The organism is Streptomyces sp. NBC_01296, assembly GCF_035984415.1.
GTDB lineage: Bacteria > Actinomycetota > Actinomycetes > Streptomycetales > Streptomycetaceae > Streptomyces.
In genome coordinates this window covers 171,832-229,502 of sequence record NZ_CP130721.1, presented here as the reverse complement: position 1 = coordinate 229,502, position 57,671 = coordinate 171,832, and the positions used below count along the sequence as shown (strand labels likewise).

General features: G+C 72.9%; 28 protein-coding genes and 6 pseudogenes (2 of these 34 only partly in view). 14 read left to right on the top strand and 20 right to left on the bottom strand.

What is annotated here, in order from left to right:
* Window positions 1–559, top strand: partial view of an acetylglutamate kinase gene (gene argB / locus OG299_RS41245; protein ID WP_327364818.1) — the 3' portion only. The gene continues 356 nt to the left of window position 1, outside the view; only the last 559 of its 915 coding nucleotides appear in the window; its start codon lies off the left edge, out of view; the stop codon is at window positions 557–559.
* A 55-nt stretch (window positions 560–614) separates the two neighbouring features.
* Entirely contained in the window at window positions 615–962 is a 348-nt protein-coding gene (locus tag OG299_RS41240) for a hypothetical protein (protein WP_327364817.1), read from the top strand.
* 144 nt (window positions 963–1,106) lie between these two features.
* Here OG299_RS41240 and OG299_RS41235 read toward each other — a convergent pair whose 3' ends face one another.
* The 3 genes and pseudogenes from OG299_RS41235 to OG299_RS41225 form a co-directional block, all read right to left on the bottom strand.
* Entirely contained in the window at window positions 1,107–1,619 is a 513-nt protein-coding gene (locus OG299_RS41235; protein WP_327364816.1) for a nuclear transport factor 2 family protein, read from the bottom strand.
* Between the two features lie 82 nt (window positions 1,620–1,701).
* A complete protein-coding gene (locus tag OG299_RS41230) occupies window positions 1,702–2,073 on the bottom strand; it encodes a cupin domain-containing protein (RefSeq protein ID WP_327364815.1) in 372 nt (123 codons plus the stop codon).
* 15 nt (window positions 2,074–2,088) lie between these two features.
* Window positions 2,089–2,692: pseudogene (locus OG299_RS41225) on the bottom strand (dihydrofolate reductase family protein).
* A gap of 113 nt (window positions 2,693–2,805) precedes the next feature.
* Between OG299_RS41225 and OG299_RS41220 the strand changes: the two are divergent.
* From OG299_RS41220 to OG299_RS41210, 3 genes are all read left to right on the top strand, one after another.
* Entirely contained in the window at window positions 2,806–3,432 is a 627-nt protein-coding gene (locus OG299_RS41220; RefSeq protein WP_327365002.1) for a TetR/AcrR family transcriptional regulator, read from the top strand.
* 134 nt (window positions 3,433–3,566) lie between these two features.
* Complete coding sequence (locus OG299_RS41215) at window positions 3,567–3,803, top strand: response regulator transcription factor (RefSeq protein ID WP_327364814.1); 237 nt, start codon at window positions 3,567–3,569, stop codon at window positions 3,801–3,803.
* Window positions 3,804–3,848: 45 nt separating this feature from the next.
* On the top strand, window positions 3,849–4,556 hold the full coding sequence (locus tag OG299_RS41210; RefSeq protein ID WP_327364813.1) for an SDR family NAD(P)-dependent oxidoreductase: 708 nt from the start codon (window positions 3,849–3,851) through the stop codon (window positions 4,554–4,556).
* A gap of 47 nt (window positions 4,557–4,603) precedes the next feature.
* On the opposite strand, the gene OG299_RS41205 is transcribed toward OG299_RS41210, so the two are convergent.
* Window positions 4,604–5,680, bottom strand: a complete 1,077-nt coding sequence (locus tag OG299_RS41205; protein ID WP_327364812.1) for an alpha/beta fold hydrolase — start codon at window positions 5,678–5,680, stop codon at window positions 4,604–4,606.
* A 112-nt stretch (window positions 5,681–5,792) separates the two neighbouring features.
* Here OG299_RS41205 and OG299_RS41200 point away from each other — a divergent pair, with 112 nt between their 5' ends.
* Complete coding sequence (locus OG299_RS41200; protein WP_327364811.1) at window positions 5,793–6,518, top strand: TetR/AcrR family transcriptional regulator; 726 nt, start codon at window positions 5,793–5,795, stop codon at window positions 6,516–6,518.
* A 129-nt stretch (window positions 6,519–6,647) separates the two neighbouring features.
* Here the strand turns inward: OG299_RS41200 and OG299_RS41195 are convergent, their stop codons facing one another.
* From OG299_RS41195 to OG299_RS41185, 3 genes are all read right to left on the bottom strand, one after another.
* Complete coding sequence (locus OG299_RS41195) at window positions 6,648–7,010, bottom strand: acyl-CoA carboxylase epsilon subunit (RefSeq protein WP_327364810.1); 363 nt, start codon at window positions 7,008–7,010, stop codon at window positions 6,648–6,650.
* A 310-nt stretch (window positions 7,011–7,320) separates the two neighbouring features.
* Window positions 7,321–7,503 carry a DUF5302 domain-containing protein gene (locus OG299_RS41190; RefSeq protein ID WP_327364809.1) on the bottom strand — a complete coding sequence of 61 codons (183 nt, stop codon included), beginning with the start codon at window positions 7,501–7,503 and terminating at the stop codon, window positions 7,321–7,323.
* Window positions 7,504–7,609: 106 nt separating this feature from the next.
* Window positions 7,610–7,759, bottom strand: coding sequence for a hypothetical protein (locus OG299_RS41185; protein ID WP_327364808.1), 150 nt, complete (start codon window positions 7,757–7,759; stop codon window positions 7,610–7,612).
* Window positions 7,760–7,933: 174 nt separating this feature from the next.
* Between OG299_RS41185 and OG299_RS42985 the strand changes: the two are divergent.
* The 3 genes and pseudogenes from OG299_RS42985 to OG299_RS41175 all read left to right on the top strand — a co-directional run.
* Window positions 7,934–8,062: pseudogene (locus OG299_RS42985) on the top strand (transposase family protein); the annotation flags it as partial.
* Between the two features lie 96 nt (window positions 8,063–8,158).
* Window positions 8,159–9,055 carry a group II intron reverse transcriptase/maturase gene (locus OG299_RS41180; protein ID WP_442817623.1) on the top strand — a complete coding sequence of 299 codons (897 nt, stop codon included), beginning with the start codon at window positions 8,159–8,161 and terminating at the stop codon, window positions 9,053–9,055.
* Between the two features lie 335 nt (window positions 9,056–9,390).
* A complete protein-coding gene (locus tag OG299_RS41175; RefSeq protein WP_327364806.1) occupies window positions 9,391–9,714 on the top strand; it encodes a hypothetical protein in 324 nt (107 codons plus the stop codon).
* Between the two features lie 128 nt (window positions 9,715–9,842).
* Here the strand turns inward: OG299_RS41175 and OG299_RS41170 are convergent.
* From OG299_RS41170 to OG299_RS41130, 9 genes and pseudogenes are all read right to left on the bottom strand, one after another.
* Window positions 9,843–33,443, bottom strand: a pseudogene (locus OG299_RS41170) (amino acid adenylation domain-containing protein); the annotation flags it as partial.
* A 125-nt stretch (window positions 33,444–33,568) separates the two neighbouring features.
* A complete protein-coding gene (locus tag OG299_RS41165) occupies window positions 33,569–43,210 on the bottom strand; it encodes a type I polyketide synthase (protein WP_327364804.1) in 9,642 nt (3,213 codons plus the stop codon).
* A 91-nt stretch (window positions 43,211–43,301) separates the two neighbouring features.
* Window positions 43,302–43,502, bottom strand: coding sequence for a ferredoxin (locus tag OG299_RS41160; RefSeq protein ID WP_327364803.1), 201 nt, complete (start codon window positions 43,500–43,502; stop codon window positions 43,302–43,304).
* Window positions 43,503–43,507: 5 nt separating this feature from the next.
* Window positions 43,508–44,692, bottom strand: a complete 1,185-nt coding sequence (locus OG299_RS41155; RefSeq protein ID WP_327364802.1) for a cytochrome P450 — start codon at window positions 44,690–44,692, stop codon at window positions 43,508–43,510.
* Between the two features lie 246 nt (window positions 44,693–44,938).
* Window positions 44,939–46,192 carry a crotonyl-CoA carboxylase/reductase gene (ccrA, locus tag OG299_RS41150; protein WP_327364801.1) on the bottom strand — a complete coding sequence of 418 codons (1,254 nt, stop codon included), beginning with the start codon at window positions 46,190–46,192 and terminating at the stop codon, window positions 44,939–44,941.
* Window positions 46,193–46,250: 58 nt separating this feature from the next.
* Window positions 46,251–46,790, bottom strand: coding sequence for a winged helix-turn-helix domain-containing protein (locus tag OG299_RS41145; RefSeq protein WP_257559775.1), 540 nt, complete (start codon window positions 46,788–46,790; stop codon window positions 46,251–46,253).
* A 107-nt stretch (window positions 46,791–46,897) separates the two neighbouring features.
* On the bottom strand, window positions 46,898–47,113 hold the full coding sequence (locus tag OG299_RS41140; RefSeq protein WP_257559774.1) for an MbtH family protein: 216 nt from the start codon (window positions 47,111–47,113) through the stop codon (window positions 46,898–46,900).
* A gap of 17 nt (window positions 47,114–47,130) precedes the next feature.
* Window positions 47,131–48,600, bottom strand: coding sequence for a methyltransferase (locus tag OG299_RS41135; RefSeq protein WP_327364800.1), 1,470 nt, complete (start codon window positions 48,598–48,600; stop codon window positions 47,131–47,133).
* Window positions 48,601–48,725: 125 nt separating this feature from the next.
* Window positions 48,726–49,487: a thioesterase II family protein gene (locus OG299_RS41130; protein ID WP_327364799.1), complete on the bottom strand. Its 762-nt coding sequence runs from the start codon at window positions 49,485–49,487 to the stop codon at window positions 48,726–48,728.
* Between the two features lie 168 nt (window positions 49,488–49,655).
* Here OG299_RS41130 and OG299_RS41125 point away from each other — a divergent pair, with 168 nt between their 5' ends.
* Both OG299_RS41125 and OG299_RS41120 read left to right on the top strand, forming a co-directional pair.
* Window positions 49,656–49,982: an acyl carrier protein gene (locus tag OG299_RS41125; RefSeq protein WP_327364798.1), complete on the top strand. Its 327-nt coding sequence runs from the start codon at window positions 49,656–49,658 to the stop codon at window positions 49,980–49,982.
* A gap of 11 nt (window positions 49,983–49,993) precedes the next feature.
* Window positions 49,994–52,336 (top strand): amino acid adenylation domain-containing protein, encoded by a 2,343-nt coding sequence (locus tag OG299_RS41120; RefSeq protein WP_327364797.1) that lies wholly within the window; start codon window positions 49,994–49,996, stop codon window positions 52,334–52,336.
* A 47-nt stretch (window positions 52,337–52,383) separates the two neighbouring features.
* Here OG299_RS41120 and OG299_RS41115 read toward each other — a convergent pair.
* Window positions 52,384–53,050, bottom strand: a pseudogene (locus tag OG299_RS41115) (DUF4097 family beta strand repeat-containing protein).
* Between the two features lie 186 nt (window positions 53,051–53,236).
* On the opposite strand from OG299_RS41115, the pseudogene OG299_RS41110 reads away from it, so the two are divergent.
* Window positions 53,237–54,015 (top strand): annotated as a pseudogene (locus OG299_RS41110) (helix-turn-helix domain-containing protein).
* 18 nt (window positions 54,016–54,033) lie between these two features.
* On the opposite strand, the gene OG299_RS41105 reads toward OG299_RS41110, so the two are convergent.
* The 3 genes from OG299_RS41105 to OG299_RS41095 form a co-directional block, all read right to left on the bottom strand.
* Window positions 54,034–54,408 (bottom strand): acyl-CoA carboxylase epsilon subunit, encoded by a 375-nt coding sequence (locus OG299_RS41105; RefSeq protein WP_327364796.1) that lies wholly within the window; start codon window positions 54,406–54,408, stop codon window positions 54,034–54,036.
* A 299-nt stretch (window positions 54,409–54,707) separates the two neighbouring features.
* Entirely contained in the window at window positions 54,708–54,890 is a 183-nt protein-coding gene (locus OG299_RS41100) for a DUF5302 domain-containing protein (protein WP_215141663.1), read from the bottom strand.
* Window positions 54,891–54,994: 104 nt separating this feature from the next.
* On the bottom strand, window positions 54,995–56,224 hold the full coding sequence (locus OG299_RS41095; RefSeq protein WP_327364795.1) for an MFS transporter: 1,230 nt from the start codon (window positions 56,222–56,224) through the stop codon (window positions 54,995–54,997).
* On the opposite strand from OG299_RS41095, the gene OG299_RS42980 reads away from it, so the two are divergent.
* Window positions 56,214–56,393 carry a hypothetical protein gene (locus OG299_RS42980; RefSeq protein ID WP_442817616.1) on the top strand — a complete coding sequence of 60 codons (180 nt, stop codon included), beginning with the start codon at window positions 56,214–56,216 and terminating at the stop codon, window positions 56,391–56,393. The two genes, OG299_RS41095 and OG299_RS42980, sit on opposite strands and share 11 nt — an antisense overlap.
* Window positions 56,380–57,671 (top strand): annotated as a pseudogene (locus tag OG299_RS41090) (SDR family oxidoreductase); it runs 30 nt beyond the window's last position. Before OG299_RS42980 ends, OG299_RS41090 begins: the two are co-directional and overlap by 14 nt.

The window sequence follows — 57,671 nt, the reverse complement described above, 5'->3', positions numbered from 1 at the left end:
CCGCTTCGGCCCCCTCGCCGTCGGTATGACCGGCGAGGACGCGGACACCCTCACCGCGGTGCGGCACGTGCCGTGGATCGACGGGGAGCCGGTGGACGTCGGCCGGGTCGGCGACATCACCCGCGTGGACACCGGCGCCCTGGACAGCCTGCTGGCGGACGGCCGGATCCCGGTGGTCTCGCCGCTCGCGCGCAGCGCCGAGGACGGCCTGGTCTACAACGTCAACGCCGACACCGCGGCGGCAGCGCTCGCGACCGCACTGCGTGCCGAGGCGCTCGTCATGATGACGGACGTCGCGGGTCTGTACGCGGGCTGGCCGCACAGTGACGAGGTCATCCGGCGGCTCACGGCCTGCGAGCTGGAGAAGCTCCTGCCGGAACTGAGCGACGGCATGGTGCCCAAGATGACCGGTTGCCTGCAGGCCGTGCGGGGCGGCGTGGGCGCGGCCCGGGTGATCGACGGACGGGTCCCGCACTCGGTTCTCCTCCAGATGTTCACGGAGGACGGGGTCGGCACGGTGATCGTGCCGGACCCGGATGAGGCGGAGATCCTGCGGTGAGCGATCAGCAGCGACAGCGAACGAGGGCACTCGCGCGAAGGGGAGGGCACCGCCGGTGACGCGCACACCTCGGGAGCTCACGGTGGTCCCGCCCCCCGCCGGACCGCCCCCCTGCGACCCGCCCCGGAACGGTCCGCCCGACGGACTCGTCCGCCTGCGGTTCGCCGATGCGATCGCGCTCGAACGTGCCGCCGCCGCGTTCGGCGCCGGATCCGGCCCGGGCCTCGGGGAGGCGTGGAGCGACCCGGCGACGCTCACCCTCCAGATCCCCGCCGACGCCGGCATCGAGACCCTGCGGACCGTGCTCGCGATCCTCGACGCGGCGGCGATCACCTCGGAGTCGCTCACCGTGCACACGCACGAACTCGACGACGTCTTCGCCGCGTTCACCAGCCTGACCTGAGATCCGGGCGGGGAGCGTCGCGGCCCCGCCGGCCGCGCATGAGCGCAGCAGGGGCGCAGCCATGGGCGCAGCAGGGCCACCGCCGGCCGGTGCCCGGGAGCACCGGCCGGCGGTGGCCTCTCAACGCCGTGTCACGCCGGTGGCTCAGGCCAGGTCGTCGCGGATCACCCTGCGGTGCGCGATGCGCCACTCGCCGCGGTCGCGGACCAGGACGTCCTCCATGACACACACGTACAGGACCTTGGAGCTGCCTCCGGCCTGCGTGGCGTACACCAGGGCCGAGCAGCGGGTGTGCAGCGATCCGTCCGCCCGGGGCTGTACGTCGAGCATGCCGACCCAGTGGCCGAGGGGGCTGCCGGACCGCCGTTGCGCGGCCGCGCCGGCGCGCTCGTAGCGGGCGAGCCCGGCGCGGGCAGCCACCGGCTCGGACAGGGAAGGCAGTTCGAGGACGGCGTCCTCGGCGAAGGTGCCCGCCCAGCGCTCGGTGTCGTGCGCGTCCAGGATCTGCATCTGGAGGGCGTAGAACTGCTGCGCCTCCGCGTACAGGGCGGCGAACTCCTGGCCCTGGAACGTACGTTCGGCAGTGGACACCATCTCGACGGTCATGATCCAAGCCTCCAGGGAGTCCGTACTCGGTACGGACAGTCTCTGAGGCACGGATCGAGCATCCTTCAAATGCTCCTCAAGCACTCCCGCCGGCGACGGATGTGCCACGAGGGGCCGGTCCGGCGGCGGGCTGTCACCGGGCCCAGGGCAGTACGCGGGTGCCCTCGGTGCCGGGCACGGAGACCACGCCGTCCGCACGCATGGCGACGTGGGCCTCGGCCGCCTGCGGGGCGTGGACCTGACGGAGCGCTTCCGGCGGCAGGACGAGGGTCTGGCCGGCGGCGATCTTCTCGGTGCGGCCTCCGCAGGTGACCTCGAGGACGCCGGAGGTCACCGTCCAGACCTGCTCGCGGCTGACGGAGTGCTCGGGGCCGCTCCGGCCGGCCTCCATCGCGACGGTCCAGGTGCTGAGTTCCGTACTCCCTCGGCTGGGAGCGGCCAGGCCGGTCATACGGGCGTTCGGGGACTCGGTGACGTTCTCGGCGGTGGGGGTGATCACGAGCATGGCGGGGTCCTCTGTTCAGTCGGTGCTGCCGTCGGAAGTGGCTTTCGTGTAGGTGAGGATGAGGTTGCCGTCCTCGAACACATGGCTGTCCGTGAGGCGGAAGGTGTGCGGCGAGAAGTCGGCGCGGAAGAGCGGGATGCCGCTGCCGGCCACGACCGGGTACTGCTTGACGATCAGCTCGTCGATCTCCGGGAGCAGCTGGCCGGCCAGGTCGGCGCCGCCGCAGAGCCAGATCCCGAGCCCGTCCTCCTGCTTGAGCTTGCGGACCAGGGCGACCGGGTCCTCGGCGGTCACCTCGACGGCCGGGTCCGGGCTGGGGGTGAGCGAGCGGGAGAGCACGATCTGCCGCAGGTGGGCGTACGGGCTGGTGAGACCGGCGGGCACGCCCGGGGCGTAGGTGGCGCGGCCCATGAGCACGGTGTCGAAGCGGGTGTTGGGCACGTCCTCCGCGACACCGAGGGCGACGCGGCCCGCGGTCGGGAGGGTGTCCGCGTACTCGGCGGCCAGGGTGCGGGACGTAGGCCTCGGTGACGTGCGCCATGAGGAAGTCGAAGCCGCCGTCAGGGGCGGCGATGAAGCCGTCGATGCTGGCGCCGACGAAGTAGGTGAGCTGGCGCATCCAGTTCCGTTCACTGGGGGTAATTTTGCGACGGACGTAACTTTACGCCTGGCCACTTCGGTCGGTCAAGCATAATTTTGCCATGGATGTAAGATTTTCCCATGGCTACCGAGATGGGGCTCCGTGAGTCCAAGAAGCAGGAGACCAGGCAGCTGATCTCCGACTGCGCGACCAGGCTCTTCATCGAGCAGGGCTTCGAGCAGACCACCATCGCCGAGATCGCCGCCGCGGCACGCGTGGCGAAGAAGACGGTGACCAACTACTTCCCCCGCAAGGAGGACCTCGCCCTCGACCACCACGAGGCGTTCACCGAGGGCCTGGCCCGGACCGTCGCCGAACGCGGGCCCGGAGAAGAGCCGCTCACCGCCCTGGGCCGGACGTTCCGCACCGCCTTGCTGGAACACAGCCCCGTCGTCGGCTTCACCGGACCCGCCTTCGCCCGCATGGTCGCCGACAGCCCCACCCTCACCGCCCGGCTGCGCGAATTGCACGACCAGCGGGAGGAAGCACTCGCCGCAGCCCTGACGGCCGCGGCTCCGGACCACGCCCCGGCCATCGCGCCCCGGGCCGCCGCCGCCCTGATCGCCGCAGCGGACCGCCTGCTGTTCCGGCGCATCCAGGAGCTCACCCTGGCCGGCTGCACCGACGACCGGATCGAGGCCGCGCTCCTCCCGGAGACCGACCTCCTCCGCGCGATGCTCGGCGCCGCACTGCAGGCGGGTCCCGTCACACGCCTGTGACAGTCGGCGGACACCGTCGTGAAGGTGCGAGCGCAGGATTTTAAGCAGGACAAACCGGACATTCAGCTACATGTCCACCTGCTTCCGAGGGCGCGAGCAGAGATGACCGATCCGATCCGTCGGAGGGAAATCCCATGAGCCTCACCCTCACCACCCCGCAGACCGAGACCGAGACCGCCGCCCTCGCCCTCGCCCCGCGCGAGCAGGAGGCACTGGGACACATCGCCGCCGGCCGCACCTACCTGCAGACGGCCCGCCACATGGGACTCTCCAAGCACACCGTCGACGCCTACCTCCGCCGCATCCGCGCCAAGCTGGGCATCAACAGCACCGCCGAACTGACCCGACTGGCCATCTCCCTCGGACTGTGACCCCCTGGACAGAGACAGGCACGGCTGAACAGAGGCAGGAGCGCCATGACGGGTGGCGAGCGGACCGTCTCCCTGGTCACCGGCGGCAGCAGGGGCATCGGACGGGAAGTGTGCCGACAGCTCGGCGCGCTCGGGCACACCGTCCTGCTGACCGCTCGTTCCCTGCCCGCTGCCGAGGAGGCCGCGGCGGAGCTCCGCGCCGGGGGAGGTGACGTCCACCCGGTGGCCCTCGACGTACGGGACCGGGCGAGCGCCGAGCAGGCCGCGCGCGAGACGCGCGATCGCTTCGGGCGGCTCGACGTCCTGGTCAACAATGCGGCCATCGCGTACGGCACCTGGCAGCGCGCCACGACGGCCGACCTCGACGTGGTCGCCGAGGCCGCCGACACCAACCTTTACGGCCCCTGGCGCACCGCGCAGGCCTTCCTCCCGCTGCTGCGGGCCGGCCGGCACGGGCGGATCGTCAATGTCAGCAGCGAAGCCGCGTCCTTGACGAGCATGGGCGGCGGAACCCCTGCCTACACCGCCTCCAAGGCCGCCCTGAACGCCCTCACCCGCATGCTCTCGGCCGAGCTGCGCGGCGACGGGATCCTGGTGAACTCCGTCTGCCCCGGCTGGGTCGCGACCGACATGGGCGGCCCGGGCGGCCGTCCCGTACGGGAAGGGGCGGCGGGGATCGTCTGGGCCGCCACCCTCCCGGACTCCGGGCCCACCGGCGGCTTCTTCCGCGACGGCCTTCCGCTGCCCTGGTAGGCCGTGGAGGCGGGTGGCGGCCGGGCTCCGGTCGACGGGGTGGCGGCTCAGGCCCGCACGGCCTCGGTCAGCACCGGGCGGACCCGGGTCAGCATCAGGTGCAGGAACCGGTCCGGGTGGCGGAACGAGGCGAAGTGGCTCGCGTCCTCGATCAGCGCGAACTCCTTGGCCGGGGCCTCGACCTCGTCGAAGAACGCCCTGGCGCGGCCGGCCGGGGTGATGACGTCCCGGTCGCCCTGGAAGACGAAGAACGGCAGCTCGAAGCGGGTGCCGTCGGCCCGGTCGTCGAACGCGGCCAGGGCGGGGGTGAGCTGCGCGGAGAACTTCATGCCCGCGAAGTACTGCCCCAGCTCGCGCAGCGAGTGCAGCGGCGAGAACCACAGCGACCCCAGCACGACCTTCTTGAGGGTGTCGAGCGTCAGGGGATCGGAGGCCACGGTCAGCCTGTCGTACGTGGCCCGCTGCTCGGCGGTCAGGCGGTGCGGGTCGCCGCTCATCCCCGCCACCGCGGCGGCGTCCTCGTGCCTGCCGGCGGCGCGCAGCCGGGCCAGGAGCGCCTCGTGTACGGAGGTGTCGCGGCCGGCGTCCAGGATGTTCTGGTCGGTGCCGACGTAGGCGGAGTACAGCTCGGGGTGGCTGCGGGCCAGGCGCAGCCCGAAGACGCTGCCGAGCGAGCTCGCGACCAGGACGACCCGGTCGGCACCGAGCCGCTCGCGGGCGTACCGGGTGACCTCGAGGGCGTCCTCGTACAGCCGGGCGAAGCTCATCTCGCCCTGGCCCTCGGGGCCGGAGCGGCCGAAGGTCTTGCCCGCGCCGCGCATGTCCCAGCGCACGACCGTGAAGTGCTTCTCCCAGGACCGGGTGCGCGTGGCGAAGATCGAGTGGGAGGCGCCGGGGCCGCCGTGGATCTCGACCACCACCGGGTTGGCCGTGTCCTCGCCGCGGATCGAGATCCACTGCTCGATGCCGCCGATCCGGACGAAGCGCTGTTCGTCGATGCCGCGGGGGCCCTCGATACGCAGGAGCCGGGCGTTGCCAGCGCGACGCAGGGCCCGGTGGCCCAGCAGGCCGGTGACCGGTGCGGCGAGGAGGGCGGCGGAGGTGGCGAGGACGGTGACGAGCATGGTGACCCCCAGTGACTGTGTACGCGATAAGCAATTTCGTTTATGTTATATACAGTTCCAGGGCGTGCCGTCAACCAGGTCGGGCTCGCAGCGATCCGAGGAGCGGGGCCGCATGGCCAGGAGCAGGGACGAGAAGCGCGATCCGGCGGTCAGCCTGGCGCTGCTGTGGGGCGAGCAGGGACAGCCCAGGCGCGGCCCGAAGCCCTCACTGAGCGTCGAGCGCATCGTGGACAGCGCCCTCGGCATCGCCGATGCACAGGGGCTGGACGCGCTGTCCATGCAGGGCGTCGCCGCGCACCTGGGCGTGACCACCATGGCGCTGTACCGCTACGTCCCGGGCAAGACGGAGCTGCTCGACCTGATGGTCGACGCGGCGTTCGGGCCGGCTCCCGATCTCGCCGGCGTGCCGGGGGGTTGGCGTCCGCAGCTGGACGCGTGGGCGCGCGCATGCTGGGAGCAGTACCGGCGCCGGCCGTGGATGGTGGCCGCCACCGGGATGCGCCGCCAGCTCATGGGGCCCCGTCAGCTGGGGTGGCTGGACTCCGCCCTGGCCGCGCTGGCGGGGACGGGACTGTCCTTCGCGCAGCAGCACGACGTGTTCCTGCTCGTCATCGGGCACATCCGCAATCTGGCGCAGCAGCGCACGGACGATGATGCGGAGGGCCGGGAGGAGTGGGACCGGCTGACGGTGCAGGTACTGGAACGGCACGGCGGGCGGTTCCCGGCGCTGACCGCGGCCGTCGCGGGCGGGGCGTTCGCCCCGCACGGCGACGACCCGCTCGATTTCGGGCTGGAGCGGATCCTGGACGGAGTTGCCGCGCTGACCGGGCGGGGGTGACCGGCCGGGCTGACCGGGCCGGGCTGACCGGGCCGGGCTGACCGGGCCGGGCTGACCCGGCGGGTCGACCGGGCCGGGCCTGGTCGCGGACCGGGCCCGCTCCGCCCCCGGCGGGCCGTCAGTACCGGGTCACGAGGCCCAGGCGCCCGGGGCACGGAACTGCGGGCAGGCGGGGCGCGGGAGCCTGCGGACGCGGGGGGCGGCGGCCTCGGACTCACGGGCCCCGTGCAGCAGACGCAGACGGGCCGTCAGGAGGACGGCCAGTGCGGCCGTCTCCTCGGCGGTGGGGTTGCCCCTGGAGATCCGGATCGAGGCCATGGCCATGGCCAGGGCCAGGGAGGGTTCTGCGGTGATGGGAGCCGGGGGGCCGTCGGTACGCACGGGTGGCTGCGCCGGGCACTGCGGTACGGGGGCCACGCGCACCGAGGGGGCGCGGAAGGCGGGCGCAGGGGCGAGCTCGGTCGCCAGCGGTCGTTCCTCGACGATGCTCATTCGGGCCCTTTCGACACGGATGCACCGGGAACAGCCGGTGCCGCACACTCCAGGCTGGGACGCGGCGCTACAGCTTGACTCGGGTTCCGCACGGGAACGGATACGGAGCACTCGCTCAGGACTCCCAGTGTGGCTTGAATGCACCGCCCACAGGGAAACCGTCCAGTTCTTTTCGAGCAGAACCCCACCGGCATTCGAGTCACCATCAAGCAGAATTCCAGCAGGCCGGGCGGGCCAGATTCACGCGTACACAAAAAGGCCGCCGCGGCTCATTCTCGTGGAATGGCCGCGGCGGCGCAGGGGGTGGAGATCAGCCGGTCTTCCTGCGGAAATACCGCTTCTGCCCGGCCGAACCGCTCATGTTCTTAACCCGGATGCGACCCTCTTCGTGGGCCGTACGGGCGCGCGTGGCGTGGGCCTTGCGTTCCAGCGCCTCGCGGAACTTCTCCTTGGCATCCTGAGCAATGCCACCGTCGAACGACTTGTCAGTCATACGTACCTCCTGCAATCAATCGACGAAAAAAGTCTGGCATACAAATACGAGAATTGCGACCCCGCATTTGCCATTCCGGCGAATGGAATTCGCCATGCGCGGGGCGTCAGGCGTTCTCGAGGACGCGGGGCTCGGCGGCCGTCTCCTCCGGTGCTTCCCGAGGCGCCTTCGAGGCGGGCAGGAGCGGGCTCAGCAGGGCGACGAGGGCGAAGACCGCGACGTTGTACCAGTCGAGGCCGGCTCCCGCGGTCGCCACGGCGGCGATCATCGCGATCGAGCCCCTGCCACACCTCGCGTACGACGTGAGGGAGGCGCCCGGCGCGTTCCGCCACATGGCGTCGGGACGGCATACCGGCAAGATCGTCCTCACGGTCCCGCGCGTGCTCGACCCGCACGGCACGGTGCTGGCCTGCGACATGCCGGTCAGCGGGTGCTCGCGCCCGACCTCCCGGACTGCGCGTGCTGGTCGGAACGGATACACGGTTCCTACCTGCGGTTTCCCCGTGACCTGCCAACCGCTGGCAGACTCGTCGTGGTGTCGTTACGGGTGCGCCGGTTCGTCTGCGCGGAGGAGTCCTGTCCGCGGAAGACGTTCGTCGAGCAGGTACCTGGGCTTACACGTCGGTTCGGTCGGCGGACGGAGCGGCTGAGATCGATGCTGGTCTCGGTCGGTCTTGCGCTCGCAGGACGTGCCGGCGCCCGTATGTCCGACGCATTCGGGGTGCGGGTCAGCCGGAACACGCTGCTGAGGCTGATCGCCTCGCTGCCGGATCCGCCCAGCGTCACGCACGCCCGCACCCAGGCTGCCAGGTTCCTCGGCTACCACATCAACGTGCACCACAACGACCGCAAGGTTTCGGGCAGACGACGCTCTGTCAATGGGACTATCGGTCTGCGTGTCCCTCGTTCGGTGGTATCTGCCAAGCAAGCCCAGTACATGAAGCGTGGCAAACCCACGCGTCGGCCCGAGCTGTTGAACCACGGTGATCACGACATCATCAGCACCTACGGGTCCGAGTACCGCGGCATCGTCCAGTACTACCTGATGGCCGGCGATGTCTTCCGACTCGCCCGGCTGCAATGGGTCATGGAGACCTCGATGCTGATGACGCTTGCCAACAAGCACCGCTCGTCGGTGTCGAAGATGGCTCGCAAATACGCGGCCACCACCGAGACACCGCACGGGCCACGCAAGTGCTTCGAGGCCCGCGTCGAACGCACCGGCAGGAATCCACTGGTCGGACGGTTCGGCGGGATCCCGCTGCGACAGAACAAGAAGACGGTTGTTACCGACCGTCAGCTGGCACCAGTCAGTACCAAGCGCAAGGAGCTGGTCACCCGTCTCCTCGCCGGGCGATGCGAGTCATGCGGACGCATCGACGGGGTGGAGGTTCACCACGTCGCCAAGCTCGCTGACCTCGGAAAGCCAGGTCCTGACCGGCCACCGTGGGCAGATCTCATGGCCGCACGACATCGCAAAACCCTTGTGGTCTGCGGAAGTTGTCATGCGGACATCCACGGACGAAGGTCTGTCCCAGCACTCACGGAGTAGTCACTGGAGAGCGACGTGCGGTGAAAGTCGCATGCGTCGTTCGGGCTGGGGGCCGTGGGAAAAGGACCTGCTCAGCAGGCACCTCGCCGACGGCCCACCAGTACCCTCTGGCACAACCTCGGCGAAGCCGCCGTGAAGTGCGTCTTCCAACACCGTGCGTGCCTGCGACCGCACCGGCGCCACCGGAGGAGCCCCAGCAAACGTTAGATCCGCCCACGTCGTCGCCGTGGCCGACAGGACACCGGTTCGCCGAGCGAACCCGCGCCAAGCATGCAACCGTCCACGCGCTCCTGGCCGCTGGACACAGCAAGCGGTCCATCGCCCGCCAGCTCGGCATGGGCTTCAGCACCGTGCTCCGCTTTGCCCACGCCGCAGAGCCGGAGCAGCTGTTCACCGGTCAGTGGCAAAGCCGACCCACCAAGCTCGACGAGTACAAGCCCTCCGGGCTGCGGCGCGGGGACGCCGGAGCGGCCTCCAGCATGCTCAATGCCGTGCAGACGCTGGGCGGTTCGCTGGGCTTGGCGATGCTGGTGGCGGTCGCCTCGCGGTCCGGGATGTCCCTGGGCTTCACGGCGGGCGCGGTGTGCGCGGGTGTCGCGCTGCTGGCCGCACTGCTGATCCGTCCCGGTTCGGGCGCGAACGCCGGACCCGGGGCCTGACACCCCTTTCCGTTCCCTTCCCTTCCCTTCCTCGCGCCCGTGGCGTCCGCCGTCCGAAGACGGCGGACGCCACGGGCGTTTCATGCGCCGGGCGTCGGCCCGGCGGGGACGGCCGCGGTCAGCAGCCGGGCCATGGCCTCGGGGTTCTCCATCGGCGCCGAGTGCGCGCCCTCGATGCTCCGGGTCGTGAACGTGCCCCTGGTCAGCGCGGACCAGCCCTTCATCGTGCCCTCGGGCAGCACCGGGTCGGCCGTGGCCGACACCGCCGTGACCGGGATGTCCAGCGGACCCCTGCGGTCGGCGTCCAGCATGCGCTGGTACCGGGTCCACATCGCGGAGTCGTTCCGCAGGTTCTCCAGGTAGCCGGCGAAGACCTCGCCGTGGGCGAGGATCCCGTCGGGCAGCACCCCCCGGAAGGCCTCGGCCAGGGTCCCCGGCTCCGCCGTGTCCCACAGCGCCGACACCTCTTGGAACCGCTGGAGCTCCTCCGGGGCCTCGGTGAACGGCGGCAGCGCGCAGGCGGCGACGAGGGACAGTTCCGGTCCGCCCGCCCTGCTGCCCAGCCGGTGGGCGATCTCCCAGACTCCGCTTGCGCCCTGGCTGTGCCCGTACAGGACGACCGGCACGTCGAGACGGTCGGACATCTCCGCCACGACCCGGTCGACGAGCACGTTCACATCATTCACCGGGGCCTCCCCGCCGCTGCCCTCACGGCCGGGAACCCGGATGCCCAGCAGTTCCACGTCCTCGGGAAGGTACGGGACGAGCGGGATGTGGGCGGTGGTCGTGCCGCCCATTCCGGCCATGCACAGGATGCGTGCCCTGGGGTTCGGCGCCGGTTTGAGCACCCGCACCAGCTGGTCAGCCGAGGCCGTCGGCGAGGCGGTGGCCGAGTCCTCGGTGCCGGGCGGGCGCCCGGTGAGTTCGTCGACCAGGTGTCGCGCGATGCCGGCGCAACTGCCGTGCCGGAACAGTACGTCCGTGCCGAGCGGCAGGCCGGTCCGCCTGGCGAGCCTGGCGCGCAGGCCGACCGCCATCAGCGAGTCCATCCCGAGCTGCTGGAGGGGCTGTTCGGCGGGCACGTCCGCCACCCCGAGGGCGGCGGCGGCCTCGACGCGGACCAGTTCGAGCACCGTACGCAGCCGTGCGTCCCGTCCCATGCCCGCCAGCCGCTCGCCGAGTCCGCTCTCCTGGCGCGTGCCCGTCATCTCGGCGCGCGCCTCCGGGATGCCCAGCAGCAGCGGACGCCGCCGGGCGACGCAGAAGGTGGGGGTGAAGCGGGACCAGTCGATGTCGGCCACGCCCAGTGCCACCCGGTCCGTTCCGAGTACCAGGTCCAGTGCGCCCAGTGCCCGGTCCGGGGCCATCATCCGCAGGCCCCGTTCCCGGAGCTGCTCCTCGGCCTCCTCCGTCACCATGCCTCCGTCGGCCCAGCCGCCCCAGTGGACGACGGTGGCCGTGCGGCCGCCCGCCACCCGGTGCCGGGCGAGGGCGTCCAGCGCGGCGTTGCCGGCCGCGTAGGTCGTCCCGCCGCCCGCACCCCACAGGCTGGCGCCGCTGCCGTACAGCAGGAACGCGTCCAGGGGCCGGTCGCCGAGCAGTTCGTGCAGGTGCCAGGCGCCGGACACCTTCGCGGAGAGTTCCTCGGCGGCCCGGGCTCCGTCGAGCTCGGCCAGGAGTGCCATTCCGGCGATCCCGGCGAGGTGGGCGACGGCCGTCAGCGGCGGGCCGCCGGCGTCGATCCGGTCGATCAGTTCGGCGACCTGCCTCCTGTCACCGACGTCGCAGGCCGCCGTCACGATCTCCGCCCCGGTCGCCTCGAGTTCCTCGCGGAACCGCGCGGAGACCTCGCCGGAGCGGGAGGCGAGTACGACGCGCCGCGTGCCGCGTTCCGCGAGCCAGCGGGCGAGCCGCCGGCCGAGGGCGCCGGTGCCACCTGTGATCAGGGCGGTGCCGCTGGTCGTCCACGGCGCGCCCGGTGCGGGCGTGGTGCGGCGCAGCCTGCGTACGTACCGGCCGTCGGCGCGCAGCGCGATCTGGTCCTCGTCGTCGCCGGCGAGGACGGCGCGGACGAGCTGCCCGGCCCAGTGCGGGTGCGGCTGTTCGGGCAGGTCCGCGATGCCGCCCCAGGCTTCGGGGCGTTCCAGTGCCGCGACCCGGCCCAGTCCGTGGAGCAGGGCCTGCTCGGGACGCGTGACCGGATCGGCCGCGTCCACGCCGACGGCGCCCCTGGTGACCAGCCACACCGGAGTCCTGGGGTGGCTCGTTCCGAGTTCCTGCAGCAGTCGTACGGTCCGGAGGAATCCGTGCCGCGTGCCGTCCTCGTCCGGCGGCGTCAGGACGATCACGCCCTTGAGCTCCGCCGGCAGGGAGGCGAGGTCACCCGGGTCCGTGCCGGCCCGGTGCGCGGCGGCGCCCGCTTCGCCGAGAGCCGCCACCAGCTCCGCGGCGGGTGACGCGGGGTCGCCGAGGACGGCCCAGACCCCGTCCGCCGGTGCCGGGGCGGGTTCGGCGGGCTGCCAGGTCTCCTCGTACAGCCAGTCGGCGATCCCGGCGTGGTCGTCGCGGCCCTGGTGCCAGCGCCGGAGCAGCGGCAGCAGGTCCATGACGCTGTCCCGGTGCTGCCCGGACGCGCCGAGCAGCTCGGCGAGCGCGTCGGCCTCGCCCGCCCCGACGGCGTCCCAGAACCGCTGGTCGGTCGTCTTGCGGCGGGCGGGTTCCTTCCAGTGGCGCTGCCGCTGGAACGCGTAGCCGGGCAGGCCGACCATGCGGCCGTCGGGGACGGCCGCCGGCCAGTCGATCCCGACACCGTGCGCGTGCAGCGCGCCCAGGGTGCGCTGGAGCCGGTCCAGGCCGCCTTGGTCTCGTTCCATGGCCGCCAGGACCACCGCGTCCCGGTCCGCGCCGCCGTCGGCCAGTGGCATGGCCAGCACGGGATGCGGGCTGACCTCGACGAACACCGTGTACCCGTCGGCGAGCAGCTGTTGCTGGGCGAGGTCGAGCCGTACGGGTTCGCGCAGGTTCCGGCACCAGTACGCGGCGTCCAGCTCCTCGCCCGAGGCCCGCCGGCCCAGCACGGTGGAGTACAGCGGGATGCCGGTCGGGCGGGGGCGCAGCGGGGCGAGGCGGTCCCGCAGGCCCGGCAGCAGTGCGTCCATGTGCGAACTGTGGGACGCGCAGGAGGTGTTCAGCTTGCCGCACCACACGTCCTGGTCGTCCCACGCGTAGAGCAGCTCTTCGACGACCGCCCGGTCACCGGAGATGACCGTGGATCCCGGTGTGTTCACCACGGCGACCGAGACGGCGTCCCCGTGCGGCGCCAGTGCCGTCGAGACTTCGGAGACGGGGAGTTCCACCGTCGCCATCTCGCCGTCCGAGTCCAGCGCGGCGAGGGCCGTGCTGCGTGCGGCGACGATCCTGGCGCCTTCGTCCAGGGTCAGGGCGCCGGAGACCACGGCCGCGGGGATTTCGCCCTGGCTGTGTCCGACGACGGCCTGGGCTTCCAGGCCCAGCTCCTGCATGGCCGCCGCCAGGCCGAGGTACATGGTGAACAGCACCGGCTGGGCGATGTCCAGGCGGTCCCAGGCGATGCGGTCCTCGTCCTGGAGCAGTTCGCGGACCGACCAGCCGGTCCAGGGGCGCAGTGCCTCGTCGCAGCGGGCGACCGTGTCGGCGAAGGCCGGGCTTTCGGTGAGCAGGCGCCGGGCCATGCCCGGCCACTGCGAACCCTGGCCGGGGAAGACGAAGACGACCTTGCCCGGCCGTGCGGTGGCGAGGGTGACCGTCGCGTCCGGCCGGTCGTGGGCGATGGCGGTCAGTCCTTCGATGACCGCGGTCAGGTCGGATCCGGCCACCGACGCGCGTTCGGCGAAGTGTTCGCGGTGCCGGGTGGTGGTCCAGGCCAGGTCGGTGAGGGTGGTGTCGGGGTGTTCGGTGAGCCACCGGGCCCACCGGCCGGCCTGGTCCCGGAGTGCCTGCGGGGTCCGTCCGGAGACGACCACGGGCGCCGCGGCGCGTGCCGGGGCGGGCTGCGCGGCGGTCTGGGGCGGCTGTTCCAGGACCAGGTGGGCGTTGGTGCCGCCGATGCCGAACGAGGACACTCCGGCCCGTCGGGTGCCCGACCAGGCCCGTGTGTCGTCGCTGATCCGCAGGACGGCCGGGTCCAGGCCGAGTTCGGGGTTGACGCGCTGGAAGTTGACCGTGGGCACCAGCTCGCCGTGGTAGACGCACAGCGCCGCCTTGACCAGCCCCGCCAGGCCCGCGGCCACGTCGGTGTGGCCGATGTTCGACTTCACCGATCCGACGGCGCAGGGCTCGTCGCGGTCGGGGGTGAAGACCTCCTGGAGGGCCTGGATCTCGATGGGATCGCCCATGGCGGTGGCGGTGCCGTGTGCTTCGACGTAGCCGATGTCGGCGGACGACAGTCCGGCGTCGGCGAGCGCGTCGGTGATGACGGTGGCCTGGCCGTTCACGCTGGGCGCGGTGAATCCGACCTTGTCGGAGCCGTCGTTGTTGATGGCGCTGCCGCGGATGACCGCGTAGATCCGGTCTCCTGCCTCGACCGCGTCCGACAGCCGACGCAACACCACCGCCACCACACCGTTGGCGAGGACCGTGCCCGCGCCGTCGGCGTCGAAGGGCCGGCAGTGTCCGTCCGGCGAGGCCACGAAGCCTTCCTGGTACTGGTAGCCCTGTTCCAGGGGGAACGTGAGTGCGGAGGCGCCGACGAGGGCCACGTCGGACTCTCCGCGCAGCAGGCTCTGCCGGGCCAGGTGCGTGGCGACCAGACCCGTGGAGCACGCCGTCTGCACGGTCAGCGCGGGTCCGCGCAGGTTCAGCTTGTGGGCCAGGCGGGTCGCGAGGAAGTCGTTCTTGTTGCCGATCGCCGAGCGGAAGACCTCCGAGGCGTCCTCGGAATCGCCCTGGTCGTAGCCACCGAAGCCGACTCCGCCGAAGACCCCGATGCGGCCGGGGTCGGCGCCGGGCAGGATGCCGGCGTCCTCCAGGCCCTGCCAGGCCGTCTCCAGGAAGAGGCGGTGCTGCGGATCCATGTTCTCCGCTTCGGACGGAGAGCATCGGAAGAACTCGGCGTCGAAGAGATCGGCGTCCTGCACGTACCCCTTGGCCGGGACGAAGCCGGGGTCCTCCAGCACGCTCCTGGGTATCCCGGCGTCGAGCAGTTCCCGCTCGGTGAAGCGGCGGATCGACTCGACTCCGCCGCGCAGGTTCGCCCAGAACTCGTCCGCGCCATTGGCACCGGGCAGGCGCAGGGCCACGCCGACGATCGCCACCGCGTCCTCGTCCGGACGCTGCCGGTACGTCGCGGCCGCGGTCACCGTGCGCGTGGTGTCGCCGCGCAGGAACGCGGTGAGCTGCCGGACCGTGGAGTAGCGGAACAGCGTCGCGAGCGGGAACTCGCGGTCCAGGGCGGCGCAGAGCCGCTCGTGGACCCGCAGCGCCGCCATCGACGTTCCGCCCAGTTCGAAGAAGCCGCGGTCCGGGTCCACTTCGGCCAGGTCCAGTACCTGCGACCAGGCCGAGACCACCGCGTCCCACACCCGGTCGCCCTCGGCGGCCGGTTGCGCGAGCTCCGGCCGCGGCGCGGGCAGTGCGGCCAGTGCCAGCCGGTCGATCTTGCGGTTCGGTGTCAGCGGCAGGCTGTCCTGCCGGATCCACCGCGCGGGCAGCATCGACACCGGCAGCCGCGCCGCGGCGTGCTCGGCCAGGACCTGCCGGCCGGCGTCCCCGGAGTAGTACACCCACAGGGCCGCCGGGCCGGCGTCCTCGCGTACGACCGCCGCGACTTCCCGCACGCCGGCGCAGCCGGCGACCACGGACTCGATCTCACCGAGCTCGATGCGGTGTCCGGCCAGCTTCACCTGGCTGTCCACGCGGCCGCAGTACTCCAGTGAGCCGTCCTCGCGGTAGCGGACGACGTCCCCGGTGCGGTACATCCGCCCCGCGCCCTCGTACGGGTCCGCCACGAACCGCTCGTCGGTCAGCGCGGCCCGGTCCCAGTAGCCCCGCGCGACACCGCGCCCGCCGATCCACAGCTCACCGCGACAGCCGCGCGGTACCGGCTGCCGGTGCCGGTCGAGCACGGCCAGCCGGGTGTCGAGGACGGGCGATCCCAGCGAAACCGGGCCGGGCTCGACGCGCCAGGTCGTCGACCAGACGGTGGTCTCCGTGGGCCCGTACATGTTGAGCACGTCGCCGCCGCAGGTCCGCAGCAGCCGGTCGGCCAGGCCGCGGTCGAGCGCTTCGCCGCCGACCAGGAGCAGCCGCAGCCCGCCGAGCAGCTCACGGCCTTCCGCGTCCGCCAGCAGCATCCTGGCCAGTGACGGCGTGCACTGCAGGTGCGTCGGCCCGTACTGCCGGTATCCGGCCCAGGCGCCGAGTTCTCCGCCGGCGACGACCACGCGGTGGCCCCTGGTCAGGGTCCACAGCAGTTCGAGGCCGGAGATGTCGAAGGACACGCTGGTCACGGCGAGCCAGGTGCCGTCGGCGCCACCGCCGACGCGGTCGTCCATGGCCAGGCAGAAGGCGGCGAACTGCGCGTGTTCGACCACCACGCCCTTCGGGGTGCCCGTCGAGCCCGAGGTGTAGATGACGTAGGCGGGGTCGGACGGTTCCGGTCGGACCGGCACAGCCGCGTCCGGCTGCTGTCCGTGGTGCCCGTCCTCGGCGGTCTCCTCGGCGGCCTCCTCGACGGACAGCACGCGCGGGCCGTCCGGCAGGACGTCCGCGAGGGAGCCGGCCGAGATCACCACCCCGAGGCCGCTGTCGGACACCACATGGTCCAGACGCGCCTTCGGGTACGCCGGGTCCAGCGGAACGTAGGCGGCCCCGGCCATCCAGGTGCCGAGCATCGCCACCGGCAGATCGGCCGTGCGGGGAAGGCAGAGGCCGACCAGGTCGCCACGGGTCACGCCCAGTGCGGCGAGCCGCCGGGCGATCGCGCGGGCTCGCGCGGACACCTCCCGGTAGGTCAGCTCGTGTCCGTCCGACACCACGGCCACCGCGTCGGGGGTCCGTGCCGCCTGTTCCAGGATCCGCTGGAACGCGGTCTCGCCGGCGGGCCGGGCCGCGACGTCGCCGCCGTGCTCGGCGAGCCAGCGGCGTTCCGCACCGCAGAGCAGTTCGCTCTCGCGGACCGGACGGGCGGGCCGCTCGGCCAGCGAGGCCAGCAGGGTCTCGAAGTTGGCGGCCATCCGGTCGGCCGAGTCCCGGTCCAGCACGTGCGACTGGAACTCCAGCTCCCCGCGCAGCACCTCGCCGTCGGCGGTCAGGGTGAGGCCCAGCTCGAACTTCGACGCGCCCCGGACGTTGCCGGACACGCTGCCCGTGGTGGGAAGCCGCCAGGCCTCCTCGCCCGTGCCGATCGTGGGGAAGGCCGCGCCGCCGTAGTTGAACACCGCCCGGAACAGCGGGTTCTCCTCGCCGGTTCGGTCACCGCCGGCGACGCGCACGACCTCGGTCAGCGGGACGCTCTGGTGCTCGAACACCCCGCGCACACGGGTGTGCGTGCGGGCGAGGACGTCCTCGAAGGACACCGCCCCGGTCAGGTCGCAGCGCAGCGGCAGGGTGTTCGCCAGGAATCCGAAGGTCTCCGCGACCTGCGGCAGCTCCCTCGCCGACCAGATCGTGCCGATGCTGAAGTCGTACTGGTCGGTGTACCGGGCGAGCAGCACCGCGAAGGCGCTGACGTACACGGTGTACCCGGTGACGGAATTGCGTGCGGCCAGCTCGTCCAGAGCGGCCCGGAGCTCCGCGGGCACGGTGAAGTGCACGGCGTCGCCCTGGTCGTCACGGTCGTCACGGTCACCCTGGTCGCCCCGGTCGTTCTCGGCGGTGTCCCGGGCGGGGAGTTCCAGACGCTGGGCTCCCTCCAGTTCGGACGCGAAGTACGCGAGCGAGCGCTCGAAGGCGCCCTGCTCGACGGCCTGCTTCTCCCACCGCGCGTAGTCGCCGAGGTGGTAGCGGACCTCCGGCAGCTCGAGGGGCTGCTGCCCGGCGAGGGCCCGGTACGTCTCGTACAGCTCGTTCAGCAGCAGGGACAGCGACCAGCCGTCGGTGATGGCGTGGTGCAGGGTGAGGCACAGGGTCCACATCTCGCCGGAGTCCACCAGCAGGCAGCGGAAGAGGGTCTCGGCATCCAGCTCGAACGGGGTCCGTTCCTCCGCGTACAGCGTCCGGTCGAGCGCGTCGGCATCGGCCACCCGCTCGTGCCGCAGCGGGACGGTGAACTCCCGGTGCACCACCTGGACCAGTTCGCCGTCGCGCAGCTCCAACCCGGTGCGCAGCGCCTCGTGACGTTCCATCACCGTACGCAGGGCCCGGCCGAACGTCTCCGGGCACAGGGGGCTCGCCACCTCCAGCCGGAGAACGGCGTTGTACTGCGCGGAATCCGGATGCATCCGCTCCAGGAACCACAGCCGGCGCTGGCCCTCGGTCGCCGGGTGGACGTCGCGCCGCTCGGCGCGTTCCATCACCGGACCGGAAGGCGGCAGCTCGGAGAAGGCGTGGGCCAGCAGATGGTCCACGACCGCCTGGGGCGTGGGGTGCTCGAAGGCGAGCGTGGATGGCAGCGGCGTGCCGGTCACCTCGCTGAGCCGGTTGCGCAGTTGCAGGGCCATCATCGAATCCAGCCCGCGCTCCTGGAACCGCTCGTCCACGGGCATGGGTTCGCCGAGTCCGAGGACGCCGCGGAGGACCTCCTGCACGGCCTCCAGCACGGCGGGGGCACGGGCCGGCTCGGGCAGTGCCGCCAGCCGGGCCGCCAGGTCCGCGGGGGGTGCCTGCCGTTCCTGCCGGGTACGGGATCCGCCGTCGATCCAGTAGCTCTGCCGCTGGAAGGCGTAGCCGGGCAGGCCGACCAGGCGGCCGGGGCCGTCGATGACCCGGGTCCAGTCCACCGGGTGGCCGTGGACGTGCAGTTCGCCGAGGCCGCGCACGATCTGGTCGAGGCCGCCGTGGTCCCGGCGCAGGCTGCCCAGGACCACTCCGCCCCGGTCGGCGGTGAAGGCGGTCAGCGGGATCGCCAGCAGCGGGTGCGCGCTGATCTCGGTGAACACGCCGAAGCCGTCGGCGCTCAGTGCGTCGAGCGCCAGGTCCATGCGCACCGGTTCGCGCAGGTTGCGGCACCAGTACCGGGCGTCCAGGGCCTCTCCGCCGATCCGCGCGCCGGTCACCGTGGAGTACATCGGCACCGTCGTCGCGCGGGGGCGCAGTCCGCTCAGCGCCGCTTCGACCTCGGGCAGCATGGGGTCGACCAGGCCGCAGTGTCCGGCGCGGTCCGCCTTGATCCGGCGGGAGAACACGTCACGGTCCGCCAGCCTCGCGAGCAGGTCGCCCACCGCGTCCGCCGCGCCGGCCACCACCACCGAACCCGGGGTGTTCACCACGGCCACCGACAGCGCACCGCCGTATCCGGCGAGCAGTTCCTCCACCTCGGCCAGCGGCAGTCCCAGCACGGCCATGCCGCCCGAGCCGCTCTCGATGCGGTCGAACGCCTGGCTGCGGACGGCGACCACCTTGGCGCCCTCCTCCAGGGTCAGCGCTCCGGCGACGACGGCGGCGGGCACCTCACCCTGGCTGTGCCCGACCACGGCCTCCGGTTCCAGGCCGACGGACCGCCACACCTCCGCCAGGCCGAGGGCGACCGTGAACAGGGCGGGCTGGGTCACCTCGACGTCGTCCAGGCTCAGCCCGCTCGCCTCGGGGTCCGCCAGCAGTTCGCGGACCGACCAGCCGGTCCAGGGGCGCAGTGCCTCGTCGCAGCGGGCAACCGCCTCGGCGAAGGCCGGGCTTTCGGCGAGCAGGCGCTGCGCCATGCCCGGCCACTGCGATCCGTGGCCGGCGAAGACGAACACGACCTTGCCGCGTTCCTCGGCCACGCCGGTGCACACCGCGTCGTCGGCGTGTCCGTCCCCGAACGCGGTCAGCCCGCGCACCGCCTCGTCCAGGTCATGGGCGAGTACGGCGGCCCGGTGGTCGAAGTGCCGGCGGTTACGGGTGGTCGTACGGGCGAGGTCGGTGAGGGGGGTGTCGGGGTGCCGGGTGAGCCAGTCGGCCCATTGGCGGGCCTGGTCCCGCAGTGCCTGCGGGGTCCGTCCGGAGACGACCACGAGCGCAGCGGCCCGTGCCGGGGCGGTGGGCGTGGCGGGCTGCGGCGGCTGTTCCAGTACGAGGTGGGCGTTGGTGCCGCCTATGCCGAAGGAGGAGACCCCGGCGCGGCGGGTGCCCGCCCAGGCGCGGGTGTCGTCGCTGATCCGTAGGACGGCCGGGTCCAGGCCGAGTTCGGGGTTGACGCGCTGGAAGTTGACCGTGGGCACCAGCTCGCCGTGGTAGACGCACAGCGCCGCCTTGACCAGCCCCGCCAGGCCCGCGGCCACGTCGACGTGGCCGATGTTCGACTTCACCGATCCGACGGCGCAGGGCTCGTCACGCTCGGCGGTGAAGACCTCCTGGAGGGCCTGGACCTCGATGAGGTCGCCCATGGCGGTGGCCGTGCCGTGTGCTTCGACGTAGCCGATGTCGGCGGACGACAGTCCGGCGTCGGCGAGCGCGTCGGTGATGACGGCGGCCTGGCCGCTCACGCTCGGCGCGGTGAATCCGACCTTGTCTGAGCCGTCGTTGTTGATGGCGCTGCCGCGGATGACCGCGTAGATCCGGTCCCCTGCCTCGACCGCGTCCGACAGCCGACGCAACACCACCGCCACCACACCGTTGCCCACCACGGTGCCCTGGCGCTCGGCGTCGAACACACGGCAGGAGCCGTCCGGGGAGAAGACGAAGCCTTCCTGGTGGTAGTAGCCGTACTCCAGGGGGAAGGTGAGCGCGGAGGCGCCGACGAGGGCCACGTCGGTCTCCCCGCGCAGCAGGCTCTGCCGGGCCAGGTGTGCGACGACCAGACCCGTGGAGCACGCCGTCTGCACGGTCAGCGCCGGACCGCGCAGGTTCAGCTTGTGCGCCACCCTCGTGGACACGAAGTCGGACTTGTTCCCGAGGAGATTGCGGTAGAACTCGTGGAGTTCGGTGATCTCGTCGCCTCGGACGGTTCCGGTGTTGTAGCCGCCGAATCCGGCGCCGGCGAAGACTCCGATGCGGCCGTGGTCGGCGCCGGGCAGGACGCCGGCGTCCTCCAGGCCCTGCCAGGCCGTCTCCAGGAAGAGCCGGTGCTGCGGATCCATGTTCTCCGCTTCGGACCGCGAGTACCCGAAGAACTCGGCGTCGAAGAGATCGGCGTCCTCCACGTACCCCTTGGCGGGGACGAACGCGGGATCGTCCAGCACGCTGCTGGGCACCCCGGCGTCCAGCAGCTCCTGGTCCGTGAAGCGGCGGATCGACTCGACACCGCCGCGCAGGTTCGCCCAGAACTCCTCCGCGTCGCGCGCGCCGGGCAGGCGCAGGGCCACGCCGACGATCGCCACCGCGTCCTGGTCCGGGCCCGTGCCGCCCGTGCCCGTACGCTGCTCGGCCGTCGCCGTCGCCGTCGCCGCTGCCGGGGTCACCGCGGGTGCGGGGGTGTCGGCGCGCAGGAACGCGGTCAGCTGCCGCACCGTGGAGTGGCGGAACAGCGTCGCGAGCGGGAACTCGCGGCCGAGGCCGTCACGGACCAGCTCGTGGACCCGCACCGCCGTCAACGACGTGCCGCCCAGATCGAAGAACCCGCTGTCCGGGTCCACCTCGTCCGGCTCCACCTCCAGTACCTGCGACCAGGCCGAGAGCACCGTCTCCCACACCCGGTCACCGCCGGCGGACGGCTCCGCCTGTGCCTGCGGCGCGGGCAGCGCGGCCGGCTCCGGAGCCGCCCCGGCGCCGGGCCTCCGGAACCGGCCCTCCTCCTCGGCGTGGAGCAGGGGCAGCCGGCTGACCGGCAGGCCGCCGTCCCGGACGAAGGAGGTCAGCAGGGTCTCGAAGTTCGCGACCATGACCCGTGCGGATTCCCGGTCCAGTACGTGGGTCCGGAACTCCAGCTCACCGCGCAGTCCCTCCGCGGCGGGTGCGAGGCTCATGGTCAGCTCGAACTTGGCGGTTCCCGCGACGTTGCCGGTGAAGAACCCGGCGAAGGGCCGCCACGTGTCGTCGTCCGGCTCCGCGCCCAGGCCGTAGTTGAAGACCGCCCGGAACAGCGGGTTCTCCTCGCCGTTGCGCTCGGCGTCGACGACCTTGACCACTTCGGACAGGGGCACGTTCTGGTGCTCCATCACGCCGAGCACGCGGGACTTCATCGCCGCCAGCAGCTCGGGCACGTCCGGGTCGGCGGAGAGGTCGCAGCGCAGCGGCAGGGTGTTGGCGAGGAAGCCGACGATCTCCGCCGACCCGGACAGCCCGCGCCCGGACCACACCGTGCCGATGCCGAAGTCCCGCTGGTCGCCGTACCGGGCGAGCAGTACCGCGAAGGCACTGGCCAGCACCGTGTACAGGGTGACCCCCGCCTCGGAGGCGAGGGCCTCCAGCTCGCCCCGGAGGGCGTCGGACACGGCGAATCCGACCTTGTCCGCGCCGGAGTCCGGGTCGCTCGGGGGCAGTTCCAGACGCGGGACCCCGGACAGTTCGTCCCGGAAGAAGCCCAGTCCCGTCTCGAAGGCTCCCCGCGCGATGGAGTCCCGCTCCCAGCCGGCGTAGTCGCCGAGGTGCACGAGTGACGCGCTCCCGCTGTCGGGTACGCGGCCGGCGCGGAACTCCCCGTACGCGGCGAACAGCTGGTTGAGCGTCATGACCAGCGACCAGGCGTCGACGATCGCGTGGTGCAGGGTGAGGCAGACCACCTGTTCGTCGGCGCCAGTCAGCACCAGGCAGCGCAGCAGCACGGGGCCGGACAGGTCGAAGGGCGTCTCTGCCTCGACGCGGATCCGGTCGGCCAGCTCATCGGGGCCGGCGACCTCCTCGAAGCACAGGGGGCTGCCGAACTCCTCGTACACCACCTGGACCAGTTCGCCGTCGCGGCTCTCCAGGCCCGTGCGCAGGGCCTCGTGCCGCCGCACCACGTGCTCGACGGCGGAGGCGAACGCCTCGCGGTCCAGCGGTTCGGGGACCCGGACCGGCATCGTCACGTTGTACTCGGCCGTGCCGGGGCTCATCTGCTCCAGGAACCACAGCCTGCGCTGCCCCTCGGTCGCGGGATGGACGTCGCGCCGCTCCACGCGTTCCACGCGCGGACGGACCGCGACCTGTCCCTGGCCTCCCAGTTCTCCCAGGTCGCCCAGGCAGCCGTTCAGGTACTCCGCCAGGCGGGCGGGCGTCGGGTGGTCGAAGACGGCCGTCGCGGGCAGGGACAGTCCGGTCTCCGCGGACAGCCTGCGGCGCAGTTCCACGGCCATCAGGGAGTCCAGTCCGAGTCCGGTGAACTCCGCGTCGGGGCGGATCTCGTCGGGGCGGCCCAGTGCCGCGGCCGCTTCGCGCCGCACGAGGTCGGCCAGCGCGCGGATGCGCTGCGGTTCCGGCAGGGCGGACCAGCCGGTGTCGGCGCTGTCCGTACGGGTGTCCGCGAGCCTGCGCATCCGGGTCCTGCCGCGCAGCAGCGGCGCGCGGTCGTCCTCGGCCCCGGACAGATCGATCCGCAGGGGTACGAGGTGCGCCCGCCGGCCGGTCAGCGCGGTGTCGAGAGCCCCCAGCGCCTGGGCGCCGGTCAGCGGGGCCGCGCCCTGCCTGCGCATCCGTGCCAGTTCGGCCCGGCCCAGGTGCGCGGTCAGGCCCGTACCGGCCTGCTCCCACAGCCCCCAGGACAGGCTCAGTGCGGGAAGTCCCTGTCGGCGCCGCTCGAGCACGACCGCGTCCGCGAACGCGTTCGCCGCGGCGTAGCCGCTCTGCCCGGCGCTTCCGAGGACACCCGCGGCGGACGAGAACACCACGAACGAGGTCAGCGGACGGTCCGCGGTCAGCTCGTGCAGCCACCATGCCGCGCGTGCCTTCGGCGCCCAGACGCGTTCCAGACGCTCCGGGGTCTGGTCGGTGAGCAGCCCGTCGTCGAGCACGCCGGCCAGGTGCCACACGCCGACGAGGTCCGGGACGGACTCCACGAGTCCGGCCAGCTGTTCGCGACGGGTGACGTCGCAGGCCACCACGCGTACGTCGGCGGCCCCGGCGGCGGTCAGTTCGGCGACGAGCTCGTCGGAACCGTCCGCGGCGTCACCCCGGCGGGAGGCCAGGACCAGCTTGCGCACTCCCCATGAGCCCACCAGGTGCAGGGCGACCTGCCGGCCCAGTTCACCGGTGCCACCGGTGATCAGCACCGTGCCCTCGGCCGCGGACGCGGCGGCGTGGCCGCCGTCGGGTGCCGTGTCGTGCGGGGAGAACCGGACCAGCCGGGGCACCCGTACCGTCCGGCCGCGGACCACCAGCTCCGGCTCGGGCAGGGTCAGTGCCGCCCGCACCGTGTCCGCGTCCGCGCCGGCGTCCACGTCGAGCAGCCGCACCGGGTGTCCCTCGGCGCGTGCCGCACGCAGCAGGCCCCACAGGGGCGCAGAGGTCAGGTCGACGCCCTCGCCCTCGTCCGCGGAGACCGCCTGACGAGTCACCCAGACCAGTTCGGTACCGGTCAGGCGTGGATCGGCCAGCAGCTCACGCGCACGGGCCAGGGCAGCCGCGGTGAACTCCTCCGGGGTGCCGGAGGGCCGGGTGGCGTCCACGACGATGCGGGACGGAACCGGTCCGGTGGCGGTTCCCGCGTCCGGTACGGGCAGTACGGGCAGTACGGGCAGTCCCAGTGTGGCCGCGAGGGGGCCGGTGGTGATCACGGTGTCCGCGGGCCCGGCGGCGGGCGTCGACGGGCATTCCTGGAACTCCAGCCGGTACAGGTGCTGCTGCGCCGCCGTCCGCAGGCCTTCGGCGCGGGCTTCCCGGAGGCGGAGGCCCGCCGTGACGACCGGGTCCCCGTGCTCGTCCGTCACGTACAGCTCGGCCTGCTCGCGCGTGCCGTCGAGGCGTACGCGCACCCGCACGACCGAGGCCCCGGTCGCGTACAGCCGGGCGTCGCTCCACTCGAACGGCAGCAGGACCCGCTTGCCGTCGCGGTGCCCCGTGTTCTCGTCGCCGGGCGTCTGGGCTTCCTCGGCGGTGAGGATCGTGTGGAGCGCGGCGTCCAGGAGGGCGGGATGGATCCCGAAGCCTTCGGGCCGCAGGTCCTCCGGGAGGCGGAGGAGGGCGTAGAGCTCGTCGCCCTGCCGCCAGAGGGCGCCGAGGCCCTGGAAGGCAGGGCCGTAGTCGAGTCCGCGCTCGCGGAAGCGCTCGTAGAACCCGTCCAGGGGCACGGGTTCCGCGGATCCGACCGCCGCCGCCCAGTCGAGGGGTTCGGGGTCGTGCGGCCTTGTGCCGTGGGCGAGTTGGGCGGTGGCGTGCGTGGTCCAGGGCGTGTCGGGGTGGGCGTCGGGGTCGGGGTGGGTGTGCACGGTGGCCTGGCGGCGCCCGTGGCCGTCGAGGTCGGTGACGGCGATCTGAAGCCGCAGCCGCCCGGTCTCGGGCAGGACCAGCGGGGTGGTGAGGGTCAGGGTCTCCACCGTGCCGGCGCCGACCCGTTCGGCGGCCGTGAGGACCATGTCGAGGATCCCGGTGCCGGGCAGCAGCGTCGTGCCGAACACGCGGTGGTCGCCCAGCCAGGACTGCCCGCCGTCGGTGGGGTCGATCGTGCCGGTGAGGATCAGTCCGTCTCCCGAGGCCAGCGGTGTCGACAGCGTGAGCCACGGGTGGTCCACCCCGTCCACGCCGCCCACCCCGTCCACGCCCCGCCCGGAGGCGTCCGCGGGCGGGGTGCCGGGGGCGGCGAGCCAGTACCGCCGGCGGTCGAAGGCGTACGTGGGCAGCTCGCTCGCCGGGGGTGTCCGGGGGACGAGTTGCTGCCAGGGCCATGCGTCGGCGTGGGCGAGGCCGGCGCGGACCCACGAGGTGAGGACGTCGGTGGTGTCGCCCCGGTCCCGGTGGGCGCTGGCCACGGCGACTCCGCCGTGGTGCCGGGTGATCTCGTCGAGGGCCATGGCCATGACGGGGTGCGGGCTGATCTCGGTCCAGGTGTGGTGGCCGTCGGCGGTGGCCGCCTGGGCGGCCTGGTCGAAGCGGACCGGCCGGCGCAGGTTGGCGCACCAGTAGTCGGCGTCCATCTCGGTGCCGTGGGCCAGACGGCCGTGGACGGTGGAGTAGAGCGGGATCCGTCCGGCTGCCGGCTGGAGGCCGGCGAGCTCCTCGGCCAGGGCGGGGAGGAGGGGGTCCATGTGGGCGCTGTGGGAGGCGTAGTCGACCTGCACCCGGCGGGCGAACACGTCCTCGGTCTTCAGCTGCGCCAGCAGGGTGTCCAGGGCATGGGCGTCCCCGGAGATCACCGTGGACGTGTGAGTGTTGACCGCGGCGATCGACAGGCCGGTGCCGGCCAGGCGCTCGCCGATCCACTCATGGCCGCGTTCGACGACGGCCATGCCGCCCTGACCACGGCAGGTGGCCACGGCCCGGGAACGCGCCGCCACGATCCTCGCGCCCTGCTCGACGGTCAGGACGCCCGCGACCACCGCGGCGGCCACCTCACCCTGCGAATGCCCGATCACGGCCCGCGGGGTGACACCCATCGACTCCCACCAGGCGGCCAGGCCCACACCCATCGCGAACAGTGCCGCCTGCACCTCCTCCACCCCGGACAACGGCCGCTGCCCGGTGATCACCTCGGTCACCGACCATCCGGTCCACGGCAGCAACGCCGCATCACACGCATCGACCGCCCGCGCGAACGCCGGCGAACTCCCATACAGCGCCCGGCCCATGCCCTCCCACTGCGACCCCTGACCCGGGAACACCCACACACCCCCGGCACCGGCCCCCTGAAGGGCCTCGTCGCCCAGTCCCTCGACGGGGGCGATCACACCGGGCGTCTCGATCCCCTCGGCCAGCGCTTCCAACCGGCTGATGGCCTCGTCGCGGGTGGTGGCCAGGACGGCTCCCCGCTGGTCGAACCAGCCGCGGTGCCACAGCGCGGTGGACGCCACCCGCTCCAGGGACACCTCCGGGTGCGCGCGCCACCAGGCAGCCCAGCGCCCGGCCTGCGCCCGCACCACACCCGCGTCCCGGCCCGACACCACCACCGGGAACACCCCGCCGGCGGCGGCCTGTCCGGGGACGGCCCGTACGGCGGGCGCCTCCTCCAGGACGAGGTGGGCATTGGTCCCGCTGAGCCCGAACGAGGACACGCCCGCCCGCCGTACCCGGGAGTCCTCGCGCGGCCACGAGCGCGCCTCGCCCAGCAGCTCGAGCCCGCTGCCCTCCCATACGACATGGGGGCTCGGCTCGTCGGCGTGCAGGGTCGCGGGCAGCTGCTCGTGCTGGAGCGCGAGCACCATCTTGATCACGCCGGCCACGCCTGCGGCGGCCTGGGCGTGGCCGATGTTCGACTTCGACGAACCGAGGTACACCGGCTGCTGCGCGGACCGTCCCGGTCCGAAGACCTCGGCCAGGGCTCCCGCCTCGATCGGGTCGCCGAGGGGGGTGCCGGTGCCGTGCGCCTCGATGGCGTCCACGTCCGCCGGGGACAGCCCCGCCCGCGACAGGGCCTGCTGGATCACGCGCCGCTGCGAGGGCCCGTTCGGGGCGGTCAGCCCCTGGGAGCGGCCGTCCTGGTTGACGGCCGAACCGCGGATGACCGCCAGGACGCGGTCGCCGTCGGCCCGCGCGGCCGACAGCCGCTTCAGTACGAGCACGCCGCAGCCCTCGGACCAGCCGGCCCCGTCCGCGTCGGCGGAGAAGCTCTTGCACCGGCCGTCGGCGGCCATGCCGCGCAGCCGGGAGAACTCCACGAACAGCGAGGGCGTCGACATCACGGTCACGCCGCCGGCCAGCGCGATGTCGCACTCCCCCTGGCGAAGCGCCGTCACCGCCAGGTGCAGGGCCACCAGCGAAGACGAACACGCCGTGTCCACCGTCACCGCCGGGCCCTGCAACCCCAGTGAGTACGACACCCGGCCCGACAGCACGCTGCCGGCGCTGCCCATCGAGCCGTACGCGTCGAGCGCACTCAGGTCGTGCCGGTGGAATCGGTCGTAGTCCGATCCCATCGCACCGAGGTACACGCCGGTGTTGCTGCCCTCGAGGGTTCCGGGGCGCAATCCGGCGCGCTCCAGGGCCTCCCACGAGGCTTCCAGCACCAGGCGCTGCTGCGGGTCCATCGCCTGCGCCTCGCGCGGCGGTATCCCGAAGAAACCGGCGTCGAACTCCTCGACGTCCCGCAGGAATCCACCGGTCCGCGCATAGCTCTTGCCCACGGCCTCCGGATCCGGGTCGTACACGTCCCAGCCGTCCCACCGCGACGGGAACCCCTCGATCGCGTCCCCACCCGAGGACAGCAGCTCCCAGAACTCCTCCGGAGTCCCCACCCCGCCCGGCAGCCGGCACGCCATCGACACGATCGCGACCGGATCGTCGTCCTGGGCCTGGGCCTGGGCCTCGCCCGCGGCCGGTGCGACGGCCCCGGTGGGCGGCGCGGCCGGTGCCAGGTCCATCCGTTCCAGGAGGAACTCGGCCATGGCGGCCGGGGTCGGGTGGTCGAAGGCCAGCGTCGCGGGCAGCGGGACCTCGGTCTCCTGCGAGATCCGGCGCCGCAGTTCCACGGCCATCAGCGAATCGAGGCCGAGGTCCCTGAGCACCTGCTGGGCCGGCACCGCGCCCTTGTCCGGAAGGCCGAGCACGTTCGCCGCCGCCGACCGCACCAGCAGCGTCACCGTCTCCCGCCGCTGGTCGGGGGAGAGCGCCGCGAGCCTGCCGCGCAGGCCCGACGGGGCCTCCCCCGCGTTCGCCCGCCGCAGGCGCGTCCTGACCATGCCGCGGAGCAGTACCGGCACCTCGGGCTGGCCGCGGTGCAGCGCGGCCAGCCCGAGCCGCACGGGAACCAGGTGTCCCAGCGAATCCACCGCCAGCGCCGCGTCCAGTGCCCGCAGCCCCTGGTCCACGGAGAGCGGCTCGACGCCCATGCGCCGGATCCGGGTCAGCTCGGCCCGGCCGAGATGTGCGGTCAGCCCCGTGCCGGCCTGCTCCCACAGGCCCCAGGACAGGCTCCTGGCGGGCAGGCCCGCGTGCGTCCGCCATACGGCGAAGGCGTCGAGGAAGGCGTTGCCTGCGGCGTACGTGCTCTGGCCGGGGCTTCCGAGCACTCCGGCGAGCGAGGAGAACATGACGAACTCGGACAGCGAGTGCTCTCGGGTGAGTTCGTGCAGGTGCAGCGCCGCGTCCAGCTTCGGAGCCAGTACGCGCTCCAGCCGCTGCGCGTTCTGGTCCGGGAGCAGTCCGTCGTCCAGTACGCCGGCCAGGTGCCACACCGAGTCCAGATCGTCGATGGAACCGATCAGACCGGCGAGGGCTTCCCGGTCGGCGACGTCACAGGCCACGATCCGTACGCTCTCAGCCCCGGCCCCCGTGAGTTCGGCGGCGAGGCCGGCGGCCCCCGGGGCCCGCTCGCCCTGACGCGAGGTCAGTACGAGGCGCCGGACGCCGCGGGTGCGCACCAGGTGCCGGGCGAGCTCCCGGCCCAGCTCACCGGTTCCGCCGGTGACCAGTGCCGTTCCCTCCGGTACCGGAGTTTCCCCGGTGGCGCCTTCCGGCTCCGGGTCGACCGGGACCAGCCGCGCGACCCGTATCCCTCCGGCCCGTACGGCGATCTCGGGCTCGTCGGCGACGGACACGGCCCTGGCGAGCACAGCGGTGTCCTCGGCCGCGGAACCGGTGTCCACCAGCCGCAGCGACCGCTGGGGGTACTCGGCGCGCGCGGCACGGACCAGGCCCCAGACCGGGGCGTGCACCAGACCGTCGACGCCCTCCCCCGGCCCGGCCGGTACGGCCTGCCGGGTCACCCAGACCAGTTCGGTCCCCTCCAGCCGGGACTCGGCCAGCAGACCCTGCAACACGTGCAGTGCGGTGGCGGTGGCCGTGCGCACCGCGTCCGCCAGGTCACCGGGGTCCCGCGTGGTGCTGTCGACGACGAGGCGGGCCGGGGGCTCGTCGCCGGCGTCGAGCAGGGCGCGCAGCCCGGCCACGTCGGTGACGGGCCGTCCGCCGGTCGCGTGCGCGAGGTCGCCGGAGCCTCCGAGGACCCAGGTCTCGGCCGGTACCTCGCGGGTCGCGGGGGAAGGCCGGAAGTCGAGCCGGTAGAGGTGGTCGCTCGTACGCTGTCGCAGCTGCTGTTCGGTCGCCGGGCGCAGGACGAGCGCGTCCACGTAGGCCACCGGATCGCCGTGGGCGTCCGTCATCCACAGCCGGGCCTCGGACGACGCGGGGTCCCGCTCGATCCGGACGCGCAGTTCGGTGGCCCCGGTGGCGTACAGCTCCACCCCGGTCCACTCGAAGGGAAGCGACACCCGTCCGGTGTCGGCGTCCAGTACGGCGACCGCGTGCAGCGCCGCGTCCAGCAGCGCCGGATGCACCGCGAAGCCGCCTGCCGCCGCGCTCTCGGCCCCGGCCCCGGCCGCCGACTCGGGCAGGCGGACCACGGCGTAGGCGGTGTCGCCGCTGCGGGAGAGCTCCACCAGGCCCTGGAAGGCGGGTCCGTAGTCGATCCCGCGCTCGCGCAGCCCGTCGTAGAACCCGTCCAGATCCACGGGTGTGGTGCCCGCCACCGGCCCGCTCCGCAGGTCCCGGAAGCCGTCGCCGTGGGTGTCGCCGGCTGTCGGGTGGGTGAGCCGGGCGGTGGCGTGGGTGGTCCAGGGCGCGTCGGGGTGGGTGTCGGGGTCGGGGTGAGTGTGGACGGTGACCTGGCGGCCCCCGTGGCCGTCGGCGCCGGTGACGGCGACCTGGACGCGCAGCGCGCCGGTCGCGGGGAGGACCAGGGGGGTGGTCAGGGTGAGGGTGTCGATCCCGGTGGCGCCCACGCGTTCGGCGGCGGCGAGGACCATGTCGAGGATCCCGGTGCCGGGCAGGAGCACGGTGCCGAACACCTTGTGGTCGTTGAGCCAGCGCTGTCCGGGTGCGGTGGCGTCGATCCTGCCGGTGAGGACGAGGCCGTCGTCGTCGGCGAGCGGGGTGGAGAGCGGGAGCCAGGGGTGGTCGAGCCCGTCCGCGCCCCAGGCCGAGGGGTCGGCCGGGGTGCCGGCGGAGGTGGGGAGCCAGTAGCGCCGGCGGTCGAAGGCGTAGGTGGGCAGGGCCGTTTCCACCGGCGTCCGCGGCACCGCGCGCTCCCACGGCCAGCCGTTCCCGCGGGCGAGGCCGGCGCGGACCCATGAGGACAGGACGTCGGTGGTGTCGGCCTGGTTCCGGTGGGCGGTGGCGACGGTGGTTCCGCCGTGCTGCTGGGTGATCTCGTCGAGGGCCATGGCCATGACGGGGTGCGGGCTGATCTCGGTCCAGGTGTGGTGGCCGTCGGCGGTGGCCGCCTGGGCGGCCTGGTCGAAGCGGACCGGCCGGCGCAGGTTGGCGCACCAGTAGTCGGCGTCCATCTCGGTGCCGTGGGCCAGACGGCCGTGGACGGTGGAGTAGAGCGGGATCCGTCCGGCTGCCGGCTGGAGGCCGGCGAGCTCCTCGGCCAGGGCGGGGAGGAGGGGGTCCATGTGGGCGCTGTGGGAGGCGTAGTCGACCTGCACCCGGCGGGCGAACACGTCCTCGGTCTTCAGCTGCGCCAGCAGGGTGTCCAGGGCATGGGCGTCCCCGGAGATCACCGTGGACGTGTGAGTGTTGACCGCGGCGATCGACAGGCCGGTGCCGGCCAGGCGCTCGCCGATCCACTCATGGCCGCGTTCGACGACGGCCATGCCGCCCTGACCACGGCAGGTGGCCACGGCCCGGGAACGCGCCGCCACGATCCTCGCGCCCTGCTCGACGGTCAGGACGCCCGCGACCACCGCGGCGGCCACCTCACCCTGCGAATGCCCGATCACGGCCCGCGGGGTGACACCCATCGACTCCCACCAGGCGGCCAGGCCCACACCCATCGCGAACAGTGCCGCCTGCACCTCCTCCACCCCGGACAACGGCCGCTGCCCGGTGATCACCTCGGTCACCGACCATCCGGTCCACGGCAGCAACGCCGCATCACACGCATCGACCGCCCGCGCGAACGCCGGCGAACTCCCATACAGCGCCCGGCCCATGCCCTCCCACTGCGACCCCTGACCCGGGAACACCCACACACCCCCGGCACCGGCCCCCTGAAGGGCCTCGTCGCCCAGTCCCTCGACGGGGGCGATCACACCGGGCGTCTCGATCCCCTCGGCCAGCGCTTCCAACCGGCTGATGGCCTCGTCGCGGGTGGTGGCCAGGACGGCTCCCCGCTGGTCGAACCAGCCGCGGTGCCACAGCGCGGTGGACGCCACCCGCTCCAGGGACACCTCCGGGTGCGCGCGCCACCAGGCAGCCCAGCGCCCGGCCTGCGCCCGCACCACACCCGCGTCCCGGCCCGACACCACCACCGGGAACACCCCGCCGGCGGCGGCCTGTCCGGGGACGGCCCGTACGGCGGGCGCCTCGGGCTCCTCCGGGGATCCCGTGCCCGTCGGTGCCTCTTCGAGGACCAGATGGGCGTTGGTCCCGGACAGGCCGAACGACGACACGCCCGCGCGCCGCGGCCGGGACTCCTCCCGCGACCAGGAGCGCGCCTCGCCCAGCAGCTCGAGCCCGCTGCCCTCCCATGCGACGTGCTCGCTGGGCCGCTCGGCGTACAGGCTCGGGGGCAGCTGCTCGTGCTGGAGGGCGAGCACCATCTTGATCACGCCGGCCACGCCCGCGGCGGCCTGGGCGTGACCGATGTTCGACTTCGACGACCCCAGCCATACCGGCTGCTCCGCGGACCGCCCCGGCCCGAAGACCTCGGCCAGCGCACCGGCTTCGACCGGGTCGCCGAGGGGGGTGCCGGTGCCGTGTGCCTCGATGGCGTCCACGTCCGCCGGGGACAGCCCCGCCCGCGACAGGGCTTCCCGGATCACGCGCTGCTGCGAGGGCCCGTTCGGAGCGGTCAGCCCCTGGGACCGGCCGTCCTGGTTGACGGCCGAACCGCGGATCACGGCCAGGACCCGGTCACCGTCGGCCTGCGCCGCCGACAGCCGCTTCAGTACGAGCACGCCACAGCCCTCGGACCAGCCGGCCCCGTCCGCGTCGGCGGAGAAGCTCTTGCACCGGCCGTCGGCCGCGGTGCCCCGCAGCCGGGAGAACTCCACGAACACTGACGGCGTCGACATCACGGTCACACCGCCGGCCAGCGCGACGTCGCACTCGCGCTGCCGCAGCGCCGTCACCGCCAAGTGCAGGGCCACCAGCGAAGACGAACACGCCGTGTCCACCGTGACGGCCGGGCCCCGCAGCCCCAGCGCGTACGACACCCGGCCCGACAGCACACTGCTCGCCCTGCCGGTGTTGACGTAGCCGTCCTGGTCCCCGAGGCCGTGCCCCAGGCTGCCGTAGTCGCCGTTCATCGTGCCCAGGTAGACACCGGTGTTGCTGCCCTCGACGGCTTCGGAGGGGTACCCGGCCCGTTCGAGGGCTTCCCAGGCGGTCTCCAGGACGACCCGCTGCTGCGGGTCCATGGCCCGCGCCTCGCGCGGCGGTATCCCGAAGAAACCGGCGTCGAACTCCTCGACGTCCCGCAGGAATCCACCGGTCCGCGCATAGCTCTTGCCCACGGCCTCCGGATCCGGGTCGTACACGTCCCAGCCGTCCCACCGCGACGGGAACCCCTCGATCGCGTCCCCACCCGAGGACAGCAGCTCCCAGAACTCCTCCGGAGTCCCCACCCCGCCCGGCAGCCGGCACGCCATCGACACGATCGCGACCGGTTCGGTCAGTTGTGCCTCCAGATCGGTCGCCCGCCGCTTGAGCTCCCGGATCGCGGGCAGGGCGAGTTCCAGCCGACTCTGTTCAGACATCAGGAGTTCCTTCCGGGAAGTGCGGGGTGTGGAAGCTTCTAGAGTTCGAGGAGGGCGTCGAGCTCGGCGCCGATCTCGGCGACCGAGCGGGCCGGCGCCGGCGCGGCCGGGTCCGGTGAGGCCTCCGGTTCCGGCTCCGTCCCGGACTCCGCTCGAGCGATCCCCATGCGCCGCATCAGCAGCTCCGCGATGTCCGCCGGGGTCGGGTGGTCGAAGGCGAGGCTCGCGGGCAGCGGCACCTCGGCGGCGTTCGCGAGCCTGCGGCGCAGCTCCATGGCCATCAGCGAATCGAGGCCGAGGTCCTTTAGTACGGCCTTGCTCCTGAGCCCTCCGGGCCCGGGCAGCCCCAGGACGACGGCGGCCTCCTCCAGGACCAGCCTGGTGACCGAGGCGGCCTGCTCCTCGGGCGTCCGGCCCTCCAGACGCTTCCGCAGCCCGCCGCCCGCCGGGTCCTCGCCGGCGCGGCGCAGCGCCGGCCGGACCAGTCCCCGCAGCAGCGCCGGGGGTTCGCCGTCCAGCGCCGCGAGGTCGAGCCTGACGGGGACGAGGTTGCCGTCCGGCGAGCGCAGTGCGCGGTCCAGCAGCCGCAGGGCCTTGGCGACGGGCAGCGGTGCGATGCCCTGCCTGCGCAGGCGTCCCAGTTCGGCCTCCGTGAGGTGTGCGGTCATGCCCGAGCCCGCCTGCTCCCACAGCCCCCAAGCCAGGCTGGTCCCGCCGCTGCGGGCGGCGAGGGCGTCCAGGTAGGCGTTGGCCGCCGCGTACGCGCCCTGCCCGGCGGAGCCGAGGGTTCCAGAGACGGAGGAGAACAGCACGAACGCCGACAGGCCCAGATCCGCGGTGAGTTCCGCCAGGTGCGCGGCCCCGTCGAGCTTGGGGGCCAGCACCGTGCGCAGACGTCGCTCGTCGTAGTCGAGCAGCAGGCCGTCGTCGAGGACGCCGGCGAGGTGCAGTACCGCCGACCAGTCGCCCGCCGAGGACAGTACGCCGGCCACCTGGGTCCCGTCGGAGACGTCGCAGGCCAGCACCCGGACAGATCGCGCACCGGCTCCAGTCAGTTCCGCGACCAGGCTTCCGGCTTCCGGGTTCCCGGGGCCGCTGCGCGAGGTCAGCACCAGGTCGCGGACCCCGTGCTCGGTCACCAGGTGCCGGGCGACCGCCCTGCCGAGTTCGCCGGTGCCGCCGGTGACCAACACCGTTCCGTCGGCCACGGAGCCGGCGCCGGCCGCACCGGCCGCACCGACCGCGCCCGCCGCGGTCAGCCGGGGCGCGAGGAACTCCCCGCCCCTGACGGCGAGTTCGGGCTCGCCGGACACGGACAGCGCCGACAACAGGGTGGGGGCGTCGATCCGGTCGCAGTCGACGATCCGGAGGGCCGCCTCCGGGTGCTCGCGCCGCGCCGCCCGCAGCAGCCCCCACAGGGGGGCCTGGGCGAGGCCGCGCACCCGGTCCCCGGGGCGTGCGGCGATGCTGTCCCGGGTGATCCACACGAGCTCGAGGCCCCTGCGGGGCACCAGTCGGCGCAGCAGGTCCAGCGCGCGTGCGGCCGACTCGTGGGCGGCGGCGACGCCCTCGGCGTGCGCGGTGGCGTCGATCAGGATCCGGCGCGGGCCGTCTTCCGTGACCGTCTCGGACGGCGTCACGCCGAGGGCCTCGGACACCGGGCCGCTGCCCAGGACCCGGACCGGCTCCGCCACCGCGGGCACCTGCGGCACGGGCCGGAAGGCCACGCGGTAGAGGTCGGGAACGGTGAGGGCGGCACGCAGCAGGCCGGCGCTGACCGGACGCAGCCGCAGGGCGCCGACGTACGCCACCGGCGCCCCGGCGGGGTCGGTGATCGCGGCCCGGATCCGGTCGTCGCGGACGTCGACCCGGACGCGGAGCTCGGTGGCTCCCGTGGCGTACAGGCGGACGTCGGTGAACTGGAAGGGGAGCTGGGCCTCGGCGGAGGCCGGGACCGCCGCGCGCATCACCTGGAGGGCCGCGTCCAGCAGGGCCGGGTGGACACCGAATCCGCCCGGCTCACCGGCCGGCAGCCGGACCACGCCGCAGGCCGTCCCGCCCTGCCCGCACAGTTCGGCCACGCCGTGGAAGGCGGCGCCGTAGTCGACGCCCTGGGCGGCGAAGCCCTCGTAGAAGCCGGCGAGGTCCACGGCGGGCAGCGCGGGCACCGACCAGTCGGTGGGCTCCGGACCGAAGGCGTCCACCAGCACGCCCTCGGCGTGGGTGCTCCAGGTGCCCGTGCCCTCCGCCTTGCCGTGCAGGGTCACCGGTCGCCGTCCGCCGTCGGCGGGGCCGATCCTGACCTGCACGTGTACCGCGTCCTCCAGGACCATGGGCCGCGACAGGGTCAGCTCGCCGACGCCGGCCGCTCCGGCCTGGCCGGCGCCCGCGAGGACCATGTCCAGCAGCGCGGTGCCGGGGACAACGACGGTGCCGAAGACCACGTGGTCGGCCAGCCAGGGCTGGGACGACGCCGACACCCGGCCGGACAGCACCCAGCCGCCGTCGGCCAGTTCGGTGACCTCGGTCAGCCACGGGTGCCCGGCTCCGGAGCCGGAGCCGTCCGGCCAGAAGCGCTTGCGCTGGAAGGCGTAGGTGGGAAGGTCGACGCGGCGGCGGCCCTCGCCCAGGAGCGGGGCCCAGCCCGGCCCGGCACCCGCCGTGTGCGCCCTGGCGACCGCGAGGGTCAGTGCCTCGGGACCGGACCGGTCGGCACGCTGGGTCGGGACCACGACGGCGTCGTCGCCGTCGAGGCAGTCCTCGATCATGGCGGCGGGCGTTCCGTCGGGGCCGATGTCGAGGAACCGGGTGACGCCTTCGCCGCGCGCGGTACGGATCGCGTCGGCGAACCGGACCGGCTGCCTCACCTGGCGCACCCAGTGGTCGGGACCGCAGTCGGTGACGGTCCGCCCGGTCAGGTTCGTCACCAGCGCGATGCGCGGCGGGTGGAAGGTGAGCCGCTCGGCCACGCTCCGGAACTCGTCGAGCATGCCGTCCATGTGCGCGGAGTGGAAGGCGTGGGACACGTTGAGCCGCTTGGTGCGGCGTCCGGTGAACCGCCCGGCCACCTCGGCCACGGCGTCGGCGTCACCGGCGATCACCACGGACCGCGGGCCGTTGACCGCGGCGAGGTGCACCCGCGCGGACAGCAGCGGGGCCACCTCGTGCTCGCCGGCCTGGAGGGCGAGCATCACGCCGGTGTCCGGCCGGGCCTGCATCAGCCGGCCGCGGGCGGCGACCAGCGCGCAGGCGTCCTCCAGGGAGAGCACGCCCGCCACGTGTGCGGCGGAGAGCTCGCCGACGGAGTGTCCGAGCACCAGGTCCGGCGTGAGCCCCCAGCTCTCGAGGAGCCGGAACACCGCCACCTCGAAGGCGAACAGCGCGGGCTGGGTGAACTCGGTCCGGCGCAGCGCGTCCGGGTTGTCGATGACCTCGGCGAGCGGACGGCGCAGGTGCGGGTCGAGTGCGGCGCGGATCTCCCGCCACGCGGCGTCGAACACCGGGTACGCCGCGCGCAGATCGGCGCCCATGCCCGCACGCTGGGTTCCCTGCCCGGCGAAGACGAACGCCGTCCGGCCGTCATCCGCCGAACCCTCCACCACGGACGCCGAGGACGCCCCGTCGGTGATCGCGCGCAGCCCGGCGAGCAGGTCGCCGGTGTCGCGGCCGACGACGACGGCGCGTTCCCGGAAGGAGGTGCGCGAGGTGGCCAGGGAGAACGCCAGGTCGGCCGGGTCGGTGCCGGGGTGCGTCCCGACCCGGACGGCCAGCCGGGACGCCTGCTCGCGCAGGGCTTCCGGGGTCCGCGCGGACAGGGTCCAGGGCAGCAGGGCAGGACGGGGGCCGGCGGCCGGTTCCTCGGCCCCTGCCGGCGGTTCCTCGGCCCCGGCGGCCTGTTCGAGGATCAGGTGGGCGTTGGTGCCGCTGATGCCGAACGAGGAGACGCCGGCCCGCCGCGGGCTGTCCGCGTCCCAGGCGACGGGGTCGGTGACGAGCCGGAGGGAGCCCTCCGACCAGTCGACGTGGCGGGAGGGGGTGTCGGCGTGCAGGGTACGGGGCACTGTGCCGTGGTTCATGGCCAGCACCATCTTGATCACGCCGGCCACGCCCGCCGCCGCCTGCGTGTGCCCGATGTTGGACTTCACCGAGCCCAGCCACACCGGCCGTCCGGAGGCGCCGTAGGTGGCCTGCAGCGCGCGTGCCTCGATGGGATCGCCCAGCGTCGTGCCGGTGCCGTGGGCCTCCACGACGTCCACGTCAGAGGCTTCGAGCCCCGCCGCGGCGAGAGCCTTGCGGATGACCTGCTGCTGGGCCCGGCCGTTGGGCGCGGTGAGCCCGTTGGACGTGCCGTCCTGGTTGACGGCCGAACCGCGGATCACGGCCAGTACCGGATGCCCGTTGCGCCGTGCGTCGGACAGCTTCTCCAGCAGCAGCAGTCCGCTGCCCTCGGACAGTGCCGTGCCGGAGGCCCCGTCCGAGAAGGCGCGGCACCGTCCGAGGGGGTCGAGGCCGTGCTGCCGGCTGAATCCGACGAACAGTCTCGGTGTGGCCATAACGGTGGCGCCGCCGGCGATGGCCATCGCGCACTCGCCCCGCGACAGGGCCTGCGCGGCGAGGTGGATGGCGACCAGCGAGGCCGAGCACGCGGTGTCCACCGTGACCGACGGCCCCTCCAGGCCCAGTGCGTAGGAGACGCGGCCGGAGACCACGCTGGCGGCGCTTCCGGTGAGCCCGAACCCCTCGGAGCCGTGCGGGGTGCCCAGCGAGGCGTAGTCCTGGCCGTTGGTGCCCAGGTAGACCCCGGTGTCACTGCCCTTCAGCGCGGCCGGTGCGATCCCGGCCCGTTCCAGCAGCTCCCAGGACCCCTCCAGGAGGATCCGCTGCTGCGGGTCCATGGTCAGTGCCTCGCGGGGGCTGATCCCGAAGAACTCCGGGTCGAAGTCGGCGGCGGCCACGAAGCCGCCTTCGCGGACGTAGCTCGTACCGGGGTGGTCGGGATCCGGGTGGTACAGCGCGGACAGGTCCCAGCCCCGGTCCTCGGGGAACGGCGTGATGGCGTCCCCGCCGTCGGCGAGCAGCCGCCAGAAACCCTCCGGGTCGCGTACTCCGCCGGGGAACCGGCAGCTCATGGCGACGATCGCGATGGGCTCGTCGGCGCCGGCCTCGGGGGCACCCGACGGGGCGGCCTCGGGGGCGGCCGCCGGGGTGGCGGTGGCGGTACGGGCGGCCGGGGCGGTCTCCCCGGCGGCCGGGTCGGGCTCCTCGTGCAGGTACGCGTCGAGGATGTGCGCGGCGACCTGCGCGGGCGTGGGGTGGTCGAAGATCAGCGTGGTGGGCAGCCGCAGGCCGGTGACCGCGCCCAGCCTGTTGCGCAGTTCGACGCCGAGGACCGAGTCGAAGGCGAGTTCCCTGAAGGTCCGCTCGACGTCCACCGCCTCCGGCGTCGGGTGGCCGAGCACAAGGGCGGTCTGCGCCCGGACCTCCTCCCGTGCGGCGCGCATCCGGCCGTCCGCGGGAAGTTCGGCCAGGCGCCGCCGGAACGCGGGCTCCTGGACGGCCGAGGCGTCCCGGCCGTCGGGCAGGTCGGCCAGCAGGGCACTGGGGCGGGTGGCCGTGAACACCGTGCGGAACCGGTCCCAGCGCACGTCCGCCACGGTGACGCAGGGCTCCGCGGACGCCACGGCCCGGTCCAGGGCCAGCAGGGCCAGATCCGGTGCCATCGCGGGTACGCCGTGGCGGTCGAGGACCTCCTTCACCGGCCCCCGCGCCATGCCGTCGCCGGCCCACGGGCCCCAGGCCACCGAGGTCGCGGGCAGCCCCTGGCTGTGGCGGAGCGCTGCCAGGCCGTCCAGATAGGCGTTGCCGGGCGCGTAGTTGCCCTGGCCCGGGACGCCGACGGTCGCGCCCCACGAGGAGAAGAGCACGAACGCGTCCAGTCCGGGGGCGAGTTCGTGCAGGTTCCAGGCTCCCTGCGCCTTCACCCGCAGCGCCGCGTCGACCCGGTCGGGGGTGAGGTCCTGGACGAGCCCGTCGTGCAGGGCTCCGGCGGCGTGCACCACCGCGTCGGGCCGGGTCCGCTCGACGAGCCCGCGGACCGCTTCCCGGTCGGCGACGTCGCAGGCGACGATCTCGACGCCTGCCCCGAGCCGCTGGAGATCGGCGGTGAGGGCCCGCGCCCCGGGGGCGTCCGGCCCGCTCCGGCTGACCAGCACCAGGCGTTCGGCGCCCTGCCCGGCCAGCCGGCGCGCGACCTCGGCGCCGAGCGCGCCCGTTCCGCCGGTGATCAGCACCGTCCCCGTGGGGCTCCAGCCGCGGGCCGGACCCGCGGCGGCGCGGACCAGCCGGCGGCCGTACGGTACGGAACCCCGGATCGCGACCTGGTCCTCGCCGTGGTCGCCGGTGAGCACCCCGGCCAGTACCCCCGGGTCGTACGCGGAGGACAGGTCGATGAGGCCGCCCCAGCGCTCGGAGTGCTCCAGGGCGACGACCCGCCCCAGCCCCCACACCAGCGACCCCTCCGGGTCGACCGCCTCGTCCGTGACGGCGGCGGCGTCCCGCGTCACGCACCACAGCGGGGCGCTCACGCCGGAGTCCCCCAGCGCCTGCACGGCGGTCAGGGTCGCCGCGTAGCCCGCGGGAACCCCCGTGTACCCGGTGTACGGCCCGTCCTGCGCCGCCGGCAGGCAGAGCACGCCGTCGCAGGCCGTGCCGCGCAGCCGCGCGGCGAGCGCACCCCGGTCGAGGCCGGGTTCGAGCTCCATGAGGGTGACGCGCAGGCCCTGTCCGGTCAGGGCCCCGGCCACCGAGCGCGCCCAGGCGTCGCCGGCGGGCGCGAGGGCCAGCCAGTCGCCCGGGCGCACCGCCGGTCCGGGAACCTCCTTCCAGGCGGCCTTGTACTCCCAGCCGTCCACGACGGACTCCGAGGTGCGCCGCCTGCGCCAGGAGGCCAGGGCGGGCAGGACGGGAGCGAGGGCGTCCCGGTCGAGGCCCAGGGTGCGGGCCACCCCGTCGAGGTCCTCGTGGCCCACCGCGTCCCAGAACGGCGCGTCCTGCGCCGGCCCGCCGCCGTCCGCCGCGCCGTCGATCCAGTACCGCTGGTGCCGGAAGGGGTACGTGGGCAGGTCCACGGTGTTCGCCCGCTCGAAGGCGCGGCTCCAGTCGACGTCCACCCCGGCGGCGTACGCCTCGGCCAGGGCCGTCAGGAAGCGGTCGCCCTCCTGCCTGCGCAGCGTTCCGACGGTGCGCACCTCGGCGCTCTCCTCCACGCCCATGGTGAGCACGGGGTGGGGGGTGCACTCGATGAACACGCTGCGGCCCTCGGCGGCCAGCTCGCGCACGCACGCGTCGAGTTCGACCGTGGAGCGCAGGTTCCGGTACCAGTAGCCCGCGTCCAGGGTCGCGGTGTCGATCCGGCCGACGTCGACGGTGGAGAAGAAGCCCGCAGCCCCGGGGCGCGGCCGGATACCGGCCAGGTCGGTCAGGATGTCCTCGCGGATGGCCTCCACCTGCGCCGAGTGCGAGGCGTAGTCGACCGGGACCCGCTTGGCGCGGATCCCGGCGGATCCGCAGTGCGCGAGCAGTTCCGCGAGCGCCTCCGGGCTGCCGGAGACCACCGTGCTGCGGGGCCCGTTGACGGCCGCCACCGACAGCCGGTCCGGCCACCGCCCGGTCAGCCGCAGCGCGTCCGCCCGCGAGCACACCAGGGAGACCATGCCGCCCCGGCCCGCCAGACCGCGGCGGATGGCCAGGGCCCGCAGCGCCACCACGGCCGCCGCGTCCTCGAGCGACAGCGCGCCGGACAGGCACGCCGCGGCGATCTCGCCCTGCGAGTGCCCGAGCAGGACGTCCGGGTCGACGCCGAAGTGCTTCCACAGCCGGGCCAGGGACACCATCATCGCCCACAGGGCGGGCTGTACGACGTCCACCCGTTCCAGGGCGTCCGCGTTCCCGATCACTTCGGTGAGCTTCCAGTCCACGAACGGTCCCAGCGCCGCCTCGCACTGCGCGAACCGTTCGGCGAACACCGGTGAGGAGTCGAGCAGTTCCGCGGCCATGCCGGCCCACTGGGCACCCTGTCCGGCGAACATCAGCACCGGGCCGCGCCCGCGGCCGGATCCGACGACCAGGTCCGGCACCTGGGCTCCCGACGCGAGCGCCTCCAGCCCCCGGCTCAGGTCCGCGGTCTCCCGTCCGAGCAGGACGGCCCGGTACTCGTGGTCGGCGCGGGTGGTGGCCAGGGAGAAGCCGACGTCGGCGGCCGACAGGCCGGGGTGCGCGGCGAGGTGGGCGCGCAGCCTACCGGCCCGTTCCCGCAGGGCCTCTTCGGAGCGCGCCGACAGCACCCAGGGGATCCGCGTCCGCGCGGCGGGTTCCCGGACCTCGGCGGCCCGCGCCGGCGGCGGCCCGGCCAGCGCGAGGTGGGCGTTGGTACCGCCGTAGCCGAAGCTGCTGACTCCGGCCAGGCGCGCTCCCTGGGGCCACGGCTGCCGGTCGGTGACCACGGCCAGGTTCGCCGCGTCGAAGTCGATGTCCGGGTTGGGCCGGCGGAAGTGCAGGCTTGGGGGCAGCTCGCCGTGGAAGAGCGCCAGGGAGGTCTTGAGTACGCCGAGCACTCCGGCGGCCGGTTCGAGGTGGCCGAAGTTGGTCTTGGCCGACCCGATCCGCAGCGGCTCCCCGGTCTTCCTGCCGTCGCCGAACACGCTGCCCAGGGCCGCGGCCTCGATCGGATCGCCCCGGCGGGTCCCCGTTCCGTGGGCCTCCACGTACGACACCAGGCCCGGGTCCGTTCCGGCCTCCCGCCAGGCCGAGCGCAGCACTTCGGCCTGCGTGTCGGCGCTCGGGGTGGCCAGGCCGTCGGTGGTGCCGTCGTTGTTCACGGCGCTGCCGCGGATCACCGCGTAGATCCGGTCGCCGCTGCGCCGGGCGTCGCCGAGCCGGCGCAGGACGACGACGCCGCAGCCTTCGCCCCGTACGTACCCGTTGGCGTCCGCGTCGAAGGCGCGGCACTGCCCGTCGGGGTTCTGCGTGCCGAACTTGGACATCGCGACGGTGGTGTGGGGGTGGAGGATGAGGCTGACCCCGCCGGCCAGCGCGAGGTCCGACTCTCCGGAGCGCAGGCTCCGGACCGCCTGGTGGATGGCGACGAGGGACGAGCTGCATCCGGTGCCGACGGACATCACCGGGCCGCGCAGGTCGAGGGCGTACGCGATGCGGGCCGGGATGATCGAGGTGTCCGTGCCGATGGCGGTGTGTGTGCGGATCTCACCGGCGGACGCCCCGGTGGCCAGGTGGTACTCCTGCCACATGGTGCCGAAGAACACGCCGGTGGCCGATTCGGCGAGCCGGTCGGTGCGGATCCTGGCGTCCTCGACCGCGGCCCAGGCGACCTCCAGGGCCACCCGCTGCTGCGGATCCATCTGGGCGGCCTCGGTGGGCGAGATGCCGAAGAACGCGGCGTCGAACCCCGCGACGTCGTCCAGGAACCCGCCCCAGCGGGTCGTCATCTTGCCGGGCGCCGAGGGGTCGACGTCATGCCAGTCATCGGCTCTCCACCGCTGCGGGGGGACCTCGCCGATGGCGTCGATCCCGTCCAGCAGGCCCTGCCAGAGCGCTTCGGGGGAATCGATCCCGCCGGGGAGGCGGCAGCCGAGTCCGATGATGGCAATGTCGTCGGCGTTCATCACGCATCCTCACTTCGGGCAGGTGAAAGGCACGGTGGTCCGCGCCGGCGGTGCCGGGGTCCGGGGGCGGCCGCTGCCGGCCACCCGGTCCCTACGCGGTCTCGTCGAGGCTGATCGACTGCGAGGGGCACACCCGCACGCACTCCTCGACGCTGTCCCACAGTTCCTCGGGCGGATGCGCGCTGAGCAGCACGACCGTCCCGTCCTCCCGGCTCTGGTCGAACACCAGGGGCTCGGTCAGCGCGCACATGCCCGCGCCGCAGCACTTATCCGTGTCGACGTCGACCCTCATCGCCGTCACCAGCCGACGGGCAGGCGCCGCACGCCGTACATCGACGACAGGTGGGTCGTCTCGATCTCGTCGCGCGCGGCGGCCAGGTGCAGGCCGGGGAACTCGCGGATCAACTGACCGAAGGCCACCCGCATTTCGACACGGGCGAGCTGCTGTCCCACGCACTGGTGCACGCCGTAGCCGAAGCCGAGGTGCCGGCCGGCGCTGCGGGTCAGGTCGAGCGCGTCCGGGTCCTGGAAGGCGTCGCCGTCGCGGTTGGCCGCGGACAGGGCCACGGTCACGACCTCGCCCGCCCGGATCCGCCGACCCTCCAGCTCGACGTCCTGCGTGGCTCCGCGGATGATGCCGAACTGGACGATGCTCAGGTAGCGCAGCATCTCCTCGACCGCGCCGTCGATCAGGGACGGGTCCTTGCGCAGCAGCGCCAGTTGCTCCGGCCGGGAGAGCAGCAGGTACGTGCCGAGTCCCAGCATCTTCGCGGTGGTCTCGTGGCCCGCCGTGAGGACGAGCATCGCCGAGCCCGCGGCTTCCTCGTCCGTGAGGTCGGACGCGGCGACCCTGCTCAGCAGGTCGTCCTGCGGCCGCTCGCGCTTGAGGCGGACCAGCCGGGTCAGGAATTCCGCCATCAATTGGAATGCTTCCACGACCTCGTCCATCGAGCGGTCGTAGTCGAGCATGGTTTCCGAATGCCGCTGGAAGAACGCGTGGTCCTCGTACGGAACACCCAGCAGCTCGCATATCACCAGTGAGGGAATCGGCAGGGCGAATTCGCGCACGAGATCCACCGGCGGTCCGATCTCCCGCATCGCGGCTATCCGGTCCGCGGTGATCCGCTCCACCTTCGGTTCCAGGTTCCTGGTCCGCCGTACGGTGAATTCACCGGTGAACAGCTTCCGGAACCGGCTGTGCTCCGGGGGGTCCATGAAGATGAAGACGCCCGGCCTCGTCGGCCCCGGGGCGCCCTCCCCCACCGCCATCCGGCGGTGTTCTCCGCGTGAGCTGAACCGGGGGTCGTTCAGGACGGCACGCGCGGCGGCGTACCCGGTGACCAGCCAGCCGTCGGTGCCGTCGGGGTAGGCCAGTCTGCTCACCGGGTGCTCGTCCCGCAGCTCGGTCAGCTTCGGGGGAGGGTTGAAGGGGCAGGTGCGCTCGGTGGGGAACGCCACCGGCTGCAGATCGGTCCTGGTCAAGTCGACTCCGTGGTTGTAAGGGCCTGTTCGGCCGGCCCAGGCGGGACCCCTGCTCGGAGGACATGCGGTCATACCCGGCCGCGGAAACGAATTCCCGTTGACTTCGGGAAAAACCCCCGCGGATTGGCGTGACTCGATGATGCCAGACAACCCGGATCTCGATCTTTCCATTCATGCAGTGTGCAGCTTTCTCGCGATTGCGGCACAACTGCTCCTCGAGTGTTTCCCGAGGATTTCTGCGACGGCTCAGCGGTCCCCGAGACCGGGATTGTTCGTCGCACCGACCAGTACGGCCGAGTTGCCCGGTGCCTGCACGCCCTCCAGCAGGTCCTGATGGGCCCGGCCGATCTCCTCGAAGGCGTACGTGTGCCCCAGGTGCGGGTCGAGGAGGCCCATGTCGACGAGGCGGGTCACGGCGAGGCACTCGCGCGGATTGGCGAAATGGGATCCCTGGAGCCGCTTCTGCCTCATCCACAGGTACCTGAGGTCGACGTCCACGTTGAAGCCGGACGTGGCCCCGCAGATCACGATCATCCCGCCCGTGCCGCACACGTAGACCGACGTGGGGATGGTGTCGCTGCCGGGATGCTCGAAAACGATCTTGGGAGAGGCCTTCTCACCGAGGATGTCCCAGATCTCCCGCCCGAAGGCCCGCAGGTCGGCGGTCCACCGCTTGTGCTCCTCGGTGCCGGCCTCGGGCACGCGTCCCCAATGGCTGAACTTGGTCCGGTCGATGACGCCCGCCGCACCCAGGTCGAGGCAGTACTTGGCCTTCTCCGGTGAGGACACGACGGCGATGGGCCTGCCTCCCATCTGCCGGGTCAGGGAGATGGCCATGGAGCCGAGGCCGCCGGAGCCGCCCCAGATGAGGACTCCGTCACCGGGCTGCACCGTGTTGGGCGCCCAGCCGTTGAGCTGCCGGTACGCCGTCGCACCGGTCAGCAGGAATCCCGCGGATTCCGCCCAGCTCAGCCTGGTGGGCCGGGGCAGACACTGGAAGTCGGCCACCAGGGCGAACTGGGCGAACGAACCCCAGTTCGATTCGTAGCCCCATGCCTTCAGCGATGCCGCGAGCATGGGATCGACGCCGAGCCGGACATCGGGATCGTGCTCGTCCCACAGGCCGGCCGAGACGATGACCTCGTCGCCCACCTTGACCTGCCGTACGCCCTCTCCCACCTTCCAGACGATTCCGGAGGCATCCGATCCGCCGACGTGGAAGGGCTCCTGGCTGCCCTGCCGCTGACGTGCCGCCACGACGTCGACGGGATGCCCCTTGGCCGCCCAGACGTTGTTGTAGTTGATGCCGGCGGCCATGACCGCGACGAGGACGAACCCGGGCGGCACCTCGGGCGTCTCGACGACCTCCGTCCGAAAGGCCGTAGCCGGGGCCCCGTACCGTTCCGGGCGGATGACCGACGCGTACATGGAACGGGGGACGGTCCCGAGCGGGGGCAGGTCGCCCACTTCGTAGAGGGTGCTGGTCGTCGAGGAGTTCAAGGTAATCTCCGGTGTCGAGTGGTCGGTTGGTCCCTGCACTCTGTGGGGTGCGGCATGGTCAGACACCGGAGGCGTTCGCCGCCGGGACGGCCTCGGCGGACACCGCGTTCTCCAGCATGTAGCCCCGCCCCCACACGGTCCGGATGGACAGTTCGATGGGCAGGAGCCGGCGGCGCAGCCGCATGATGTGCAGGTCGAGCGCGTTCCTGTTCAGCGTCAGCGTCTGCAGGGCGAAGCGCTGCACGAACTCGGAGCGGTGCACGACGTCGCCGAAGCGGTCGACGAGCAGGCGCATCAACTCCGTCTGCGTGGTGGAGACGGTGATGGAGTGATGGCCGAAGCTCAGGGTCCCGGTCGAGTCGATCGTCGGTACCCGGTTGCTGTCGAAACGGCTCTGCAGGACGGTGACCCGGGCTTCGAGGTCATCCCGGGACACCGGGGGGCGTACCCAGTCCTCGACCGGATCGTTGCTGATCGGCGGCTGCGCGCCCGCCTCCACGACGAGCAGGCGCGGCATGCCCTCCTGCCGGCAGCGGGTTCTCAGATCCGCCTGCGCCGGCCAACGGACGAAGACGACGTCGGAATTTCGAACACCCACGGGCACGTCCTCCCTGTACAACCCACGTACATCCGGTCCGAACCACCGAAACCCATGGACCTCTCGGCACGGACGAGCCCCGGTCGAGTCGTGGTCACAGGCCCGCGTCAGGACGCCGGCGTCGCCTCGCGCAGGCTCCGCGGCCGCAGGTCGGTCCAGTTCTCCTCGACGTACGCGATGCTCCGCGCCCGCCCCGCCGGCCCGGCCACTACGCGCCAGCCGTCGGGCACGACGGCGAACGTGGGCCACAGCGCGTGCTGCTCCTCGTCGTTGACCACCACGTAGAACTCGCCGTCCTCGTCGTCGAACGGGTTCACCGCCATGTCTTACTCCGCTGCCTTCAGTTCGGTTCGGGGAGCGCGGCGCGGTCTACCGTGCCCTCGGCGGTCAGCGGCAGGTGGGCGATGACCACGATGTCGTCCGGCACCAGGTGGCCGGGCAGTTCGGCCGCCAGTTCCCGCCGCAGCACCGCCGGCAGCCTCGAGGCCCGGCGGGAGGCCCCGGGCACGTTGGCGAGCGGCCTGGCCCGGGTGTCCAGGGGCCGGTACACCCCGCCGTAGCAATGCCTGCCGTCCGCGGGCACGATCACCGCCTCGAACCAGCCGGGCGCCTCGGCCGACCAGGTGCACAGGACGGCGCGGCCGTGCTCCCGGCCCCAGGTCTCCAGCGCGTGCGGGTCGAGGGGCGTGCCTTCCGCCGTGGCGGGGGCCCCGCATTCGGCCGCCTCGCTCACCAGCCTGGCGTTCGGTATCCGGGTCAGCCGCAGGCGGCCGCCGTGACGGGCCAGCTCGGCCTCCAGGCCGGACACCTGGTGCACGTCCGAGCCCCAGGTGACGGCGGGGACGTCCGCGAGGTGCGTCGGCGTGCTCGACCGCTTGTGCAGGACGACTTCGTAGCGGTGGCGGGTGAGTTCGTTCCCGTCCGGTCCGGGCTTGAGCCGGACGTCCACGGCCGCGACCTCGTCGTGCGCGTCGGCCCACTCGGTGAAGAAGCCCGGATCGAGGTGGAGTTCCGTCTCGCGGAGCACGGCGCGGGCGACCGCTGCCCGCACGGCGGACGGCTCGTCACCGGGGCGCTGGGCGTGGTGGACGGCCGTCAGGAACTCCCGCAGGGTGCCGTGGTTGCGGACGTCGCCGACGAGGATCCGGCCGGCCGGGGCGAGCCGCCGGAGCGCGACGTCCAGGACAGCCGAGAGGTAGGCGGCGTCGGGGAAGTACTGCACGACCGAGTTGAGGAGCACCGTGTCGAAGTACTCCGCCGGCAGTCCGTCGGCGGAGTCGGCGGGCTGGCACCGCAGTGTCACCCTGTCCTTCAGCCGCGGCTCCGCGGCGACCTGGGCGCCGAGCCGTTCGATGACCGCGTCGGAGAAGTCGGTGGCCCAGTAGGCCTCGGTTTCCGGTGCCAGCGGCCCGAGCAGCAGCCCGGAGCCCACCCCGATCTCCAGCACCCGGCGCGCCTCCAGAGCGCGCACCCGCTCCACCGCGGACGCGCGCCACTGGCGCATCTGCGGCAGGGGGATGGGTTCGCGCGTGTAGGCACTGTTCCATCCGGTGAAGTCTTCGCCGATCCCGTTGTCCGGCGCGGTGTCGCCGTACATCTCGTCGTAGACCGCGCGCCACTTCTCCACGTGCCGGGTCACGTCCGTGTCCGGCACCCCGGGTACGACGTACGCCACCAGGCGCCGCTCCCCGAGCCGGTCCTCGCGGGAGACCACGGCCGCCTGCGCCACGCCCTCCTGCGCGCGGAGCGCGGCCTCGGCCTCCTCGAACCGGCTGGTGGGGCGCTGTCGCGCGTTCGTGAGGGGCGCCATGCTCCTGTTCCCTTTCGATCATGGTGCGCAGGTTCGGTCGTGAGCCCACCCTAGGAAGGGGAGCACCGGGTCATCGGGCCGTCTGACAGATGTGTGCCAGACCCGGCCGGGCGCCGCGCCGGTGCTCAGGCGAGGGCCGCCACGGCCTCGCCGATGGCCGCCGCCAGGTCCGCCGGGCGGCTGGTCGGCAGGTCGTTGCCGCCCGGCAGCGACACAAGTCGGAACGGCCCGGTGGTGAGCGTCGACCACGCGTCGAGCTGGGCGCGTTCGACGGTGTGGTCGTCGTGGCCGTACACGGCCACCGTCGGGACCGCGACGGGCTCGGCGCCGCCGCGCTCGTACAGCTCCAGCTCGTGGGTCTCGATGAGTTCGTAGTCGGCGCGCAGGGCGGGCTCGACGATGTCGAGCAGTTCCTCGTTGCCGAGGAGCTTCGCCGGGAGGTACCCGTCCGCCACGACCTGCCGGAGGAAGTCCGGCCGCGGCAGCGCGAACGTGGGCTCGCGGCGGACGCTGCCGGGGGCCGGGTTCGAGGAGACGACCAGGGCCCGCACCCGGGCGGGGCCCAGGCGCCGTGCCACCTCGTAGGCGATCGTCGAGCCGGCGCAGTGCCCGTACAGCACCACCGGCCGTCCCTCGGCGTGCTGGAGCAGTTCGTCGGCGAGCTTGTCGGCGAGTTCGGGCATGGCGGTCTCCGCCGGCTCCTCGAGCCGGGACTCCCGGCCCGGGAGTCGTACCGCGAACGCGTCGAAGGCGTCGGAGAGCTCGACGCACAGCGGCCGCACCGTGGTCACGCCGGCGCCCGCGTGCGGAAAGGCGTACAGCGCGCACTCCTTGGGGCCTTCGTGGGGGACGCCGACGAACCAGCGGCTTTTCGTGTGAGTTCCCATGCACGTGAGGATGACCAATCGCCGTGGCCCACGGGCGCCAACCCTGACTGACCTCTGAAAGATCTTCGGACAACGGCAGCCCACCGCGGCGAGACTGGCATCCGGTCGGAGCCCTCGACCGGGTGAGCGCGGACCCCAGAGCACCGAGAGAGAACGCGGGAGAGATCGGTGAACGACTTCGGATCGGTCGGGGTGGCGAGCCCGGACCACATCGGCCACGACGGCCCGGACCTCGAACTGCTGCGCGCCCGGGTGCGGGTCCAGTGGGCCGACGCGCTGGAGCACGAGGACTTCGGCGACGACGAGGACTTCTTCGAGGCCGGCGGGAACTCCCTGCTGGTCGCCGAGATCATGGCCGCGCTCGGGGCGGAGCTCGGCGCGCGCCTGGCCCTGCGGCTCTTCTTCAACCACCCGACGGTGAACGAACTGACCGGCGCGCTGGCGGCCCACGAGGGCCTTCGGGCGCCGGCCGCACCGGCCGCACCGGCACGGTGAGCGCCCGGCCGGTGTCCGTCACGGACGCCCCCTGGAGCAGGTGGAACGAGACCGCGCGGCCCTTCCGCGACGACGCCACGATCCCCGTGCTGATCGCCGAGACCGCCCGTCGCCACCCGGACCGGCCGGCGATCGTGACCTCCGACAAGCAGGTCATCACCCACGGCGAACTGGACCGCCACTCCAACCGGCTGGCGCGGCTGCTGCGCGAGCTGGGACTGGGCCGGGGCTCGGCCGTCGGCGTGTACGGCGAGCGCGACGCCTCGGCCCTCGTCGGCATGCTCGCGGTGCTCAAGGCCGGCGCCTCCTACGTGCCGCTCGACCCGGCGTGGCCGGCCTCCCGGATGGTCGGGCTGCTCGACCAGCTCGACGTGGCGGCCGTGCTGACCGACCGCGCGTCCCTGCCCTCCGTACAGGAGTTCCGGTGGGAGGTGCCCTCGCTCCGGCACGTGCTGTGCCCCGGCATCCCCGAGGAGTTCTCCTGGTCGGCCACCTTCCGGCGCGAGGCCGTCGCGGACCTCTTCGACTACCTGTCCGGCTCCCCCGACCCGCTCGAGGCCGCGGGCTTCAACACCCGCCGCTCGCAGAGGCCCTTCACCGCGGATGACCTGCGGGGCTACCAGGACCACGTGGCACGGTTCGTACGGGCCGCGACGTCCGCCGAGCGGCCCTCGGTCCTGGAGATCGGGTGCGGATCCGGTCTGATCGTCGAGGCCCTGGCACCGCAGGCGTCCCGCTACGTCGCCGTCGACCCCTCACCGGTGTCCGTGGCCAGGAGCCAGGAGACCGGGGCCCGCGCCGGGGGCGAGGTCGAAGGCGTGGTGTGCTTCGCGCACGAGGCCGCCGAGCGGGTGAGCGGTCCGTTCGACGTCGTCGTGCTGGCCAGTACGGTGCAGTTCCTGCCGGACCTCGACCACCTGACGGGCGTCCTCGACTCGCTCCTCGGGCTGCTCGCCGACGACGGCGTCATCGTCCTCGCCGACCTCGTCGACCCCGGGCTCGGCGCCCACTCCGGCCTCCGGGTGCCGCCCCGCTTCGTCGAACGGTTGCCCGAACTGCTGCCCGGGGTGGCCCGCGCGGACGTCCACCGCCGCCGGGCCGGGGAGTTCACCGGCGAACTGGCCGAGCGCTACGACGCCGTCATCCGCGTCGAGCCGTCGCGCGGCCGTGCGGCGGTGTCCCGCGACCGTGCGGCGCCGCCGCGTGAACCGCTGTGGACCGGCCATCACGTCGGCCTCCGGCCAGCCGACCCCCTCACCACCGGCCCGACGGCCGACGACGTCTGCTACACCATCTTCACGTCGGGCTCGACCGGTACGCCCAAGGGCGTCTGCGTCTCCCACCGGTCGGCGGTGAACCTCATCGACTGGGTGAACCGCACCTACGGGGTCGGGCCCGCCGACAAGCTCCTGTTCGTCACGTCGTTCTGCTTCGACCTCTCGGTCTACGACATGTTCGGCGTGCTCGCCGCCGGCGCGACCGTACGGCTGGCGTCGGCGGCTGAACTCGCCGAGCCGGACACGCTGGTGGACCTGCTCGAACGGGAGGCCATCACCATCTGGGACTCGGCGCCCGCCTCCCTGGCCATGGTCATGCCCTTCGTCCAGGCCCGCGAGCCCGCCGGGCGCGACACGCTCCGCCTGGCCCTGCTCAGCGGCGACTGGATCCCGGTGCCGCTCCCGGACCAGATCCGTGCCGCGTTCCCGAACGCCGAGGTGGTGTCGTTCGGCGGCGCCACGGAGTGCACCGTCTGGTCCAACGACTACCGGGTGCGGGACGTCGACCCCGCGTGGCCGAGCATCCCCTACGGCAAACCGATGCAGAACGCCCGCTACTACGTGCTCGACAGCGAGCTGCGGCCCTGCCCCCTGGGCAAGGAGGGCGATCTGTACATCGCCGGCACGTGCGTCGCCCTGGGCTACGCCGCGGCCACCCCTCTCACCGCCGCGAAGTTCCTGCCCGACCCGGGAGCCGTACGCCCCGGCGAGCGCATGTACCGCACCGGTGACCGCGCCCGCTGGCTGGCGGGCGGCGACCTGGAGTTCCTGGGCCGCCTCGACGACCAGGTCAAGGTGCGCGGCTACCGGATCGAACTAGGCGAGGTGCAGAGCGCCCTCCTCCAGTGCCCGGGCGTCCGGGCCGCGTCGGTGGTGGCGCCCACGGGGCGGGGCGGGCGGTCGCTGGCCGCCTTCTACGTGCCCACGGCCGAGCCGCTTTCGAAGGCCGAGGTCGTACGCGCCCTGCGGACCGTCCTGCCGTCGTACATGGTCCCCGCGCGCATCATCGCGCTCGACGAGCTGCCCCTGACCAGGCAGGGCAAGGTCGACCGGGCCGCCCTCCTGCGCCGGCTGTAGCCCGGGCCCGTCGCGGCCCCGGGCGCGGCCCCGGTCGCAGGAGCCGCTCAGACGCTGCGGGCAGTGACGTCGCCGTAGGCGGTGGTCGCGTGGATGGTCAGGCCGGCGGCGCCGTCGGTGTTCTTGAGCGCGTTGTGGATGCGGCCGTAGGCGGTATCGGCGTCGAGGGAGGCCGAGACACCCCGGGCGGCGCCGATCGACAGGTTTCCCGCCTCCGTACGCAGTTCGACCGCACCGCGGACGGCCTCGGCGACCTGGATGTCGCCCTTCTGCGTGCTGATCTGGGCCGGGCCCCCGAGGCGGCCGACCGAGATGTCACCGGCAGGGAGCGTGAGACTGGCGCCCGCGGTCTCGTCGAGCTTGATCGAGCCCTGCGGCGCCTCGAGGGTGACATCGCCCAGCCGTCCGACGCCCCGGAGTTCGGCAGCGGCCGTCTTCGCCTCGACACGGGAACCGGCGGGCAGCTGGACCGTCACCTCGACGGAACCGGAGTGGCCCAGGATCCGGTTCTTCGCCGGAGCGGCCTCGATCCGCAGCACGCCGTCGACGTATTCGACCGTGGTCTGCTCCGCCGCCTTCACGTCACGGCTGCTCGAGGCGTTCACCGGCCGGACCTCGACCGTGGTGTCGGCCCGGTCGGCGGCGATGAACCGGACGAGTCCCGCGGGGATGTCCAGGACGGCGGCGATCGGGGCGGGTGGCGAACTTCTGCATGATGCTCTCCTGGCTGCTCATTGTTTCCGACACCAGAAACGCTACGTTGCCTTCACTGTTTGAGCAACACACTCATTGCGTATGATCAGCATCATCGCAGGTGACAGGCTAAGTATCGTTGCAACAGCTTTGATTTTAACGCAACGACAGCACTCTGACCGTTGCATTGGATTGGGAGTGAACGCTATACCGGGGGCATCAACGAACCACGAGGGGGATCGCGAAGGCAGGCTCACTCAGCAGGAACGTCAGCAGATCGCGCTGGGGGTGGCCGACGGGCTCGCCGACGCGGAGATAGGCAGACGTCTGGACCGTCCGACCTCGACCATCACGCGCGAGGTGATGCGCAACGGCGGCCCCGCCGGCTACCGCGCCGATCTGGCCCACCGCGCCACCGAACACCGCGCCGCCCGGCGCAAGCAGACCGCGCCCCGAGGCCAACAGGCGCCCCCGCAGGCCCACGGACGCGACCCCGAGGCCGTGCGCGCGTACGAGGAGGTGTTCACGACCCCCCTCATGGCCTCGGGCCTGCCCAAGATGACGGCCCGGGTACTGGTGTCCCTCCACACCACGGACGCGGGCAGCCTCACCGCGTCCGCGCTCGCCCAGCGCCTCGCGGTCAGCCCATCTCCAAAGCGATCGCGTTCCCGGAGAGTCAGGGCCTGATCCGCCGGGAACGCGACGAACGCCGCCGCGAGCGCTACATCGTCGACGACGACGTCTGGTACCAGTCCATGATCGCCAGCGCCCGCTCCACCACCCAACTCGCCGAGACCGCACGGCAGGGCGTCGGCATCCTCGGCCCCGACACCCGGGCCGCCACCCGCCTCGAGAACATCGCCCGCTTCGTCGACTTCGTCAGCGAGAGCATCACCCGCGCCGCGGAGCAGGCCCGCGAGATCCTCCACACGAGACCCGAGGCGACCTCAGGCGGCGCTGCCACACCGGGCTCAGACCTCGGATAGACAGCCGGCTTGACGAAGTCAGGAAGCCCAGGCGCCCGGTGCGAGGAACGGCCGACAGGGCTGGGTGGGGAGTTTGCGGGTGCGCGGGGCGGAGGGTTCGGGCTGCCGGGCCCCGTGGAGCAGGCGCAGGCGGGCCGTGAGGAGGGCGGCCAGGGCGGCCGTCTCCTCGGCGGTGGGGTTGCCCCGGGAGATCCGGATCGAGGCCATGGCGAGGGCCGTCGAGGTGTCCTCGGCGGCGGTCGTCCCGGGAAGCTCCGTGCGGTCCGGGGAGTCCGGGGAGTTCGCGCGGTCCGGGGAGTCCGTGTGCGCCGGCGGGTCGGCAGGGTGTTCCTCTGCGGGCGTGACGCCCACCGCGGGGGCGGTCAGCACCGGACGTTCCTCGACGATGATCACGGGGAGCCCCTTTCGACGGTCGCACCGGGATGCGCCTGGTGCCGGACACTCCAGGATCAGCGCGGGCGCTACAGCCCGCCTCGGGTTCCGCACGGGAATGCGTACGGAATGACTCGCGAACACTTGCGATCATGGCCGGAACGCATCGTCGCGGGTCCAATTCTCCACTGAAATCCAAGCATAATTCGAGTTGAATTCGAGCACGATTCGAGTGGATATTGCAGGCACACAAAAAGCCGCCGCGGTCCATTCCAGTGGAATGGACCGCGGCGACCCATGGGGGGTGGAGTCGGGTTTGATCAACCAGTCTTCCTGCGGAAATACCGCTTCTGGCCGGCCGAACCGCTCATGTTCTTCACCTTGATGCGGCCCTCTTCGTGAGCCGTGCGGGCGCGCGTTGCGTTGGACTTGCGCTCCAGCGCCTCGCGGAACTTCTCCTTGGCATCTTCTGCAACGCCACCGTCGAACGACTTGTCAGTCATACGTACCTCCTGCAATCAATCGACAGAAAAAGTCTGGCACAGAATTGCTAGAATGACGACCCCGCATTCACGACTCCAGGCAATGGAATTCGCCATTTCCGGGGTCAGGCGGTGTCAAGGAGGAGCCGGTCCTTCGTGGCGGGCGCCGCGGTCTGTGCGGCGGGCTCCGCAGACGTCGTCTCCGGCTCGGCCTGAGGGGTCTTCGAGGCGGGCAGGAGCGGGCTGAGGAGGGCGACGAGCGTGAAGACGGCGACGTTGTACCAGAGCGTCACGGAGGTGGCGTCGCTGAAGCGGTCGGCCCGGTCCGCGCCCGCGACCTCGCTGCCCGTGAGGCTGAAGAAGATGACGCCGACGATGGCGATGCCCGCGGCCGTTCCGAACTGGATGACGGCGTTGACCACGCCGGAGCCGGCTCCGGCGTCCTGCGGGGGGATGTCGCCGAGCACCACGTTGGTCAGGATCGGCGAGCACAGGCCCATGCCGAAGCCCACGATCAGTTCGGCGCCCGCGACGTGGTACCAGTCGATTCCGGCGCCCTGGCTCGACACCGCGAGGATCATGGCGAGGGTGCCGAGCGTCATCACGGACGTGCCGATCGCGACGAACTTGCGCCCGTTGGCGGTGCCCTTGCGCCAGGCGATCTGGAAGGTGGCCATGATGCCGATGGGGAAGGCCACCGTCACCAGCGCGGTGCGCAGCGCCGACCAGCCGAGCCCCAGCTGCATGTGGTAGGTCAGCACCAGGAAGAACGAGGTGATGCCGGAGAACGCCAGCATGACCACGACGACGCCGGCGCGGAACGAGCGGTGGTGGAACAGGGTGGGCGGGACCAGTGCGGATCCGTCGCGGCGGTGGCGGCGGCTCTGGTGGACGCCGAAGGCGGCGAACAGCAGCACCGAGCCGGCGAAGAGGGCGAACATCCAGCCCGGCCAGCCCTCTTCGCGGCCCTGGACCAGCGGGTACATGAGCCCGAGCGAGGCCAGGGTGATCAGGACGACGCCGGTGATGTCGAGCCGGGGCGATTGGTCCGACTTGCTCTCCGGCATGGTCCAGGCGGCCAGGGCCACCGCGAGGATCCCGAAGGGGATGTTCACGAAGAAGATCGAACGCCAGCCGAGGCCGAAGAGGTCCAGGTCGGTCAGGGTGCCGCCGAGCAGCGGTCCGCTGACCCCGCCCAGTCCGAGGACGGCGCCCATCAGGGAGAAGGCGACGACCCATTCCTTCTGGTCGAACATGGTCATGATGACGGACATCACCTGGGGCACCATCAGCGCCGCCGTCAGGCCTTGCATCAGGCGGCCGCCGACGAGCACGCCCGGGGCGGTGGCGGCCAAGTCCGGCGGCACGCTCCAGCCGCCCGCCGGGTACTGGCCCTGGCACCTCGACATCCGCGAGAAGGGCAGCATCGACAGCCTCGAACTGGTCCCCGTGGACCGCTCGGAGCCGCTCGGCGACGGCGAGGTGCGGGTCGCGGGTGCGCGCCGCGGGCATGAACTTCCGTGACGTCCTCAACGCGCTCGGCATGGTCGCCTGCTCGTCCACGCGGCGGCGGGCGGTGTCGACATGGCCGCCGTACAACTTGCCCACCACCTGGGCGCCGAGGTCTACGGCACGGCCGGCCGGGCCAAGTGGCAGACGCTGCAAGGCCTCGGGCTGCCCGACGAGCGGATCGCCTCGTCCCGCGACACGGCCTTTCGAGGCGCAGTGGCTGACCGGTACCGGAGGCACGGGTGTGGACGTGGTCCTCAACTCGCTCGCCGGGGAGTTCACGGACGCCTCACTGCGCCTGCTGCCGCGCGGCGGCCGGTTCCTGGAGATGGGCAAGACCGACATCCGCGACCCGCGCGAGGTCGCCGAGGCCCATCCGGGCGTCGTCTACCGTGCGTTCGACCTGATGTCGCTGGAGCCCCCGCACCTGCACCGGATGCTGACGGAGCTGTCCGGGCTGCTCGCGGACGGCACGATCGAGCCCCTGCCGCACCTCGCGTACGACGTGAGGGAGGCGCCCGGCGCGTTCCGCCACATGGCGTCGGGACGGCATACCGGCAAGATCGTCCTCACGGTCCCGCGCGTGCTCGACCCGCACGGCACGGTGCTGGTCAGCGGGGGCACGGGTGAGCTGGGCCGTCAGGTCGCCCGCCACCTGGTCGGCCGGCACGGCGTGCACCACCTGGTACTGACGTCGCGTCAGGCTCGGCGGCGCCGGGCGCGGCGGAGCTGGCGGCCGAACTGGCCGAGGCGGGCGCCGCGTCCGTACGGATCGTGGCCTGCGACATGCCGGTCAGCGACCAGGTCGCCCCGGCCGTGGCCGAGGCCGGGCGCGAGCACCCGCTGACCGGCGTGGTGCACCTCGCGGCCGTGATCGACGACGGAGTCGTGCGCAATCAGACGGCGGAGCGGTTCGAGCGGGTCCTGGCGCCCAAGCTCACGGGCGCCTGGCACCTGCACGAGCTGACCCGGGACCTGGACCTGGACTTGGCGGCCTTCGTGCTGTTCTCCTCCGTGGCGCGCACTCTGGGCTCGCCCGGCCAGGGCAGCTACGGAGCGGCCAACGCCTTCCTGGACGCCCTGGCCCCGACGCCCTGGGCCATCGCCGACTTCCTGCGCGGGCGGCTGCCCTTCGACGAGCCCGCCTCCGGTGAGGCACCGCCGCAGGACCCGGTGCGGGCCGCCCAGTGGGCACTGGACCGTGTCAGCCCCGATCTGCTGCGGCCGAGCGGTCTGCTCGACCGGCTGCTGGAGCTCGCACGGCCCGAGGGGTCCCGGCCCCCGCCGACGTCG

Coding starts and splice junctions, on each gene's coding strand:
- OG299_RS41230 (WP_327364815.1), bottom strand. CDS start 2,073: ATGCTCGTGATCACCCCCACCGCCGAGAACGTCACCGAGTCCCCGAAC.
- OG299_RS41220 (WP_327365002.1), top strand. CDS start 2,806: ATGGGGCTCCGTGAGTCCAAGAAGCAGGAGACCAGGCAGCTGATCTCC.
- OG299_RS41215 (WP_327364814.1), top strand. CDS start 3,567: ATGAGCCTCACCCTCACCACCCCGCAGACCGAGACCGAGACCGCCGCC.
- OG299_RS41210 (WP_327364813.1), top strand. CDS start 3,849: ATGACGGGTGGCGAGCGGACCGTCTCCCTGGTCACCGGCGGCAGCAGG.
- OG299_RS41205 (WP_327364812.1), bottom strand. CDS start 5,680: ATGCTCGTCACCGTCCTCGCCACCTCCGCCGCCCTCCTCGCCGCACCG.
- OG299_RS41200 (WP_327364811.1), top strand. CDS start 5,793: ATGGCCAGGAGCAGGGACGAGAAGCGCGATCCGGCGGTCAGCCTGGCG.
- OG299_RS41195 (WP_327364810.1), bottom strand. CDS start 7,010: ATGAGCATCGTCGAGGAACGACCGCTGGCGACCGAGCTCGCCCCTGCG.
- OG299_RS41190 (WP_327364809.1), bottom strand. CDS start 7,503: ATGACTGACAAGTCGTTCGACGGTGGCATTGCTCAGGATGCCAAGGAG.
- OG299_RS41180 (WP_442817623.1), top strand. CDS start 8,159: ATGCTGGTCTCGGTCGGTCTTGCGCTCGCAGGACGTGCCGGCGCCCGT.
- OG299_RS41175 (WP_327364806.1), top strand. CDS start 9,391: ATGGGCTTCAGCACCGTGCTCCGCTTTGCCCACGCCGCAGAGCCGGAG.
- OG299_RS41165 (WP_327364804.1), bottom strand. CDS start 43,210: ATGAACGCCGACGACATTGCCATCATCGGACTCGGCTGCCGCCTCCCC.
- OG299_RS41160 (WP_327364803.1), bottom strand. CDS start 43,502: ATGAGGGTCGACGTCGACACGGATAAGTGCTGCGGCGCGGGCATGTGC.
- OG299_RS41140 (WP_257559774.1), bottom strand. CDS start 47,113: ATGGCGGTGAACCCGTTCGACGACGAGGACGGCGAGTTCTACGTGGTG.
- OG299_RS41135 (WP_327364800.1), bottom strand. CDS start 48,600: ATGGCGCCCCTCACGAACGCGCGACAGCGCCCCACCAGCCGGTTCGAG.
- OG299_RS41130 (WP_327364799.1), bottom strand. CDS start 49,487: ATGGGAACTCACACGAAAAGCCGCTGGTTCGTCGGCGTCCCCCACGAA.
- OG299_RS41100 (WP_215141663.1), bottom strand. CDS start 54,890: ATGACTGACAAGTCGTTCGACGGTGGCGTTGCAGAAGATGCCAAGGAG.